This window comes from Empedobacter sp. UBA7248, assembly GCF_002472945.1.
Taxonomy (GTDB): domain Bacteria; phylum Bacteroidota; class Bacteroidia; order Flavobacteriales; family Weeksellaceae; genus Empedobacter; species Empedobacter falsenii_C.
In genome coordinates this window covers 534033-591703 of the sequence record NZ_DKSU01000008.1, presented here as the reverse complement: position 1 = coordinate 591703, position 57671 = coordinate 534033, and the positions used below count along the sequence as shown (strand labels likewise).

At 31.9% G+C, this 57671-nt stretch carries 47 protein-coding genes and 1 tRNA gene (1 of these 48 only partly in view); 26 read left to right on the top strand and 22 right to left on the bottom strand.

Features of this window, described 5'->3' with window-relative positions; all coding sequences use genetic code 11:
- Positions 1–78: 78 nt before the first annotated feature.
- Both B4A23_RS09760 and B4A23_RS09755 read right to left on the bottom strand, forming a co-directional pair.
- A complete protein-coding gene (locus B4A23_RS09760; protein WP_291119440.1) occupies positions 79–1179 on the bottom strand; it encodes a hypothetical protein in 1101 nt (366 codons plus the stop codon).
- 23 nt (positions 1180–1202) lie between these two features.
- Entirely contained in the window at positions 1203–3059 is a 1857-nt protein-coding gene (locus B4A23_RS09755; protein ID WP_291119437.1) for a helix-turn-helix transcriptional regulator, read from the bottom strand.
- A gap of 237 nt (positions 3060–3296) precedes the next feature.
- On the opposite strand from B4A23_RS09755, the gene B4A23_RS09750 reads away from it, so the two are divergent.
- The 5 genes from B4A23_RS09750 (at position 3297) to prfH (ending at position 9483) form a co-directional block, all read left to right on the top strand.
- Positions 3297–3617: a DUF4870 domain-containing protein gene (locus B4A23_RS09750; protein WP_291119434.1), complete on the top strand. Its 321-nt coding sequence runs from the start codon at positions 3297–3299 to the stop codon at positions 3615–3617.
- 245 nt (positions 3618–3862) lie between these two features.
- Complete coding sequence (locus B4A23_RS09745; protein WP_291119431.1) at positions 3863–6343, top strand: beta-mannosidase; 2481 nt, start codon at positions 3863–3865, stop codon at positions 6341–6343.
- A 357-nt stretch (positions 6344–6700) separates the two neighbouring features.
- Positions 6701–7462 carry a hypothetical protein gene (locus B4A23_RS09740; protein WP_291119428.1) on the top strand — a complete coding sequence of 254 codons (762 nt, stop codon included), beginning with the start codon at positions 6701–6703 and terminating at the stop codon, positions 7460–7462.
- Between the two features lie 2 nt (positions 7463–7464).
- Positions 7465–8856 (top strand): RtcB family protein, encoded by a 1392-nt coding sequence (locus tag B4A23_RS09735; protein ID WP_291119425.1) that lies wholly within the window; start codon positions 7465–7467, stop codon positions 8854–8856.
- Positions 8857–8862: 6 nt separating this feature from the next.
- The gene (gene prfH, locus B4A23_RS09730) at positions 8863–9483 is read left to right on the top strand and encodes a peptide chain release factor H (RefSeq protein WP_291119422.1); all 621 of its coding nucleotides are present in this window, start codon (positions 8863–8865) and stop codon (positions 9481–9483) included.
- Between the two features lie 27 nt (positions 9484–9510).
- On the opposite strand, the gene B4A23_RS09725 is transcribed toward prfH, so the two are convergent.
- The 7 genes from B4A23_RS09725 to B4A23_RS09695 all read right to left on the bottom strand — a co-directional run bounded on the left by B4A23_RS09725 (position 9511) and on the right by B4A23_RS09695 (position 19884).
- Positions 9511–10644, bottom strand: a complete 1134-nt coding sequence (locus B4A23_RS09725; RefSeq protein WP_291119419.1) for a hypothetical protein — start codon at positions 10642–10644, stop codon at positions 9511–9513.
- 62 nt (positions 10645–10706) lie between these two features.
- Entirely contained in the window at positions 10707–15542 is a 4836-nt protein-coding gene (locus B4A23_RS09720; RefSeq protein WP_291119416.1) for a DNA repair ATPase, read from the bottom strand.
- 87 nt (positions 15543–15629) lie between these two features.
- Positions 15630–17714: a flotillin family protein gene (locus B4A23_RS09715; RefSeq protein ID WP_291119413.1), complete on the bottom strand. Its 2085-nt coding sequence runs from the start codon at positions 17712–17714 to the stop codon at positions 15630–15632.
- 102 nt (positions 17715–17816) lie between these two features.
- Positions 17817–18491 carry an OB-fold-containig protein gene (locus tag B4A23_RS09710; RefSeq protein ID WP_291119410.1) on the bottom strand — a complete coding sequence of 225 codons (675 nt, stop codon included), beginning with the start codon at positions 18489–18491 and terminating at the stop codon, positions 17817–17819.
- Between the two features lie 19 nt (positions 18492–18510).
- Positions 18511–18705, bottom strand: coding sequence for a DUF4177 domain-containing protein (locus B4A23_RS09705; protein WP_291119407.1), 195 nt, complete (start codon positions 18703–18705; stop codon positions 18511–18513).
- A gap of 69 nt (positions 18706–18774) precedes the next feature.
- Entirely contained in the window at positions 18775–19479 is a 705-nt protein-coding gene (locus B4A23_RS09700) for a PspA/IM30 family protein (RefSeq protein ID WP_291119404.1), read from the bottom strand.
- 12 nt (positions 19480–19491) lie between these two features.
- A complete protein-coding gene (locus B4A23_RS09695; RefSeq protein ID WP_038332747.1) occupies positions 19492–19884 on the bottom strand; it encodes a hypothetical protein in 393 nt (130 codons plus the stop codon).
- Positions 19885–19977: 93 nt separating this feature from the next.
- On the opposite strand from B4A23_RS09695, the gene B4A23_RS09690 reads away from it, so the two are divergent.
- Entirely contained in the window at positions 19978–20637 is a 660-nt protein-coding gene (locus tag B4A23_RS09690) for a helix-turn-helix domain-containing protein (RefSeq protein WP_291119401.1), read from the top strand.
- Positions 20638–20782: 145 nt separating this feature from the next.
- On the opposite strand, the gene B4A23_RS09685 is transcribed toward B4A23_RS09690, so the two are convergent.
- The gene (locus tag B4A23_RS09685) at positions 20783–21991 is read right to left on the bottom strand and encodes an acyltransferase family protein (protein WP_291119398.1); all 1209 of its coding nucleotides are present in this window, start codon (positions 21989–21991) and stop codon (positions 20783–20785) included.
- Positions 21992–22090: 99 nt separating this feature from the next.
- Between B4A23_RS09685 and aspA the strand changes: the two genes are divergently transcribed.
- A complete protein-coding gene (gene aspA, locus B4A23_RS09680; RefSeq protein ID WP_291119395.1) occupies positions 22091–23488 on the top strand; it encodes an aspartate ammonia-lyase in 1398 nt (465 codons plus the stop codon).
- 95 nt (positions 23489–23583) lie between these two features.
- On the opposite strand, the gene B4A23_RS09675 is transcribed toward aspA, so the two are convergent.
- On the bottom strand, positions 23584–24726 hold the full coding sequence (locus B4A23_RS09675) for a DEAD/DEAH box helicase (RefSeq protein ID WP_291119392.1): 1143 nt from the start codon (positions 24724–24726) through the stop codon (positions 23584–23586).
- A gap of 141 nt (positions 24727–24867) precedes the next feature.
- On the opposite strand from B4A23_RS09675, the gene B4A23_RS09670 reads away from it, so the two are divergent.
- The 4 genes from B4A23_RS09670 to B4A23_RS09655 all read left to right on the top strand — a co-directional run bounded on the left by B4A23_RS09670 (position 24868) and on the right by B4A23_RS09655 (position 28612).
- Positions 24868–25770, top strand: coding sequence for a hypothetical protein (locus B4A23_RS09670; protein ID WP_291119388.1), 903 nt, complete (start codon positions 24868–24870; stop codon positions 25768–25770).
- A gap of 140 nt (positions 25771–25910) precedes the next feature.
- Positions 25911–26669, top strand: coding sequence for a C1q-like domain-containing protein (locus B4A23_RS09665; RefSeq protein ID WP_291119384.1), 759 nt, complete (start codon positions 25911–25913; stop codon positions 26667–26669).
- 168 nt (positions 26670–26837) lie between these two features.
- Positions 26838–28013: a trans-sulfuration enzyme family protein gene (locus tag B4A23_RS09660; protein ID WP_291119380.1), complete on the top strand. Its 1176-nt coding sequence runs from the start codon at positions 26838–26840 to the stop codon at positions 28011–28013.
- Between the two features lie 89 nt (positions 28014–28102).
- Positions 28103–28612 carry a hypothetical protein gene (locus tag B4A23_RS09655; RefSeq protein ID WP_180905231.1) on the top strand — a complete coding sequence of 170 codons (510 nt, stop codon included), beginning with the start codon at positions 28103–28105 and terminating at the stop codon, positions 28610–28612.
- A 37-nt stretch (positions 28613–28649) separates the two neighbouring features.
- Here the strand turns inward: B4A23_RS09655 and B4A23_RS09650 are convergent, their stop codons facing one another.
- Entirely contained in the window at positions 28650–29666 is a 1017-nt protein-coding gene (locus B4A23_RS09650) for a threonine aldolase family protein (protein ID WP_291119377.1), read from the bottom strand.
- A 93-nt stretch (positions 29667–29759) separates the two neighbouring features.
- Here B4A23_RS09650 and B4A23_RS09645 point away from each other — a divergent pair, with 93 nt between their 5' ends.
- From B4A23_RS09645 to B4A23_RS09635, 3 genes are all read left to right on the top strand, one after another.
- Positions 29760–30431, top strand: a complete 672-nt coding sequence (locus B4A23_RS09645) for a response regulator transcription factor (protein WP_286485014.1) — start codon at positions 29760–29762, stop codon at positions 30429–30431.
- 1 nt (position 30432) lies between these two features.
- Positions 30433–31707: a sensor histidine kinase gene (locus tag B4A23_RS09640; protein WP_291119374.1), complete on the top strand. Its 1275-nt coding sequence runs from the start codon at positions 30433–30435 to the stop codon at positions 31705–31707.
- Positions 31708–31771: 64 nt separating this feature from the next.
- Entirely contained in the window at positions 31772–32200 is a 429-nt protein-coding gene (locus B4A23_RS09635) for a PepSY-like domain-containing protein (protein WP_180905227.1), read from the top strand.
- A 55-nt stretch (positions 32201–32255) separates the two neighbouring features.
- On the opposite strand, the gene B4A23_RS09630 is transcribed toward B4A23_RS09635, so the two are convergent.
- Positions 32256–32903 carry a protein-L-isoaspartate(D-aspartate) O-methyltransferase gene (locus tag B4A23_RS09630; protein ID WP_291119371.1) on the bottom strand — a complete coding sequence of 216 codons (648 nt, stop codon included), beginning with the start codon at positions 32901–32903 and terminating at the stop codon, positions 32256–32258.
- A 71-nt stretch (positions 32904–32974) separates the two neighbouring features.
- On the opposite strand from B4A23_RS09630, the gene B4A23_RS09625 reads away from it, so the two are divergent.
- Positions 32975–33979 (top strand): Gfo/Idh/MocA family protein, encoded by a 1005-nt coding sequence (locus tag B4A23_RS09625; protein WP_038332582.1) that lies wholly within the window; start codon positions 32975–32977, stop codon positions 33977–33979.
- Positions 33980–34045: 66 nt separating this feature from the next.
- Positions 34046–34936 carry a 3-hydroxyacyl-CoA dehydrogenase family protein gene (locus B4A23_RS09620; RefSeq protein ID WP_219034882.1) on the top strand — a complete coding sequence of 297 codons (891 nt, stop codon included), beginning with the start codon at positions 34046–34048 and terminating at the stop codon, positions 34934–34936.
- Between the two features lie 76 nt (positions 34937–35012).
- On the opposite strand, the gene tpx is transcribed toward B4A23_RS09620, so the two are convergent.
- Complete coding sequence (tpx, locus tag B4A23_RS09615) at positions 35013–35513, bottom strand: thiol peroxidase (protein ID WP_221854500.1); 501 nt, start codon at positions 35511–35513, stop codon at positions 35013–35015.
- Between the two features lie 112 nt (positions 35514–35625).
- Between tpx and B4A23_RS09610 the strand changes: the two genes are divergently transcribed.
- Positions 35626–36807, top strand: coding sequence for a pyridoxal phosphate-dependent aminotransferase (locus tag B4A23_RS09610; RefSeq protein ID WP_291119365.1), 1182 nt, complete (start codon positions 35626–35628; stop codon positions 36805–36807).
- Positions 36808–37010: 203 nt separating this feature from the next.
- A tRNA-Met gene (locus B4A23_RS09605) sits at positions 37011–37084 on the top strand.
- A 41-nt stretch (positions 37085–37125) separates the two neighbouring features.
- Here the strand turns inward: B4A23_RS09605 and B4A23_RS09600 are convergent.
- Complete coding sequence (locus tag B4A23_RS09600; RefSeq protein ID WP_291119362.1) at positions 37126–37440, bottom strand: antibiotic biosynthesis monooxygenase; 315 nt, start codon at positions 37438–37440, stop codon at positions 37126–37128.
- A 96-nt stretch (positions 37441–37536) separates the two neighbouring features.
- Between B4A23_RS09600 and B4A23_RS09595 the strand changes: the two genes are divergently transcribed.
- The 3 genes from B4A23_RS09595 to B4A23_RS09585 all read left to right on the top strand — a co-directional run bounded on the left by B4A23_RS09595 (position 37537) and on the right by B4A23_RS09585 (position 43108).
- A complete protein-coding gene (locus tag B4A23_RS09595) occupies positions 37537–37887 on the top strand; it encodes a winged helix-turn-helix transcriptional regulator (RefSeq protein ID WP_180905222.1) in 351 nt (116 codons plus the stop codon).
- Between the two features lie 159 nt (positions 37888–38046).
- Entirely contained in the window at positions 38047–39099 is a 1053-nt protein-coding gene (locus tag B4A23_RS09590) for an NAD(P)/FAD-dependent oxidoreductase (RefSeq protein WP_291119359.1), read from the top strand.
- A 136-nt stretch (positions 39100–39235) separates the two neighbouring features.
- On the top strand, positions 39236–43108 hold the full coding sequence (locus tag B4A23_RS09585; RefSeq protein ID WP_291119356.1) for a TIM-barrel domain-containing protein: 3873 nt from the start codon (positions 39236–39238) through the stop codon (positions 43106–43108).
- Positions 43109–43164: 56 nt separating this feature from the next.
- Here B4A23_RS09585 and B4A23_RS09580 read toward each other — a convergent pair whose 3' ends face one another.
- On the bottom strand, positions 43165–44610 hold the full coding sequence (locus tag B4A23_RS09580; RefSeq protein ID WP_291119353.1) for a DUF5723 family protein: 1446 nt from the start codon (positions 44608–44610) through the stop codon (positions 43165–43167).
- A 109-nt stretch (positions 44611–44719) separates the two neighbouring features.
- A complete protein-coding gene (locus B4A23_RS09575; RefSeq protein ID WP_291119350.1) occupies positions 44720–45511 on the bottom strand; it encodes a TIGR00266 family protein in 792 nt (263 codons plus the stop codon).
- Positions 45512–45653: 142 nt separating this feature from the next.
- Here B4A23_RS09575 and B4A23_RS09570 point away from each other — a divergent pair, with 142 nt between their 5' ends.
- The 4 genes from B4A23_RS09570 to B4A23_RS09555 all read left to right on the top strand — a co-directional run bounded on the left by B4A23_RS09570 (position 45654) and on the right by B4A23_RS09555 (position 51133).
- Positions 45654–45986: a 2Fe-2S iron-sulfur cluster-binding protein gene (locus B4A23_RS09570; protein ID WP_180905218.1), complete on the top strand. Its 333-nt coding sequence runs from the start codon at positions 45654–45656 to the stop codon at positions 45984–45986.
- Between the two features lie 95 nt (positions 45987–46081).
- Positions 46082–48913 carry a DNA polymerase I gene (gene polA, locus B4A23_RS09565; protein WP_291119347.1) on the top strand — a complete coding sequence of 944 codons (2832 nt, stop codon included), beginning with the start codon at positions 46082–46084 and terminating at the stop codon, positions 48911–48913.
- Between the two features lie 138 nt (positions 48914–49051).
- Positions 49052–50086, top strand: a complete 1035-nt coding sequence (locus B4A23_RS09560) for a hypothetical protein (RefSeq protein WP_291119344.1) — start codon at positions 49052–49054, stop codon at positions 50084–50086.
- A 6-nt stretch (positions 50087–50092) separates the two neighbouring features.
- Positions 50093–51133, top strand: a complete 1041-nt coding sequence (locus tag B4A23_RS09555; RefSeq protein ID WP_291119341.1) for a hypothetical protein — start codon at positions 50093–50095, stop codon at positions 51131–51133.
- Between the two features lie 36 nt (positions 51134–51169).
- Here the strand turns inward: B4A23_RS09555 and B4A23_RS09550 are convergent, their stop codons facing one another.
- From B4A23_RS09550 to recQ, 5 genes are all read right to left on the bottom strand, one after another.
- Complete coding sequence (locus B4A23_RS09550) at positions 51170–51946, bottom strand: class I SAM-dependent methyltransferase (protein WP_286482579.1); 777 nt, start codon at positions 51944–51946, stop codon at positions 51170–51172.
- Positions 51947–51955: 9 nt separating this feature from the next.
- The gene (gene map, locus B4A23_RS09545; protein WP_038332603.1) at positions 51956–52765 is read right to left on the bottom strand and encodes a type I methionyl aminopeptidase; all 810 of its coding nucleotides are present in this window, start codon (positions 52763–52765) and stop codon (positions 51956–51958) included.
- Positions 52762–53184 carry a BT0820 family HAD-type phosphatase gene (locus B4A23_RS09540; RefSeq protein ID WP_280045217.1) on the bottom strand — a complete coding sequence of 141 codons (423 nt, stop codon included), beginning with the start codon at positions 53182–53184 and terminating at the stop codon, positions 52762–52764. The genes map and B4A23_RS09540 overlap by 4 nt, the downstream gene beginning before the upstream one ends.
- Positions 53185–53212: 28 nt before the next feature.
- A complete protein-coding gene (gene gpmI / locus B4A23_RS09535; protein WP_291119337.1) occupies positions 53213–54748 on the bottom strand; it encodes a 2,3-bisphosphoglycerate-independent phosphoglycerate mutase in 1536 nt (511 codons plus the stop codon).
- A gap of 66 nt (positions 54749–54814) precedes the next feature.
- Entirely contained in the window at positions 54815–57016 is a 2202-nt protein-coding gene (recQ, locus tag B4A23_RS09530; RefSeq protein ID WP_291119334.1) for a DNA helicase RecQ, read from the bottom strand.
- Positions 57017–57180: 164 nt separating this feature from the next.
- On the opposite strand from recQ, the gene B4A23_RS09525 reads away from it, so the two are divergent.
- Positions 57181–57671 carry the 5' portion of a KpsF/GutQ family sugar-phosphate isomerase gene (locus B4A23_RS09525; protein WP_291119331.1) on the top strand. It continues 475 nt past the right edge of the window, so only the first 491 of its 966 coding nucleotides appear in the window; its start codon is at positions 57181–57183; its stop codon lies off the right edge, out of view.

Genomic DNA, 57671 nt, shown 5'->3' with positions numbered 1-57671 from the left:
TGTCGAATAGGCAAAAATAATCTTTTCCGTGCAGACTGCAAGTATTTTGAAAAATATTATGAATTATATTTTAATAAATTAACGAGAGTTGAAGTGAGAATAAGCAAAAAACTTTACACCTAAATCATAATAAGTAGTTTTTCCATTTTTATAATTAATCTCAATACAACTATCATTTGCAAACATGGATTTAATTTCCTTAGTTCTATAATCGTTTAAAGTTAATTTATATTCTCTGTCAAATCTCTTCGTTTCTTTTGCTTTATTTAGAAGAAAAAAAAGATAATTAGATTCAGTATTTGTAAGGTTTCGTTCAAGATTATTTTTTAAATAATTATAACTTTCTACATTAAAAAAGGGAATTGAATATGAATTATTTGTTTGTTTAAACTCAACTTTATCAATTGCTTTATGGGTATAATAAATCGCTTCTTCAATTTTAGGATTTCCAGAATCGTTTTCATTAAGAATAGATTTGTTTATAATGTTGTTTTTTATAAACAAAAGCTCTATTCCACCACCATCCATAATTGGTAGTTGCGGAGTTGTTGTGTTTGGTTGATAATATAATTGTGAATCGTGGTATTTTTGAAATAGAAAATCTACTTCTCCTTTGGTTAATTTGCCTTGATAATTTTCTAACTTTTTATTTGTAACAAATTTATTAATTATACCATTTTTATTAATTGTATAATAATCAACAAAACCTGTCATAAAGCTAATAGAACTAAAAACAATTTCATCAAAATCAACATCTTTATAAGGTGATTTCAATCTTTTTTTATTGTTTTCTAAATCTCTGTAATAGATAAAATTATCGGTTACACTATCTAAATAATACTTTTTTTGATATATTTTTGAGGTTGCATCTAATATCCAAACTTCATTTCCTTTTATTTTATAAAGTTCGAATGTTTTCAAATCTCGCTTAAAGAAAGAAAAATCTTCATCATTAGCACTTGAAATATATTCTATTGTATTATTATAAATTTTAAAATAATTTAAACCCCGAAAAAGAGGAATCTCTAGATAAGTTTCGTTTTTCTTTAGTTTAATATTTTCCTGTTCAATATCATATTGAGTATCATAAGTCCAATCTCCTTCAATATTGAATTGTGATTTTTCTTCACAAGAAATAATAAATAGAATTAAAAATAAAAAGTAGATTGATTTTCTCATATAATAATTTGATTTGTATAAATCTAAGCAATTATCTGATGGAAAAAAGTATACAATTCATCTTCTTTTACTAGACCAAATTTTTGCTTCAAACGATACTTTGTCATTCGTACACTTTTTGGTTCAATATTAAGAATAGTCGCAATTTGTTTCGTGTCTAAACCAAGATAGATATACGAACAATATTTCAAATCTAGAGGTGTTAGTTTTTGCTTAGAATGCTCGTTTAGCGTTTTGAAAAAGTTTGGATGTAATTCTTGAATTCTAAATTTAGCACTTTCAAAATCATTATCTAATAAATTTTCTTCTCGCATAACTTGTTTTAAATTGATAGAAGATTCATTCCCAATCTTATCTTTCAGATTTTTTAAAACTTGATTTTTATGTTCCAAATGTAGTTGACTAGCCAAAACTTCGTCTTGCAATTTCTGCTGTTGTAATGTTAATAACTCTTGTTCCGCCAAAATACGTGCTTGTTCTTCTTCTTGCAATTGTAATTTTAGATGTGCTTCTTGTTTTTCTGAATTAAGCTGATTTTCTCGACCAACTGAATAACGCAATTTGAAATGATAAGAACGAAACATAAAAAATGCACCGATAATTCCTATAAAAGCAAGACAGATGTATAAAATTCTTTCTTTTTGAAGACTTTTGTTTTTTGCTTCCAAATTGGTTAATTCTTCTTCTTTTCGTTCTGATTGAAATTGCGCTTCCAATTTTTTTGAAGTTTCTGCTTGATCTTGATTGTATAAATTGGTTGAATAATCAGTTGCTTTTTTCTGAAATTCAAACGCTTTTTGAAATTCTCCTTTTTGTTGATACAAATTGGCTAATTCAGTTGAATTTGCAACAAGTGCATAAAAATTCTTGATTTTTTGTGTGTGCAAAATAATATTAGCTTCTAGCAAATATTTTTCGGCAAGTTCTATCTGATTTTCTTCCTTTGCTAAACTACTCAATAATCCCAATGCGCCAGCAGAAATTTCTTGTGAATTCGGAATCGTTTTACACAATTCTATAATTTTGGAACTATTTTGCTTGATTTCATTTTTATCGTCAGTTGTTAATTTAGTGTAATTACGTTGATAATCAGCTAAATTTAGTAAAGCAATAGCATAGTTGTAGTTTGTAACTTGATTTTGATATTGTTCACTAATCTGCACCGCCTTTTTACTAGTTTTTATTAACTCATCTAAATCCTTAGAATTTTTAGATTCCATATATTTTAACGATTGTGCCACACCAAGATTTGCATAAGCAGGGACAAGAAGATTTTTGTCGGATGATAATTCGGCAAATTTCAACGATTTTTCAGCATATAGAATAGAATTTTTCGCATCATTCCAAGTCGCATGAACCGCATATAGGAGATAATTTGCTTTAGATTTTAGAATATATTCATCAGGCGTTTTTTCGAGTTGAGCAATAAATTGTAAAACCATTTTTTGACTTTTCTCAAATTCTCCAAGATTTATATAATGATAGGCTAATAGATATTTTAGATAAGCTTTTGGGAGAAATTCATTTGAATCTTTGGTGATATTTTGAATTGTATCCAATGATTTCTGCACATTCTCAAACAATTGTCGATTTTCGTACGAAACACCTCTTTGCACATAAGCTTTCACTAATTCGAGCTGATTATTTTCTTGTTTACTTAGTTTTATTTGCTCATTAATGTAGTAATCAGCTTGCTTATATTGATCGGAAGTTCTACTGAATTCTGCTAATTTATTTAGTAAATCAAATTTAGATTTTACAGAAATAGTCGATTTTTTTAATTCTGATTTTAGACTATCAGTGTATTTATTCTGAGCGAATAAAATCGTAGAATAAAAGACGAAAAAAATAGTATATAGGTAGGTGGGTAGAGTTTTCATATTTCAAAAATCGGGAAATTTTGTTTGAAATAAAAGAATTCTTCTATAAAATTTCCTGAATTATAGAAATGTATAATATTGACAATTAGACTGTTGTTTAAATCTGTAGTTAATCTGTAGTCATTGATATTTATGACTGTAGTAATAAAGTAGTAAGTCTAAATTTTTTTTTGATTTTGATTTCGAACAAATTTGTATCAGAAAATAAATCAAAACATAACCAACAAAATTATAACTATGGATAACAAAACATTATCAATCGTATCGTATATCACTATTATTGGCTGGATTATAGCTTTCGCTATAGGAAAAGATAAAGCAGATGATTTATTAAAATTTCATTTGAAACAAGCTTTAGGTTTAGCAATTTTTTCGATAATCTATCAATTTTTACTAGGAATAATTATTACAATTACAGGGATAACAATATTATCAATTTTAGGGTTAGTTGTCTTAGCATTGATGATAATTGGGATTATCAATGCTGCAAATGGCGTTAAAAAACCTTTACCAATCATAGGTTCTATGTTCGAAGATAAATTTGCATTTATTGGGTAGAACATCAAATTATTTTAAAAGGTTATTTTTCATAAATAGTTTAGGGATTTAAGTATCTTTTTCTGAATCCCTATTCTTTGGAAAATTAAAATATAACCAAATCAACCTAAGTTTAGCATATTCGTTATTCCCATAATTAACGAAGTTTATATTATGTATTCAACAAAAGAGATTGTTTTTAATAATCTCTTTTGTTTTTTTATGAATTATTAAGCTATTTTTATCTTTATGAAAATCAGCATAAAATGAGGAGATTACTATTTTTTGTTATTACTTTTTTTACATTTATTCAACTTTCTGCTCAAACGACTCGAAATTTGAATTCAGAAAATTGGACTTTTCAACAAAAAGGAGATTCAAAATGGTTGAAAGCTGAGGTTCCTGGCTCTGTTCATTCTGATTTGATGTTAAATAATATCATTCCAAATCCTTACAAAGACGTTAATGATATAAAAGTGCAATGGGTAGAAAACGAAGATTGGAACTACAAAACTTCTTTTGATTTGACTGATGCTGAACGAAAAGCGCAAAATATTCAGTTAAAATTTAATGGATTGGATACCTATGCAAAAGTTTTTTTGAACGGAAAATTAATTCTCGATACGAATAATATGTTTCGAATTTGGGAAGTTTCGGTCAAAGATTTTCTGAAAGATAAAAATAATTTGCTCGAAATACAATTCAAATCGTCGTCTAATGAAGGAAAACGATTAGCAAATTTACTTCCGTATAAATTGCCAGAAGGTGAGCGTGTTTTTACTCGAAAAGCGCAATATCAGTATGGTTGGGATTGGGGATCAAGATTGGTTACTGCTGGAATATATAAACCAATCGAACTTATTTCTTGGAATAATTTTAAGCTAAATGATTTGTCTTATGAAATTGTCAAATTGGATAAAAATCAAGCGAAAGTGAATTTTAAATTCATCATTCAATCAGAGCAAAGCACAGCTATAGAAATTATTTTTAATCAGAAAAAAATTACTCAAAAATTAACCAAAGGAATTAATCATTTTTCGATTGATGAAATAATTCAAAATCCAAAATTATGGTGGCCAAATGGAATGGGCGAACAGTATTTGTACGATTATCAGTTTGAAATTAAACAAGGAAATGAACAGGTTTCTAAGCATTTGAAATTTGGTTTACGTACGATAGAATTGGTTCAAGAAAAAGATAAAGCTGGATTGAGTTTTTATTTTAAAATAAATGGAATTCCGACCTATATGAAAGGTGCAAATTATATTCCGCAAGATAATTTTGTTTCACGAGTTTCAAAAAATGATTACGAAAAGCTGATAAATAGTTCGGTTGAAGCTAATATGAATATGATTCGTATTTGGGGCGGAGGAATTTATGAGGATGATTATTTTTATGAATTATGCGACGAAAAAGGTTTATTGGTTTGGCAAGATTTTATGTACGCTTGTGCTTTTTATCCTGGTGATCAAGATTTTCTTAACAATGTAAAACAAGAAACAATTGATCAAGTGAATCGACTAAAAAATCATACTTCTATTGCGCTTTGGTGTGGAAATAATGAAATTGATGAGGCGTGGCACAATTGGGGATATCAGAAACAAATGGCTTGGTCAAAACAAGATTTGTTGAGTATTTGGAACGATTATCAAACGACTTTTCATCATATTATTCCGAATGTTTTGGATTCTATTTTACCAAAATCAGAGAACCGTTATTGGCCGTCTTCACCTTCGATTGGTTGGGGAAAAAAAGAAAGTTTAACACAAGGAGATTCACATTATTGGGGCGTTTGGTGGGGAATGGAACCATTTGAAATGTATGAGAAAAAAGTTCCACGATTCGCTTCTGAATATGGTTTTCAAGGAATGCCAACTTTAGAAACTGTAAAATCTATGTTTTCTGAAAAAGATACATTGAGTAAGAATTCTACAACAATTTTAGCGCATCAAAAACATCCAAAAGGTTGGGAAACAATCAACGAATATATGCAACGCGATTATATTGTTCCGACCGATTTTGTGCAGTATAACTACGTTTCTCAATTGTTACAAGCGCGCGGAACTCAGATTGCGATTGAGGCACATCGACGCGCAAAACCGTACAATATGGGAAGTTTGTATTGGCAACTGAATGATGTTTGGCCAGTGACTTCGTGGGCGTCTTTGGATAAATTAGGAAATTGGAAAGCGTTACATTATCAAGTGAAACGTAGTTTTGAGAATGTGCTAATTTCTGTTGAGAAAGAAGAAAATGTGTACAAAATTTATATCGTAAATGATTTATTGAAAGATTTGAAAGGAAAAGTAAAATTTTCTGTGATCGATTTTAATGGAAATAAACATTGGACTAATGATAAAGATGTAATTATTTCATTAAATTCTTCTACTAAAATAATGGAATTAACTAATGAAATTTTAAAAGGAACTTCTTCAATTAAAGCTTTTATTCGAATTGAATTTGAATCAAATGGAGAAAAATATTCGAGAAATTATTTCTTCGAAAAACCGAAAGATTTAGCTTTAACAAAACCAACAATTAAAATTAAAAAGATTAATCATAATCAATTCGAAATTTCGACAAATGTTTTGGCAAAAGATGTTTATTTATTGGACGAAAACAATCAATTTGATGATAATTTTTTTGATTTAATACCAAATGAAACTCGTATTATAACAGGAGAAAAATCAATTCAAAATCTAAAAATTTATTCGTTGTATGACACTATGAATGCTGAAAATCAATAATATTTTTATCCCTATTTTTAGTGAAATTTCACAAACGATTTGGAAATGTGAATTTTATTGACTTAAATTTGCACTGATAAAAATCATAACGTATAACAATTTAATAACGAAGAAATAAAATGTTCAAAGAAACGACATATCAGTTTTCAGCTATTGCAACAGATTTTGCAATGAGCATTCTTCGTGCTTATAAATCGTAAATAATTTACTTATTATATCAAAAGCCCGGAGGATTCTTCGGGCTTTTTCTTTTATTATTCTATTCTAGATTCAGAATAACTTCTAAAAACTTCCGAAGAAGAAATAATTAGCGCTAATTATTTCAAAACAATTATTTGCAATCAAATAATCCATGTTATGGAAGATTCAATTTTCTTTTCTACTCGTTTGCGAACAAAAAGAGCAAGGAAAAGAAGTGTAAAAACAGCAAAAGAAAAAAATGTAAGAGATAAATATAAACGTCGAAAAGAAATCTTTAAAGAGCAAAAAGCTATTCCGCTTGTTCCTTTAAAAGAGCCGTATCAAAAAGGTTTTGAGCGTTATTTTGTATTGAGAGAAGATATTAAAAAGGAAAATGAAATTGAATTTTTTACTCAAATTCTAAAGAAAATTAATACTACTCAATATGCAGAATCGCGAAAGTTTGTAAAAAAACGAAAACGAAATGGAAAGAGAATATATGTTCCGAGAATTCAAGAGTTGAAACAATTACAACCTTATGAATATTCAGGACCGCATTCAATTTTGAATGATGAAGAACGTCGATATTTTGCATGTATTCAGGTATATGATCCAAAAACAAAACGTTTCAAAGGAATTTATGAATTTCTACAACCGTGGCGTTTTCGATTGATTGTCAAACCAAACATGATTACGCATTACAAACCACTTGATATTGATTTGAAGCGCGAAGAAGCGCAAATCGATCACTTTTTTGATAAGTATAAAAATCAAGGAATCCTCTTAAAGAAAATAGTCGGAGGAGGTTATTCGTATGAACTAAAACCAAAATTTAAAAATCCTTTTACGAAAAGGAAATTTTTTAACAACAAAAATTCGGCGATAGAAATCGCTGAAATGCTGATAGAACAAGAATATCAGCTATCTAAAAGACATTAATCATGGGAAATAAAATCTCTGGAAAGGACTTTATAAAATTAGGCTTTCCAAAAAAAAATTCGATCAATATTGCAATTGGACAAATTCATCGATACAGAAAAAAAGAAAAAAAACAAACGATTCTCAACGAAGCAAAAGAAGTTTTGCTCGAACCAGAAAAGTACATTGGTCATGGAATTTGGGGAAAAGTTGCGGAAGGATTGATAAAACCAGTTGAGGTTAGATTACAAGAATTGAAAGCGACGCGTTCGCCTTTTTCGATTTTTGGAGAAAACGAAATTGATGAACAAGCAAAATTTCAATTGTATAATGCGTTGAAATTGCCAATTTCGGTAAAAGGCGCTTTGATGCCAGATGCGCATTCCGGTTATGGATTGCCGATTGGTGGCGTTTTGGCAACGGACAATGCAGTAATTCCGTATGGAGTTGGTGTGGATATTGGTTGTCGAATGAGTCTTTCAGTTTACGATTTACCAGCCAGTTTTTTGAAAGGAAAATCGCATCAATTGATTCAGATTTTGCAAGATCATACCAAATTCGGAATGTATGAAACGCATAAACAAAAAGCGGATCACGAAATTTTTGAACGTTCTATTTTTGATGAAATTCCAATCCTGAAAAGTTTAAAAACAAAAGCTTATCAACAATTGGGAACTTCGGGAGGAGGAAATCATTTTGTTGAATTTGGAATTGTGAAATTAGATGAGGTAAAACCTGAATGGAATTTGATTCCAGGTGAATATTTGGCAGTTTTATCGCATAGTGGTTCGCGCGGTTTGGGAGCAAATATTGCAAAACATTACACGTATTTGGCGGCGAAACAATGTCCGCTTCCGAAGCAAGTTCAGCATTTGGCTTGGTTGGATTTGGATACGCACGATGGGCAAGAATATTGGGCTGCGATGAATTTGGCTGGAGATTATGCCAAGGCTTGTCACGACGATATTCACCGAAGAATTGCGAAAACTTTGGGAAAACGAATCGTTTTTAACATCGAAAATCATCACAATTTTGCGTGGAAAGAAATGGTTGAAGGAACGGAACGAATTGTTCATCGCAAAGGTGCAACGCCAGCTGGAGAAGGAGTTTTAGGAATTATTCCAGGTTCGATGACCGCAAACGGTTACATTGTCGAAGGTTTGGGAAATGAATTGAGTATTAATTCGGCTTCGCATGGTGCGGGACGAAAAATGTCGCGTGCAAAATGTAAATCAACAATTACTAAAAGTTTTATGACATCGCAATTGAAAGATGCAGGAATTGAATTGATTGGCGGAAGTGTTGATGAAGCGCCATTTGCATATAAAAACATCAAAACGGTGATGAATTTGCAAACCGAATTGGTGAAAGTGTTGGGAACTTTTACGCCGAAAATTGTACGAATGGATAAATAAATGATGATGAAAAAAATTATTCAACTTACATCGGGTAGAGGTCCAGCGGAATGTAATTTTGTGGTAACTAATGTTTTTAAAAAGTTTTCGGAAGCGTGTACAAAATCAGACATTAAGTTTGACGTAATTGAAAGAGAAATTGATAAAGATTTTAATCAACTTTCGTCTGTGATTATAGAACTTGAAGGAAATGATTTAAACACGTTTCTAAAAACTTGGATTGGAACAATTTTATGGATTGGCAAAAGTCCGTACCGAAAATTTCATCAACGAAAAAATTGGTTTATTGGTTGTTTTGAATTAGAAATTCCGAAAGAAAATTCAATTAATCCAAATGAAATTGTCTATCAAACAATGCGAAGTTCTGGAAATGGTGGACAAAATGTAAACAAAGTAAATTCAGCTGTTCGTGCAACGCATCAACCAAGTGGGATTTCTGTTGTTTCGATGGATTCGCATTCGCAACATCAAAACAAAAAAATTGCAACAACTCGTTTGTTATTGAAATTACAAGAATTTGAAACCAATCAAATCAAAGATTTTGTTCAAGAAAAATGGAACAATCAAACGTCTATTGCAAGAGGAAATCCTGTGAAAATATTCAAAGGAGATAAATTTAGTGAATAAATAAAGCCGCTCATTGAGCGGCTTTATTTACTCTTTTTCATATTTTTTATAAAGAGAATTAATCGTTTCCTGAACTTGATCCAAAGAATTTACTTTTTTAGTAAAAGTTATTTTTTCTTCTTCATAAAATTCAACCAAATACTTTTTTTCCGTTTCAGAAATTTTAACGCCCCAATCAGGATTTCCATTTTTATTATATCTCAAACTTGAAAGCACTTTATTTGGACCTTCTATGAAAGATTCTTGCCCATAAAGTTTTTGAATATTATTTGATTTAAAAATTTCCGCAAATTGATTAAACAAATCATCTATTTTCATCATTCGATTATAAGCAACAGATGAATAAATCAATACAATTATTGGATTAATTTCTTTGTAAACCTTTTCGATTAAAGGATTCAAACTCTCCGAAGATATATTTTCTTCTTTGAGCAAATTGTTTTCTACTTTATAAATTGTAGTAGAATTCGGTGAACCTTTTTGTACTTCTTTATGTTGATTGTTGATAATTAATTTTCCATTTTCATCAAAAACTTCTGCAAAAATTCCATTACTTTTTTCGGTCAATTTGATTGAATTTTGCTTTTCAAAATCTTTTACCACGATTTCTTTTCCATTATAATCAAATGATAATCGATTAAAAGCATGCATTCCAAAAAGATTTAATTCAAGATAATTTACCTTTTCGTTTTTGTAACCAATTCGCAATAAAAAACCTTCATCATTATCTATAAAGTCAAAACCGTCTACAATTTTACCATTTTTGTAGACACTTTTTTGATCATATTCATAAAATTGATAATTATCTAATTGCTTCAAAAAATCAAAAGAATACTGATATTTTAGTTCGCCTTTTTCGTAAAAATCAACCAAAGGAATTTCATTCAAAATAATTTTATTGATGAAATAACCTTCATAAGGTTTTCCATTTTGAAAAATCCCAGTGTAAGAAGCTTGAGGTTTTTCTTTAATTAAAAAATTAGAATAGATAACGGATTTTAGTTGATTGTTTTGAACTATTTTTTTTGTTGTTCGCTTTTTTTCGAATTTACTTAAGTCTTTACCTGAAATTGTATCGCCTCTATGATTAATGAAAATCGTGTCTTGAGAATAGGAAAAAATTGAACTAAATAGTACAAAAAGAAAGGTTATTTTTTTCATAGTAAATGTTTTGGTTGAGGTTAAATGTAAAAAAAAACTGCTCATTTTGAGCAGTTTTAATATTACTTTTTCAAGATTGCTTGGATAATTCCTTCCAAATTTTCATTGAATTCTAGTAGTTGAGCAAAAACTTTATCATCTTTATTCAAGCCGCCATGTTTATTGTTTTTAACAAACATTGCTTTTATCGTTTCCCAACGTTCCTTTTCTTCATTGGTCATCAAACCTGCAATTTCTTTTAGGCGCAAAAGATTCGATTCTGTATCCGTTGTCAACGTTTGTGATTCGCTTTCGTAATGCGCCAAAATCGTTTCATTAATTTCTTTTTCGTTCATCATTGGAACAATTTTCGAAACTAATTTTGACATATTTCTGTACGAACCTTGCATTTTGAAAGGCGGTTCAGTTCTGTAATCATCTTGCATTGCCGCACTTGCAATATAATTTTGATTAACTTTTACGACAATATTTCTAATCTTAATTACATGTTTCAAAACCGCAATAAAATCATCAATTTCTTGTTTCAAATAATTGCCTTCCAAATCCGGAAGTTGTTCTTGATTTTCGGTTACAAAATTTGTTAACTTGTAAAAATCTGTCAAACTTTTTGAAGCAATTTTATCCAAATAAGGATTATCACCAGTTGCATTTTCAATTAAACTCATATTGAACAACGTTTCCGTATCACCAATTACATCACCCAAATTATACACATCGGCACGATTGGCTAACATATCAGGAATCTGAAATTTAGAACCGCTTTCCGTATATGGATTTCCAGCCATTACAATACAAAAACGTTTTCCACGTAAATCGTAGGTTTTACTTTCTCCTTCGAAAATTCCATCAATTTTTCGCTGTCCATCGGCTAATGAAATAAATTTCTGTAAAAATTCTGCACTCAAATGCTGTATATCATCCAAGTACAACATCACATTATCAGCCATTTCAAACGAAAGATTTATCTTTTTTAATTCTTCTCTTTCTCCAGAAGTTTTGGCTTCGATTGGATCGATTGACGTAATGTTATGTCCAATTGTTGGTCCATTTACTTTCACAAAATGTAAGCCCATCGTTTTGGCTAAATATTCCATCAAGGTCGTTTTTCCATAACCTGGCGGAGAAATTAACAACAGCATTCCCATACGAGCGGTGCGTTTGTTTTCGCCTGCTGTTCCCAATTGTTTGGCTAAATTATTTCCGATTAGAGGGAAATAAACTTCGTTGATTAATTTATTTCGAACAAATGATGTCAAAACTTTTGGTTCAAATTCTGCGATTTTTAAATCTTTTTCATACGATTTAGAAATTTCTTCTTTTAGCTTTTGGAATGATTTAAAATTTGGAACATCAATTGTTGCAAATCGTTCTAATTTCGAAATAATTTCATGATAATTTTGAGTGTAAATTCCTTCAACAATTACCGCATGATTTCCTTTCAAATCTTCAATTTTGATGACAGAATTTCCATCATTTATATAATATAGATCTTTCGAAAATAAAAGCATTGTCGCCACTTCATTCACCACATTTCTATATGACGAATAATTTTCGTTTTCATCAATAAAAGAATGAATCCAGTTCTCAATCAAATAAAATTTTTCGGTTGAAGAAAATTGTTGATCTGCAATCAATGCATTAAAATCGTCCGAATTTTTATTTTTTTCTAAATAATTTACAAATTCATTTCGAAAAGTTTCAGCTTCTTTCCTCATCGAGAAAGCTTGATATTTCGTGAAAGTTGTAAATAAATAGTGAGAAACTTTTTCTGATGAAGTTTGCGATTTATCCCATTCTGTTTCCCAATTTTCAAAAAGCGATTTTATTTCATTTAGAATATTTTCAAAACGATTTGAATTCGGGAAATTTTTCAAAATTAATTGAGCCGAATTAATCATTGCATTCAATTTTTCTTGCAAATTATTTTCTAAAGAATGCCAGAAGACTTGAGTAGTTGTACGCGTTGGTGCATCAAATTGTAAGACATCTAATTTAGAATTGACGTGTACGAATTCAGTGAAAATTCGCAACGCATCAAAATTATGCACACCTTTTATATAACCTTCCGAATAATTTTGTTCAATGATTTGATTGATAAATTTTTCAGCATCGAAATCTTTTTCATTTCTTACTAAAAAAGCTTGATAAGCCAGATATTCAGCACGATAAACCAATTGATTTTCCGAAACAAATTCTTGATTCCAAATATCTTGGTAACGATAAATTTCTTCGTTTTTAACTTTTTGATAGAAACTTGTTCCTGTCAAATGGTAAAATAATTCGTTGTTACGATTCAACAAAGTCAGCGCTAATTGCTGTGTATTAACTGTAAATTTATTTTGTCCAAGCGCAATAATATTTTGTCCATCAACAAAAAGTTCAGTTTTATCACGTAAAACGCGAAGCGTATCTTCTTGAGATTTTTTCAATAGGTTTTCAAGATTTTCGGCTTTCGAAACATCTTTCAAATCTTTTAATTCTTGAATGATTTGACGCATTTTGTCAATCATCAAATCCGAAGAATAAAACGCTAAAATTTCTTCTTTCTCAGAAAAAGTTTTGGATTTATTTTCGATGTTTTTCAAGACACGCAAACCAATTTGCTCTAATGAATTGGTGCGTTTGTTGGTTTGTTCAACCAATTGTTCGCGCTTCGAATTGAACGCTTTGATAATTTCGTCGCGTTTATCTGCAATTTTTAAAGCGAAATCATCAAAATCAGAGAATTTACTTTCTAATTCTTCAAGCTGAACAATGATTTTTGTATTGTATTCTTCCGTTTTTTCGGCAGTTGTTGATAACTCTAAAAAGTTGACCACACTTTGCTCCAACAACGTAATTTGAGCAGAAAATTCAGCAACCGCCTCCTTGCTTTTTAAGGCAGAAGTTTGACGTGTTAATTGCGCACGAACTTCGTTAAGCGAAGCAAAAATGACAGAAATTTTTTCAATAATTTTTGTCGTTTGTGTAGCGTCTTCAATTTTTAAACTGTTCAGAATGTCAATCAATAATTCTAATTCGGAAGCAATTTTAAGACACGCTTCTTCGATTACTTTAGCATCAACAACTTTTTCAATTGAAGCTACTAAATTTTTCTGTTCCGCAACCTTTTCTTCGTACGGAATCAGCGCTTCATCTAATAAAAGAAACTCAATTGTTTTCGTTGATAAATTTTCGTTGACTTCTTGTAATTGATTTTCTAATTCTTGAACGCGCTCTAAATTGATATAACGAATGGAACGTAAATCAATCACTTTTCCTTGAATTTTACGCGCTTCAGCCAAATGTTCAACCAATAAATCCAATTGATTGTACGTTGTACTATTTACCTTGAGAACGATTTCTTCAATCGATTCTTCTGTTTTTTCTAACGTTTCTTGCGCAAATTTTTTCTGAACTTGGACTTTTGCAAATTCATCAATCGCTGTATTGGCAACTGTTTTGATTTCTAACAAAGGAATCGCAAGCTCAAAGGTATCTTTGTCATTGATCCAAAAATATCCATCAACAATATTATTCGCTTTTTTTACAATGTCCTCATACAGACCTTCGTAAGAATCTTCTTTATTAATTAATTGGATAACTTCTTGAGATTCAGCCATTGCTTTTACAATGTCTTTGTTTCCAATTTTGTATAATGGATGATTTGTTTTTTCTTGATTTTCAACCAAACGCTCTACATAAGGCGTTTCCCAAATTTGAACTTGATGATGTCGCGTTGCTTCTTCTTCGGTGCGGAAATAAATTAAACTTCCGTCTTTAAAAATCGTGAAACCATTGCAAACAATAGGCGTTTCGACGTTTTGTTGAATGATATTGTACGATAAAAGAATGTATGTATTGGTTTCATCTTGATTGAAAATATACATAAAATCTTCTCCGTTTGGAGAATTTACACGACGGAAAAATTGAAAATTATCTAACTTATTTTCGAAAATATGATAGGTTCCGTTTTGTAAATAATAGCCATTCGAAAAAATCAAACCTTGATTGTCTGGCAACAAAACAGCCGCGTCCAAAAGCGCAGGAATATTGATGACTTCCTTGGTGCGAACATTGTAAATATACGCTCTAAAATCTTCTTGAAACGGTTTGATTTTAACCGCAATCAGATTTCCTAAATCGGCGTAATAATATTCAGCATCGTCTAATTGTTGATCTAAATGCGTAACTTTTTCAGTAAAAATTCCTTTTCCAGAATCTGTATTATCTTCAATTTTGAATGTAATATCGCCACCAATCGCTTCGATAAAAATTTTATCCAAAATAGAAATGTGTGGAAATTTACCTAATCGGCGATCATCAATTGACGTTTTTTGCCATTCGAAATCAAATTGATCTGCTTTTTTTACTTCGTGAATGCTGCGATCATCTTGATAAATTAATTTTCCGTCTTTGATTAACCATTTAAACGCTTTCAAATCTTGTGCGCTTTTACTGGTTTGGAAAACCATGTACAAATAATTATCTGTTCTACGAAATTTAGAAAAGATAGAATCGCGGTAATATTTATACAAATTCTGAAAATCTGTAAAGAAATTCTGATCGTTAATTAAGTCGAGAGGTTGAGGAATAAATTGATTTTCTTGAAACAGATAAATACTAAAAACATCGCTCAACTGAATGTCTGTGCGTAAACAGAAATGCACGTTGTACCCAAAAATACACAACTTATCGAACGCGATAATTCCACGTGAAATACAAGTGTTTTCTGTCGTAATTCTTTGGTTCGCACTTAATGCAAAATTGGTAGAATTGAACACCTCTTTGCGAGCATCGTTCAATTTCGTTAATCTTTCCGAAAGAAAATCTTTTTGTGTAAGAAGTCTTTTTCGGATGATTTCGTACGCGCCTGCATCAAGCGTTTCGGTAACGTTAATATTTTTTTCTTCTTGCATTAAATTAAAATCTAAAAGGTGATTAAACGTGATGATAAGAGCGATTGAAACAATAAAATTTCAATCACTCTATTATTGTTTAATGGATTAACCTATTTTTTTATTTGAAACACCTAATTGATTCGCAATTCCGAAAAGAGAATTGATAAACCCTGTGTCTTCGTTGTTTCCAGAAGCCGAAGCAGCTTGCTGTAATTTAATTAATGCCGCAGTAATTGTTAAGTTTTTGATGTCGTTTGACGAAATACCATATTTATCGGCAAGACTTCTCACTTTTCCAGCTAAATCGCTTCCACCATCTTCGTCAATCAACGCATTTTTGATATCTGTTGCATGTTTTGAATTGTCGATTAAATGATCGAAACCTTTTGCATTCGAAACTTGTTTCACAATATTTTCGAAGAACATCGTTTCTCCACCAACAATGTCAATTTTCGCAGATTTTAATGCAGTTGATAAAACCTCAGCTTGGGCTCCAGCAATATCTTTTTGAATGTTGATATGAGCCAATTCGATGTCTTTTTCTTTTTGTAATTGAAGTTTGAACTCTTCGTGCTCTTTTCCAACACCGTCCAATTTCTTCATAGCTTCTGCTTTTTCCTCGATTCCTTTCGCTTCTGCCAACGCTTTTTCACGTACAACTTCCGCTTGTGCTAAACCTTCTTTACGCAATGCTTCCGCTTTTTTCTCGATAACAGACGCTTCTACAGTTCCTTGTTTTTCTTCCGCTTCTGCTTTCGCAACCATTACTTCTGCCTCAGATAAACCAATTGCAGCTTCTTCTTTCGCTTGTGCTTCAGCAATAATTTTACGTGCTTCCGCTTCTTTTGCAGATGCTTCTTTTTTCGCTTCCGCATCAATCAATAACTCTTGTGCTTTACGTTCTGCAACTTGTTTTTGAGCATCAGCTTCGATAACTTGACGAGCAGCTTCTTGTTCTGCTGCAATTTTAGATGCTTCCGCAGCTTTTACAGTTTCGATTAAACGCTCTTCCGCTTCTTGCGATGCAGCAATAATTCCGGCTTGTTTCTGACGTTCAACTTCACGGTAAACTTCAACGTCTTTCACGCCTTGTTGCTCTTCGATCACGCCTTTTTCTAAAAGAACACGTTCTTTGATAACGCCTTGGATATTTTTCTTCTCAACTTCGATTGATCTTTCTTTATCAATCTGCGCTAAAGTCACAATTCGTTCACGTTCTGTTTGCTCTAATGCACGATCTTTTTCTACACGCTCTGTTTCGATGGCATCAGTACGAACTTTATTTTTTTCTGCGATAATAATTTGACGCAATTTATTTTCTTCTTGTACCGCCAATTGCTCTTCTGTTGTGATGCGAACAGATTCAGCTTTTAGACGTTCTTCTTCACGAACTTTTGCAATTTCTGCTTCTTCGCGTGCTTTTATATTTTCGATTTCTCGGCGTTGACGCTCTTCTTTTTCAGCTAATTGACGCTCTAATTCTAAGATTGCTTCACGCGCTTCAACGTTTTGTTTTTTGATAACTTTTTCTTCTTCACGACGAATTAAATTGGCGTTCATATTTTGTTGAGCCGTTAATTCAGTGATTTTTTTGATTCCTTCTGAATCTAAAATATTGTCTGGACTTAAAAATTGTAATTCAGTTTGTTCTAAATAATCAATTGCACAGTCATCTAAAATATATCCATTCAAATCTGTTCCGATGATATTTAAAATTTCATCTCTAAATTCACGTCGAGCTTCGTATAATTCGATAAAGTCGAATTTTTTACCAACTGTTTTTAAAGCTTCTGAGAATTTAGCTTCGAAAATACTTTTCAATGTTTCTGGTTCTGATGCTCGTTCTGTTCCTAAGTTTTGTGCAACATTGATTACATCATTCACCGATTTATTAACGCGAACAAAAAATGCAACTTTGATATCTGCACGAATGTTGTCTTTACAAATTAATCCATCATGTTGTTGACGAGCAATGTCAATTTTTTTGATCGAAATGTCCATAATTTCCATTTTATGAAAAACAGGAATTACATACATTCCTTTGTTGAAAGCAACTTGCGAACCTCCAACACCAGTACGAACGATGGCTTTTCCTTGCGGAACTTTTTTATAGAAAACGCTTAAAACGACGATAAATGCAATAAAGATGAAAACGATAACACCAACTGCTAAAAGAATAAAATTTGTCATGAGATAGTTTTTATTAGTTTTTGATTGATTTAGTGAATGATTAAGGTTAAAATTTCTTCGATAATAAACGAAGTAAGTTGAAATATTAGTGTCATAATTAGGTTAAATATTGTTTAAAGTAATGTGTTTGATGACGAAATAATAATGATTTGAAGGCGATTCGTCAGTGATAATAATGGTGTCTCCAAAATTAATTTCTTCGCCATTTTGACTTTTGATGTTAAGCGTAATAATATCTTTTTCGATTTGAAATTCAGCAGAACCTATTTTATCACCCATTATTTTAGACTTCGATTTTCCGACTCTTCCGATAAAATCCGTTTCTTCTTCCCCGTGATAGCCTAATTCAGCATAAATTTTTACAAGAGGTTTTGTAATCCAATGCATCATAAAATAAGCGATGATGAAAACTGGAATTAAAACTAAAACAGAATACAATCCTAACTTGCTTAATCCAAAAACAATCGAAGAAATAATGGTAATGACCCAACTTATGAATTTGAACAAGGTAATAATTACCATTAACGGAACTTTACCAACATTGATAAATTCTAAACATTTTGCCCAAAAACCTGGCTCGTGATGCACGTCTGCATCAGCATCGTGATGGGCATCAACATCATTGATGTCTCCGATATGAAAATCTGAATTAGTTCCAAGGTCAATTCCGTCACCAGCTAACAATTGGAACACCCAATAGACAAGAGAAAATCCCATCAAAATGGTCATGATTCCATTGGCCAATGGATTGAAAAGAAGGTCTAAAACTTCGCTCATTTAGTGTTAATTTTTAGTGTTAAAGTTGTCTCTTAAAGGTAAAATAAATTCTGTAAGTTATTCCATTATTTGACAATGGAGTAGAGGAAGTTAATTCCCAGCCTTCTGCTCCGTATTGATTCAATAATTTATCTAAATATTCTTGATCGATAGAGACTTTGAAAATTCCTTGTTCAGCTTTTATTTCGATTGTTTTGTATTCAAATTTTTGCATAAGTTTCAAAATTAAAAATGAGTTAAGTTCTATTATTTTAAGGAAATAAAACTCACTATAAAACGTGATTTATTCTTGATTTTTCGATTGGATTTTTAGCTTCAACGCTTCTAATTCATTTTGAATCAAATCTCCTTTCAAGGTTTCATTAATTTCGTCATCAGCCGTTTTCGAATTATCCGCTAAACTTCCGTAAGCTTGCGCAAGCGCTTCGTCTTCTTCTACTTTGGCTTTCATGCGTTCTAACATACTAATGGTGCTATTCGCATCAATTTTTGCCATTTGTTTGTTCACTTGTTTTGTGGCATCAGCAACTTTTACACGTGCTTTTAATGTTGTCAATTCATTTTCCCATTTATTAATGTTGAATTTTAGAACTTCGACATTTTTATGCACTTCATTTGCAGATTTTTCATGAATAATCACTTGATTTTCTAATTCAGTAATTTCTTCTAACAATTGATTCTTTAAGCCCAAAGCTTCTTTCGCTAAACTTTCGGCTTGTTCAATTGTAATTTCACTTCGTCCAGATTTTTCTAATAACAGAATTGCTTTTCGTTCGTAATCTGCCGCTTCTTCTTTCTTTTTGTCTAAGCTATTTTGCGAACGAATTGCCATCGCTTTTACCTTTGCATAGGCTTCTAATGATTGATTAAGATCATCGCGCATTTCGCGAATTCCTTGTTCAGTCATTTTAATTGGGTCTTCCATTTTTTCGACAACCGAATGTATTTCGGCTTGTCCAATTCTAAAAATACGTTTGAAAATATTCATAGTGATATTGTTTTATTGTTTAGAAAATTCGATTAATTGAGCAGAATATTCGCTCATCAATAAGCTCAAAGAGTTTAACGTTGCTTCAAATTCGTTTTGATCAAGATTCGCAATTTGAAGTGTGTAACGATAAATAACTTTGTTTCCGTCTTCTGTTATTGCAAAAGCACCATGAATGATATCGCGATTTTTCATCAACAACGCTTTTAGCATTTCCAGATTATCATTTGTAATTGTAAATAAATACAACTCGAAAATGATAACAGGTGGTGCAATTCCTACAATCAGATTTTGAACACCATCCAATAAATTTTCAATCATAAAAACACCTTCTTTTTCGTCTTTGTAACTGATGGTGTAATTGATGTTTTGAATAAAATTTTCAATCTTAGAAAAATAATTCATTTTGTTGTTATTCGTGTTTTTTGTAATTTGTTTCCATAAAATTAAACAATTTGCTAAAATAATTAGCAAATAAAAATGTTAAAATTTTAAATAATGACAAAAATAGGTGAAAATATAAAGAAATTAAGACAAGTTAAGAACTTAACTCAACAGGCTTTTGCTGATTTGTTTGAAGTTAGCAGAGGGAATATTTCATCTTATGAAGAAAAACGTGCAGAACCACGAATTGAAACGATTTCTCAAATTGCTAAATATTTTAGCATTCCAATAAGTCATTTGATCGAAAAAAACTTAACAGTTAACGAAATATTACACTTTGATAACTATTTTGAGGAAGCTGATATGTTGCGAAATGTTAAAAATTTGAGCGCGATTCCTTTTTTATCACGAGAAATTATTCAAGCAAAAAAAGAGTTGTTTTCGAACTTAGAAAATTATCCTTCAATCTATTTTCCGATTTATAATTCACATCAATTTATTGCGTTAGAATATTCTTCGAGTATAGCTTCACCTATCGATTTTACAGAAGAAGAATCGTCTATTTTATTTTTTGAGCATTTGGAAGTGGAAAATTTACATTTGGTCAATGATAAATTTGGTTTGTATTTGAATGATGATGAAATTTTTGTCGGAAAGTTTATTCAGCACGATAATCAATTGATCTTGGAATTAAATCAATGGAAACAAATTATTTTTGATGTTGAAAATATTCAACATTTTTATCAGTTTTATGCTGTTTATAAGAAGGTTTAATTTTTATAAGCAGATTGTTTTTAAATATTAGATGTTTCGAGATCGTTTCACTCGTTTAATTTAATATGAAAAGAAAATAATTTGATGTCATGTCGAGGAATCGAGACATCTCTTCTAAAAACTTATAACCTAAAACGTAAAACTTTTAAACTTTAATATAAATTTTCTTCTTGTCCAATAAATAAGCTAACCACCAAAAGAAGGCTAAGAAAATAAACGAATAAACAAATGAACCAATTTCTGGAATTCCAGGAATCTTTGCACAAATATTTTCGTAAAACCAACCCAATGGTGAAATGAATTTGATTTCTCCTTTGTCGTTTAAACCAGCTTCAATTCTGATTAAACCTAATAATCGAGGTAATAATCCGCTAAGAACAAAGATGAATAAAGGATTTTTTCCGAAAACATCAAAGAATTTCATAAAACCATTTTTTATGCCTAAAATTTCGATGAACCAAATCATTGCGCCAATTGTCAAAATAGCTAAACCAGTTGTGTTGAAAACATAAGAACTGCTCCAAATCTTTTTATTGTACGGAAAGTCCCATTGCCAAACGTAACCAATTGTCAACGCAATTGTTCCTAAAACAAATAAACCAGCTAACATTTTATATTGCGGATTGTCTGTTTTTGGTAGCGGACGATTCAGCCAATTAATATTTCCTTGTTTCTGAATATAATCACCAACCAAATACCCAAATAAAACTTGTGGAACAGTGGAAATAGTACTAAAAATTCCTTCTGGATCAAATGGGACGCCTTCTCCTTTGTAAATATGCGCTAAGCCAAGCAATTGAATATCTATTTTAGTTCCGATAAAACCTTCTAATGAATATGGATCAGAAGTTCCAAGTCCGAAAGTTAAAACCCAATAAAGTAGAAGAATCGAGCAACTTATTAATAGAACTTGTTTTTGTTTAAAATAAAAAGCAATCACTGAAGCGAAAAAATAAGCAATTGCAATTCGTTGTAAAACGCCCATAATTCGGATTCCGCTTTCTTCTGAATCTTTCCATGCTTTGAAAATAAGTTCATTATTATCCCACTTGAAAAACGGCCACCAATTGATGAATAGCCCAATTCCGAAAATTAAAATTGTTCGTTTTATTACTTTTTGCCAAAAAATCTGTTGAGGTTGTTGTTGCAATTTCGGAATCACAAAAGCCATTGCATTTCCCACAGCAAACAAAAAGAAAGGGAAAACCAAATCTGTAGGCGTGCATCCGTGCCAGCTTGCGTGTTGCAATGGTGCAAACATAAATGACCAAGTTCCTGGATTATTTACCAAAATCATCAACGCAACAGTTGCGCCACGAAAAACGTCTAATGAATAATAACGAGCTGCTTTCATCTCTTTTGTGTTAATGTTTTAAAGATATAGATTTTTTGGTAAAATGCTTTTCAAAAAGATACTAGATTATTCCTTACCTTTAATTGTCAATAACAAACAATGAATAAAATGAGAACGGAGTCTGATTTATTAGGAGAATTGCAAATTCCTGAAACGGCTTATTATGGTGTACAAACGCAACGAGCCATTAATAATTTCAAAATTTCGACGAATTATTTGTCACATTATCCCGAATTTGTAAAGGCGCTTGGTGTGGTAAAATTAGGTGCTGCGCAAGCAAATCATGAATTAGGAATTTTGTCGAAAGAATTATTTGATGCGATTTCTTTCGCTTCAAATGAGTTGATAAATGGGAAATATTTAGATCAATTTCCGATTGATATGATACAAGGTGGGGCTGGAACTTCGACGAATATGAATGCGAATGAAGTGATTGCAAATATTGCTTTGGAGCATTTAGGAAAGCAAAAAGGTGAGTATCAATTTTGTTCGCCGAATGATCATGTTAATCTTTCTCAATCTACAAATGATGCTTATCCATCTGCTTTGAAATTGGCTTTGCTTGATATGAATAAACCATTGGTTGAATCGTTAACGAATTTATATTTAGCCTTTGATAAAAAAGGAAAACAATTTAGTAATGTTATAAAAATGGGACGTACACAATTGCAAGATGCGGTTCCAATGACGCTTGGGCAAGAGTTTGAAGGTTTTGCAAATACGTTACATAAAGAAGTTGATAATCTGAATAGAATTGCGACTGAATTGTTAGTGATTAATATGGGAGCAACTGCGATTGGAACTGGATTGAATGCTGTTCCGGGTTATGCACAATTGTGTACAACTAAAATCGCAAAAATATTAAATGAAGATGTTGTCTTGGCTGATAATTTGGTAGAAGCAACTTCGGATACAAGTTCATTTGTTGATTATTCTTCAGCTTTGAAACGTCTTTGTGTGAAGTTATCAAAAATTTGTAATGATTTACGTCTGTTGACTTCAGGTCCGAGAACAGGTTTGTTTGAGATTAATTTACCTCCAAAACAACCGGGATCTTCGATTATGCCAGGGAAAGTAAATCCGGTAATTCCAGAAGTTGTCAATCAAGTTTGTTTTAAAGTAATTGGAAATGATTTATCAATAACAATGGCTGCCGAAGCTGGACAATTACAGTTAAACGTAATGGAGCCAGTGATTGGTTTCTCGATTATGGAATCGATTCAATATTTAACAAATGCGATGAATACGCTACGTGTTGAATGTGTAGATGGAATTACAGCGAATGTTGAACATTTGAAAAATGAAGTTCAAAATAGTATTGGAATTGTGACTGCGCTAAATCCGTATATTGGTTATAAAGCAAGTACAAAAATAGCGAAAGAAGCTTTAGAGACTGGTGGAAGTGTTTATCAATTGGTTTTAGATCATGGTTTGTTGTCGAAAGAACGTTTGGACGAAATCCTTGATCCTAAAAATATGCTTGGGCCACATGTGTAAAGTGTATAATGAAAAACGAAAAATGATATAGCAAAAAATTATGAGTAATGAGTTGAGAGAAAACTTAGAACTTATTACTCATAACTTAAAACTTATTAATATCCGTGTAAATTCACATCATCAGTTGGAAGTAAATCAACTTTTTTACCCATTTTTTTCTGAATGATTTTGAAATGATGCAAATCTTCTTCTGTAATCAAGCTAATTGCTTTTCCGTTTGAATTTGCACGACCTGTACGTCCAATTCTGTGCACATAATCTAAAGGCGAACGAGGTAATTCGTAATTAATAACAGTTGGCAAACCTTCGATATGAATTCCGCGTCCAATCAAATCTGTTGCAACCAAAACTTTAGCATCACCTAGTTTAAAATCTTCCAAATTATCCATTCTCGCGCCTTGGGATTTCTTACTATGAATCGCCATTGCAGAGATTTTATTCTTTTTTAATTTTTCGACCAAATTATCAGCAGTTCGTGTCGAAGAAACAAAAACCAAAACTTGTTCTAAGTTTTCAGATTTGATTAAATAACGTAAAAAAGGACCTTTTGTTTCTGCATCAACTTTGTAAGCAACTTGCTCGATTTGTTCTAAATCAATTTCTTGCTTTTTGATTTCAACAACAATCGGATCAATGTTTAATGTAGATTTTATTTCATCAATTTTATCGTTCAAAGTTGCAGAAAAAAGAATCGATTGTTTCTTTTTCGGAATACTTTTCAAAATTCGGTTCATTTCATCTCCAAATCCTAATTGAAACATTTTGTCCGCTTCATCAATCACCAAATATTGCAATTGATCTAATGATAAAGCATTATGATCCATCAAGTCCAATAAACGACCAGGTGTTGCAATCAAAATTTCTGTACCATACAAATTTTTCATCTGCGGATTAATCGAAGTTCCTCCATACACCGCTTGTGTTTGTACTTCACGACGTAAAGCAGTTTGTAATCCTTCAAAAGTTTGTTCAATTTGAACTGCTAATTCACGTGTAGGAACTAAAATTAATGCTTTTATGTTACGAGATTTTTCGTACGATTGATGCTGAATTTTTTGTAACAAAGGAGCAACAAAACACAAGGTTTTTCCAGAACCGGTTTTTGCAATTCCCATCACATCTTTTCCTTTTAAAATAGATGGAATTGTTTCGGTTTGAATTTCAAAAGGTTTTAAAAATCCAAGTTTTGTAATTGCTTTTGATAAATATGGTGATAATCCTAAATTTTCGAATGACATAAATTGATATAAGGTTGCAAAGGTAGAGATTAAATATCAATACATAATGTTAGAATTTTAATATGATTTTATTCATGATAGATTTCAAGATTTTGGTTTGAATGTTGATAATTAAATGATACCAAACCAATTAATCAACAAATGAAAAAGATATCATTAACCTTAGGGTTAATTGTAGCTAATGCTTTTAGCTACGCGCAAGTTGGTATAAATACCTCTACTCCTGATCCTAGTGCAATTCTCGAAATGAAAGATTCGAATAAAGGACTTCTTATACCTCGAGTAAAATTAACAGGAAAGTCAGATCTTACTACTATTTCTAATCCTGCAAATGGATTATTAGTTTACAATCTTACGGATGGTAATAACAATACTACAACTACAACATCTGATGATGTATATGCAAACAACTTTTATTATTATTCTGCTTCTACAAATAGTTGGAATTTATTGATTAATCAATCCAAATTAGAAGAGTCTGTAGATAAATTAGGGGTTCCTAAATTGTTGTTAATTGCAAGTTTTATAAGTAAATCAGTATCTAATAATAATACAGATTATTTAAGTGCAGCTCTGGGTACTACTACTAATAATATTCGTCAAATGTATTTTAAAAATAAGGTTTACGAAAAAGTAGTAAATTCATATGATGTTTCTAATTCTACTTTCACAGCGCCTTATAATGGTTATTATCAAATAGAAGCAAATACATTATTAAAAAGTAATCAAGCACAACCGACAAGTAATTTTGTAAGGTTAGGAATTAGTAAACCATTTACAGGTGTTGAACCATCTACTTATCTTAATAATACTTTTGCTTTTTTGAATCAGCCTCTTAATCCAGTTGTTACAGTTGATGATCCATTGAGTGTTCATGTAACTGGGGTTATTTACATGAATAAGAATGAGAAAATAATGGTATTATCACGTTATATAACGCCTGGTACAAGTGGAAACAGTTATTCAGCTGATATTGAAACACCTTATGGAATTAATAGAAATGATTCTAACACTTTGACAATTACTTATTTTCCAACACTATAATTATTTATAAAATGAAATTTGTATTATCCTTTTTAGGAATAATAGTTCTTAGTAATGTATTAAGTGCTCAAATTGGTATTAATACGCTAGACCCTGACAAAAGTTCTGCACTTGATATTTATAGTTCAAATAAAGGTATATTGATTCCCAGAGTATCATTAACAGGTATTAACGATACTACAACTGTAAAAAATCCTGCGCAATCTTTATTAGTATATAATTTATCTAATGGAAATAATGGAACAACTGATGATACATCTGATGATGTAAGAGCAAATGAGTTGTATTATTTTTATGATGGAAAATGGAATCAGATTGTAAATCAATCCGATTTAGATAATAGTATAACTAAGGTTAGTCTAAACAAGTTGATAACTTTAGCAAACATGAAATCGAGTGGTAATGATAATTCTTTTGTAAGTTCAGATTTAGGAAATAACATAAGGATATTTATTTTTGATAACAAAGTATCAGATAATTTAAATGCATACAATTCAACAACTGGAGAGTTTACAGCGCCTTATACAGGTTTCTATATGTTTAATATTAATACAATTTTAAAACCTTGGCGTAGAAGTGGCGATAATACAGTAAGAGTGCTAGCTATTGGTTTAGCAAAATCATATACTAGTACGTTTCCTACTTCAGGCTTAACAAATGCCAATTTTTATACACAGAAAGAATTTATAGATCCTGCTACAGGTCCTAATTTTATAACTTATATGAGTATGAAGAATATTATATATATGACGGCTGGTTCTAAAACTGTTGCTTTAGTTAAGAATGTAACCCCGGGTTCAACTGTTGATACGTATCAATATAATTTAAATGTGGAAATAAACTCATATAATAGAGTTTTAGCAAACTCAATGTCTATTATTTTCTTAGGAACGGATTAATTTCTATATACTATTTTTGATAAAATCTAGCTGAAATAAATTCTTTCTATTTTAAGTGGATTTTATCATTTAGATAAGTATAATGTTCTGTTAAATTAGAAAAACTTTCGGAATAAAACTTTAATTTTCTCTTTTAGCTTAATAAAACTATCGTTAACTTTGATTCTTATGAAAAAAGATCAGTCTAAGATAATTCGTGAGCAAGCGCCAAGATCAGCTACTCGCGAGCATTCGGTTCCATTATATTTAACATCAAGTTTTATTTTTGATAGTGCAGAACAAGGTCGTGCAATTTTTGCGGAAGAAGAGCAAGGAATGGTTTATTCGCGTTATGCAAATCCAAATACAACAGAGTTTATTAATCGCGTTTGTGCGTTAGAAAAAGCTGATGCTGGTTTGGCTTTTGCATCGGGAATGGCGGCTGTTTTTGCGTCATTTGCATCGTACATCAAAAGTGGAGATCATATTGTGTCAAGTTGTGCAATTTTTGGTTCTACGCATCAATTAATTACGCAATTGTTTCCGCGTTGGGGTGTAACCTATACATATGTAGAAACGCCAAATATCGAAGATTGGGAAAAAGCAATTCAACCAAATACGAAAATTGTTTTCTTAGAATCTCCTTCAAATCCGGGATTAGAATTATTTGATTTAGAAGCTTTGGCAAAATTGAAAGAAAAACATCCTCATGTTATTTTTGCAATAGACAATTGTTTCGCAACACCATATTTACAACAACCTTTGCAATTTGGATTTGATTTATCTATTCATTCTGCAACAAAATATATGGACGGACAAGGTCGCGTTTTGGGTGGAGTAGTTGTAGGGAATGAAGAATTAATCAACGAAATGATGTTTTTTATTCGTCATACAGGTCCAGCGATGTCTGCTTTTAATGCGTGGACAATTTCTAAAAGTTTAGAAACGTTGCCACTTCGTATGGATCGTCATTGCGAAAATGCGTTGGCGTTGGCAGAAGCTTTGGAAAATCATCCTGAAATTGCAGATGTAAAATATCCATTTTTACCATCGCATCCTCAATATGAGTTGGCGAAAAAGCAAATGAAAGGCGGTGGTGGAATCGTAACATTTGAAGTGAAAGGAGGAAAAGAGCGTGCTTTCAAATTTATTGATGCATTAGAAATGATTTTATATACGTCAAATTTAGGAGATTCAAGATCGATTGCAACGCATCCAGCGACTACAACTCACGCAAAATTATCAGATGCAGAACGTGCAGATTTAGGAATTATGCCAGGTTCTATCCGTTTATCAGTAGGCTTGGAAGATAAAGCAGATATTATCGAAGATATTTTGCAAGCATTAGAAAAAACTAAAATTTAATAAGCTGATTACTTGTTGATTATGTATAATTATTAAAAATTTATTCATTTCAGCACGGACTTTGCATTGTTTAAATGAAAGTTTAGAATATGAAGAAGTTTTTAATTTTTGGTTTTGCGTTGTTTACAATGTCAAGTTACGCGCAAAACAGACCAAATGATGGGAATAATAGAAATGTCGATGTTTTAATTGAACGATCAGACTATTATGAGATATCATCAAGTCAAAAAAATAAAATAATAGCCTTAAAAAAACAAGCAAGTAAAGATTTCGAAAGAGTTGGAAGAGATCGCAATTTATCTGGTTACGAAAAAGGTAGAAGAAACAGAGAGATTTCTTACAATTTACAACGTGATATTGATAAAATCTTAAATGATAATCAACGTTACAAATGGTCAAATTCTCATCGTGACGATTATTACAAAGATAGAATTGATAATCGATTAGAGCGTTTAGAAGACGAATATGAAAGAGATATCAAGCGAATAGAACGTAATTATTCTTACGATAAAAATTTGATGAAACGTAAAAAAGAAATCAGAAAGTCTCAATATAAACGAGATAAAGAGCGTTTGAAAAATGTGAAAGATTATTATTAAAATAAAAGGATCCAATAATTTATGGATCCTTTATTTTTTATATTGATTTGATAAAATTTTCTACCTGTTCCTCTGGCGTTATCCAAGAAGTAACCAATCTAATTGCAGAATTTTGATCATCAATTTTTTGCCAAATATAAAACTCAAAATCTTGTTGTAGTTTTTCGATAATTGAATTTGGTAAAATAGGGAAAATTTGATTGGAAGATGGTTCTGTCAAAAAGTAGTGACCTTTTGCTGAAATAGCATTTGCTAATTTTTCTGCCATTTGATTCGCGTGTTTTCCCATCTCGAAAAATAAATCATCTCTAAACATTTCCGAAAACTGAATTCCAATCAAACGTCCTTTCGCTAACATACCGCCTTTTTGCTTGATATGATAACGGAAATCTTCATCCAATTTCAAATTATTTATCACAATTGCTTCACCTAAAAGTGCACCATTTTTAGTCCCACCAATGTAAAAAACATCTGTGAAATTCGCCATATCTTCTAAGCTTAAATCACATTTAGAAGAAGTTAAAGCAGAAGCTAAACGCGCGCCATCAACGAAAAGATATAAATTATTTTCTTGGCAAAAATGATAAAGCTCTTGTAATTCCTTTTTCGAATAAACACTGCCAACTTCCGTAGAATTAGAAATATAAACCAATTTTGGCTTTACCATATGCTCGTCCGTGTGCGTGGCAAGAACAACCGAAATTTGCTCAGGAGTTATTTTTCCATTATCCGTCACAATGGTGTTTACTTTATGCCCTGTTGCTTCTATCGCGCCAGTTTCGTGAACAGCAATATGCCCACTTTCTGCTGCAATTACAGATTCGTGTGGTTTTAGAATAGAAGAAATTACAATTAAATTGGCTTGTGTTCCACCAGAAACAAAATGAATTGCAGCATCTTTTTTCAGATATTTTTTGATTAATTCTCTTGCTTCATTGCAAAATTCATCTTCGCCATAACCAATTGTTTGTTCTAAATTTGTATCGATTAATCGTTGCAAAATTGCTGGGTGAGCGCCTTCGCTATAATCATTTTTAAAGCTATATTTTTTCAAAATTGAAATCTTAAATTTTGAGAATAAAAGTAGGAGTTTTCCTAATTCTTTCCTATTTTACTATCTATTTTTACCAATTATTTAAACTGAATTATGAAGATTTTAGTCGTAGAAGATGAAATAAAATTGCAAGAAACGATTGTTGAGTTTTTAGAAAAAGAAAAGATGATTGTCGAAACTGCGGATAATTATCAGCAAGCTTTGGATAAAATAATTTCGTTCGATTATGATTGCATTTTGTTAGATATGATGTTGCCAGACGGCGATGGAATGTCTTTGTTAAAGGAATTAAAGAATCTTCATAAAGAAACTTCGGTGATTATTTTGTCGGCAAAAGATTCGGTTGATGATAAAGTAGAAGGATTATTGGTTGGCGCGGATGATTATTTGGCGAAACCATTTCATTTTGCTGAATTATTGGCTCGAATTAAAGTTGCTTTGCGCAAAAATCTACAAAAAGGAGAAGATATTTTGAGTTATAAAAATATTCAAATTTTTCCCGAAGATCGTTTGGTTAAAGTAAATAATATCGAACTGAAATTGAACAGAAAGGAATACGATTTGCTGTATTATTTTATGTTGAGACCCGAACGTGTTTTTCAGAAAACGACTTTAGCAGAAAGTGTTTGGGGAGATCATATTGAACTGTCAGATAATTTAGATTTTATTTATTCGCAAATAAAAAATCTAAGAAAAAAAATGAAAGAAGCGAATTCTGAAGCTGATTTACAGGCGGTTTATGGGATTGGTTATAAGTTGATTTAACATGAAAATATCACTAAAAAATTATACATTTCGTTACCTTACATTTTGGTTACTTATCGTTATTGCGATTTGGGCATTTCTTTTTCATTCCTTGATTTTGGATGAAGTTTATGATAATGTAGATGACGGGTTGAAGAATCAAAAAATTGAGATTATTCGAGAAGCTTATCGCGATCCGAATTTATTAAATACAACTGAATTTGGATTAAGTCAATTCAAAATTACTAAAGTTGATCCAAGTAAATATGATGAAAGAAATCACTTTTCGAATGAGTTAATTTACATGGGATACGATGATGATATGGAGCCTTATCGTATATTGAGAACTGGTTTTTATGACAAAGAAAATCATCCATATTCATTAGAAATTAGAACGTCAACCGTTGAAGAAGATGAATTGATTTATGATTTGTCTCTTTCTTTGATTGCGTTATACTTTTTTATCTTGATAAGTATATTGTTGATAAATCATTTTGGATTGAAAAAAGCCTTCAAACCTTTTGGACAGATTATTTCTCAATTAAGAAAATATGAAGTAGGAAATAACGAAAAGCCAAAACTTGTCGAAACGAATGTGAAAGAATTTTCTTATTTACAAAAAGAAATTGAGCGAATGATTAATCGAAATGATGAGGTTTTTAACTCGCAAAAATTATTCATCGAAAATGCTTCGCACGAATTGCAAACGCCTTTGACAATTGCACTAAATAAACTTGATTTGCTAATAGAAAATTCAGATTTAAAAGAAAAAGAAGTGATGAGTTTAGTAGAAACCAAGCAAACACTTTGGCGAATGGTGAATCTAAATAAATCGTTGTTAATGTTGTCTCGAATCGAAAATAATCAATACAAAAATAATGTTGAAGTTAATTTTACAACTTTGACAAAAGATTTGATTGAAGATTATGAAGATATTTTAGAAGCAGAAGAAATTAAATTAGAAACGAATTTTAAAGCAGATTTTATTCTTGATTTTAATATCGATTTGGCTCGAATTTTAATTTCAAATTTGATTAGAAATGCGATCAAACATAATAGTGAAGAGAAAATTATTAAGATAGAAAGTGATTCAAATCAATTTATAATTTCGAATACAGGAAAAAACGCAACGTTGGATTCGAATCTTATTTTTAGTCGTTTTTATAAACAAGGTACAAGCGATGGTAATAATGGACTGGGACTTTCGATTGTAGACACGATTATCAAAAATCAACAAAATCTAAAGTTAGATTACAATTATGAGTTTCCTTTTCATCAATTTATTCTGAAAAAATAAATTATTCCCAAATCTTTCCTAATTCACTTTGCAACTTTGTCTTATAATTATAAAATCAAACAAAATGAAAAAGTTTTTAAGTGTTATCATGTTAAGTGCAACGTTGATTTCTTTTGCTCAAGATAAAGCGATAAAATATAACCAAGTTCCAAAAACAGGACAGCAATTTATCAATAAATATTTTGGAGCAAAACAAGTTGGTTCTGTGATGTTGGACGACGATTATTTTTCGAAAGAATATAAAGTGTATTTGGCAAATGGAACAAAAGTAGAATTTGACGGAGACGGAGCTTGGAAAGAAGTTGATGGAAAACGAAATGCTATTCCAACAGGATTTATTCCAGCTAAAATTTCGAATTATGTGAAAAGAAGTTTTCCGAATACTACAATCACAAAAATTGAAAGAGATCGAAAAGAAATTGAAGTAAAATTGAATAATGGACTTGAATTAAAATTTGATAAAAATGGAAATTTCAAGAAAATTGATGATTAGTAAAAAATATATTCAGACAAAAACTCCAACTAAATTTTAGTTGGAGTTTTTTATTCTATTTATCTCGGCTTTCTAACATTGGCACAAATTTGAAATCTCCAAATTCGTAATGCTCAAATTGATTTTCTGATAATCGTATAATCACAATCATTCGTTGTGATTGTTCACCAACTGGAATTACCATTATTCCGCCAATATTCAATTGTTTTTTTAATTCTTCCGGAATTTCTGGCGCACCCGCTGTTACAATAATTTTATCAAAAGGAGCAAAAGAAGGTAAACCTTTGTAGCCATCTCCATACGTTTGATAACGTGGCTCGAAATTTATTTTTTTCAACATGATTTTCGAGAAATCAAACAAATCTTTTTGTCTTTCAATCGTAAAAACTTCAACACCCAAAGCAACCAAAACCGCAGTTTGATAACCAGAACCAGTTCCGATTTCTAAGACTTTTTCATTTGGCTGAATGTCCAATAATTGTGTCTGAAAAGCAACTGTAAACGGATGCGAAATTGTTTGTCCAGCAGCAATGGGAAACGCTTCGTCGCGATAAGCGAATTCCGTAAAAGCACTATCCAAAAACAAATGTCGTGGCACTAAATTAATAGCTTCCAGCACGTTTTCATCTTCAATTCCTTTCGAGCGCAACAAATCAACCAACATTTTGCGTCGTCCTCTGTGTTTAAAATCGTCTAGAGACATATTCCAAAATTTTTACAAAAATGCATTAAATACAACTTATTCTCATTAATTTTAACGGCAAAATCTACCAAATGTTAAAAGTAGGAGTGATCGGTGCTGGGCACCTTGGAAAAATCCATTTAAAGTTATTAAATCAATCGGAAAGATACGAATTAATTGGCTTCTTTGATTCTTTTGAAGAAAATGGAAAGAAAGTTGAAGCTGAATTTGGGTATAAATATTTTAGTTCGATGGACGAATTAATTGATGCTGTTGATGTTGTTGATATTGTGACACCAACGTTATCACATTATGAAGTTGCATTGAAAGTGATCGAAAAAAATAAACATTTTTTCATCGAAAAACCAGTTACGCATACCTTAGAAGAGGCAGATCATTTGTTGAAATTGACAAATGAAAAAGGTTTGAAAGCGCAAGTTGGACACGTAGAGCGTTTCAATCCTGCATTTACAGCGGCTGCGCCTTTTATCGAAGAACCATTGTTTATAGAAACGCACCGTTTGGCAGAATTTAATCCGCGCGGAACAGATGTTCCTGTTGTGTTGGATTTGATGATTCATGATTTAGATGTGATTTTATCGATTGTAAAATCAGAAATTAAATCAATTCATTCGTCTGGAGTTTCAGTAATTAGTGATACGCCTGATATTGCAAATGCTAGAATTGAGTTTGAGAATGGTTGTGTGGTTAATGTTTCGACAAGTAGAATGTCAATGAAAAATATGCGAAAAATGCGTGTTTTTCAACGAAATGCGTATATTTCAATTGATTTCTTGACGAAAAAGACTGAAATTATTAAAATGCACAAAGCGCCAGAAAATCCAAGCGAATTTGCAATGATTTTGGAAAATGATAAAGGAGATCGTAGAGAAATTTGTTTCGAACATCCTGAAGTTTTACCAAATAATGCAATTTTGGATGAATTAGAAAGCTTTGCAGATTCTATTGTAAATAATTCGCCAATCAAAGTTTCGTTACAAGATGGACGAAATGCCTTGAAAGTTGCATTGGAGATTATTGCTTATTTTGAAAAAGAGCAACAAGTCATCAAAAATCAAACAATCGAGAAAGAATAATCGAAGTACGAACTTCGAACTTCGAATCTCGAAAAAAATAAATAATAAAAACAAACATACAAAAAGATGAAAAACATTACAGTTATTGGAGCTGGAACGATGGGTAACGGAATTGCTCACGTTTTCGCACAATCAGGATTTACAGTGAATTTGGTTGACGTTTCTCAAGATAGTTTAGAGCGTGGATTGAAAACAATCGCTGGAAATTTGGAGCGCATGATCGCCAAAGAAAAAATTACAGAAGCTGATAAAACAGCAACTTTAAATAATATTACAACATTTACAGATACTGCTGAAGCGGTGAAAAATGCGGATTTAGTTGTAGAAGCTGCGACAGAAAATTTAGATTTGAAATTGAAAATCTTCAAACAAATTGATGAAGCTGCGCCTGCAAATGCAATTTTAGCGTCAAATACTTCTTCTATTTCGATTACAAAAATTGCGTCTGTTACAAGTCGGCCAAAACAAGTGATTGGAATGCATTTTATGAATCCAGTTCCGATGATGAAATTGGTCGAAATTATTCGTGGTTACGATACAACAGACGAAGTAACGAAAGCGATTATGGAAATGTCAGAAAAATTAGGGAAAGTTCCAGTTGAAGTGAATGATTATCCTGGTTTTATCGCCAATCGTATTTTAATGCCAATGATTAACGAAGCAATTTATTCTTTATACGAAGGTGTTGCGGGCGTAAAAGAAATTGACGAAGTAATGAAATTAGGTATGGCTCATCCAATGGGACCATTACAATTAGCTGATTTTATTGGTTTAGATGTTTGTTTATCAATCTTAGAAGTATTGTACGATGGTTTCAAAAATCCTAAATACGCGCCTTGTCCATTGTTAGTAAACATGGTAACAGCAGGTAAAAAAGGAGTGAAATCTGGAGAAGGATTCTATGATTATTCTGAATCGAAGAAAGCAGAAAAATTAGCTGCTCAGTTTGCAAAGTAATTTATTTTACACAAAATAGTCAAAACAAAAAGCGTTACTTTTCGGGTAACGCTTTTTATTTTGAAAACTATTTTGATTACTTAATTGCTGCTAAAGCGTGTGTGTAATCTGGTTCTTGTCCAATTTCAGGAACTTGCTCTGTGTAAGCAACTTCTCCATTTGGATTAATCACCACAACTGCGCGAGAAAATAATCCATTTAATGGTCCATCAACCATTTTTACGCCATAAGCATTTGCAAACTCTTCATTTTTGAAATCAGATAAAGTCACTACATTATCCAAACCTTCGGCAGCACAAAAACGAGATAAAGCGAAAGGTAAATCTTTCGAAATACATAACACAACTGTATTTGCAGCAGAAGAAACTTCTTTGTTGAAAGTTCGTACAGATTGCGCACAAACACCAGTGTCAACACTTGGAAAAATATTTAAAACAACATTTTTTCCAGCATAATCAGCCAATGTTTTGTCGCTTAAATCGCCTGCTGTTAAAGCAAAACTTGGGGCTTTTTCACCAACTGTTGGTAAATCTCCGCCTGTATGAATAGGATTTCCTTTGAATGTAATTTCAGCCATAATTTTTTATTTTATTCTTAGATTTTTAATGATTAAAAGTAACAAAATTCTACGGAGAAAAAAGTATCTTCGCAATAATAAATTGTTACATTACAAATAACACACAAATATTATGCAACTTTCAAAGCGTTTACAGAATTTGAAACCATCTGCAACTATTGCAATGTCTGCGAAAGCAAGAGAATTAAAATCACAGGGAATCGATGTGATTAGTTTAAGTATTGGAGAACCAGATTTCAATACACCAGATTTTATTAAGGAGGCAGCTAAAAAAGCTATCGACGATAATTATTCAGGATATCCTCCAATTGCAGGGTATGCAGATTTGAAGGAAACGATTTGTAAGAAGTTTAAACGTGATAACAATATTGAATATACAGCAAATCAAGTTGTTGTTTCTACAGGAGCAAAACAATCTATTTATAATGTTTTACAAGCAATTGTAGATGAAGGAACAGAAGTGATTATTCCAACACCTTATTGGGTTTCTTATTCAGATATTGTAGAATTATCAGGAGGAACGCCAGTTTTTGTGGAAGGAACTTTAGAAGCTGATTTCAAAATTACACCAGCACAATTAGAGGCTGCAATTACAGATAAAACACGCGCTATTATTTATTCATCTCCTTGTAATCCATCAGGATCAGTTTACACAAGAGAAGAATTGAAAGGTTTGGCTGAGGTTTTAGCAAAATATCCAGATGTAATTATTATTTCGGACGAAATTTATGAGCACATTGTTTATGGAGAAAAAAATGTTTCGATAGCATCTTTCCCAGAAGTTTATAACCAAACGGTAACAGTTAACGGTTTAGCAAAAGCATTCGCGATGACAGGTTGGAGAATCGGTTTCATTGGAGCGCCAGCTTGGTTAGCAAAAGCATGCGAAACATTACAAGGGCAAGTGACTTCGGGAGCAACATCTATTGCGCAACGTGCAGCAATTACGGCTTTAGAAGCAGATCCAAGTTCTGTTCAATACATGGTTGATGCGTTTGCAGAACGTCGTGAATTGATGTTAGGTTGGGCAAGAGAAATTCCAACGTTCAAAGTAAATGAACCAAAAGGAGCTTTCTATTTATTCCCAGATGTTACGGCAACTTTTGGAAATACGTACAATGGTGTTACAATTAACAATGCAAATGATTTGGCTTTATATTTATTAGAGCACGCGCAAGTTGCGGTTGTTTCTGGTTCGGCTTTCGGATCTAAAAATTGTATTCGTATTTCTTATGCTGCGTCTGTAGAAGAGTTGAAAGAAGCAATGACACGTATCAAAAATGCTTTAGCGTAAGTAGAAAAGCAGATAAAATATCAAAATCCTCAAGTTTTGCTTGAGGATTTTTTTGTGGATGATATTTTCTTCAAAAAAATGTGATTTTAATTTTAATGAAATTCAATTGATTAGCCTATTTAAGCGACTTTTTATTGAAAATATTTCAAAAAAGATTTGTTTTAATCGAAAATAACCTCTTATATTTGCACCACTAAAAACAAGGCGAGGTAGCTCAGATGGTTAGAGCGCAGGATTCATAACCCTGAGGTCGGCAGTTCGATTCTGCTCTTCGCTACAACTTCAAAAGACAAATTCATTATTGAATTTGTCTTTTTTTTATGAATTGAAATTAGCCAGAGTAGAATATACTTTTGGTTCTCTTTTTATGTCCATTTCAACTAATAATTTTTCCCATTCTAAAGCGTATTGCTTTTTTAATTGAATAGTTATAAAATCTTCAAAAGAAATATTTTTCCAAACTTCATAAACTAGAATTTCATTTTTGTTATGTTCATTTTGATGAATGCTAGCTTTCACAAAGTTTTCTTCATTTTTGTGAAGTTGATGAAATAGATTGATCAATTCTTGTAAAAATCTGTCTTTGTTTTTTTCTTCTGTTTCAAATTTTATGATTAATGTAAATTGCTCCATTTGTTGTTACTTTTTCGGCAAACCTACAATATCCTTGTTTATTTTTGTAACTAAGTATAGATAATATACAGTAACAAAAAGTAAACAAAGTAACTTATGGATAAAGTTTTTTCAAAAGACGAATGTTTTTCTCATGTAAAGTCCGTGAATGATGCGATGTATGTGTTGAGTGGGAAATGGAAAATACCCGTTTTGGCATCTATATGCTACAATAAAAAAAGAAGATTTTCTGAAATATTAAAAGATCTTGAAGGAATATCTAACAAAATGTTGAGCAAAGAGCTAAAAGAGTTAGAGATAAATAAACTTGTTACCAGAGAAATTATAAGTACAAGACCAATTACAATTGAGTACAAGTTGACTGATCATGGAAAAAAATTAACGAATGTTATAAGTCTTTTATCTAGCTGGGGAGTTGAACATCGAAATTTAATTATTAAAGATTAAGCTTAAAAGTTGAATGAATTTTGATGAGCTTGATATCAATCCTATCTTTTTTATTATCAATAAATATTATTGGACTTCTGATGATAATCATCGATTAATCTGTTCAAATTCATTAAATTTGCATTCAATTTAGTAACGTTCTAAATAAAATTCAAAAAAATGATTCAAACAGATATAGTTATAATCGGAGCTGGGCCAACTGGTCTTTTTGCCGTTTTCGAAGCAGGTTTATTAAAAATGAGATGTCATATTATTGATGCTCTTCCTCAGCCTGGAGGGCAATTGACAGAATTGTATCCCAAAAAACCAATTTTTGATATTCCTGGTTATCCTTCTGTAGGTGCAGGTGAATTGATTGATAATTTGATGGAGCAAATTAAACAATTTGAGCCAGGTTTTACATTAAATGAACAAGCTGCAACAATTGATAAGCAAGAAGACGGAACTTTTATTGTAACAACAAATAAAGGAACGCAAGTACAAGGAAAAGCGATTGCGATTGCTGGAGGTCTTGGATCTTTTGAGCCTCGTAAACCAATTATCGAAAACATCGAAGCATACGAAGAGAACGGAGTAGAGTATTTTGTAAAAAATCCTGAATTGTTCCGTGATAAAAAAATCGTTATTGCTGGTGGTGGAGATTCTGCTTTGGATTGGTCTATTTTCTTGACAGAAGTTGCTGCAGAAGTTACGTTAGTACACAGAAGAAATGAGTTCCGTGGAGCGTTAGATTCTGTTGATAAAGTAATTGAGTTGAAAAAAGCTGGAAAAATTAATTTAATTACTCCAGCCGAAATTACTGGAATCAAAGGTGATGGAAAAGTAGAAAGTTTGGTAATCGAAAAAGGTGAAGAAACTTTTGAACTTGAAACAGATTATTTTATTCCATTGTTTGGTCTTTCTCCAAAATTAGGTCCTATTGCAAATTGGGGATTGGAAATAGAGAAAAATGCCATCAAAGTAAATAATGCATTAGATTATCAAACAAATATTGAAGGGATTTATGCAATTGGTGACGTAAATACGTATCCAGGAAAATTAAAGTTGATTTTATGTGGTTTTCATGAAGCAACGTTAATGTGTCAGTCTGTTTACAATAGAATGAATCCTGGGAAAAAATTTGTCTTGAAATACACAACTGTTTCTGGTGTTGATGGTTTCGACGGGACAAGAAAAGAAGCTGAAAAAGCGGTTGTCAAAGCTATTGACTAATTTTAACAAAATAAATAGAAATATTTTTTAAACCTTTTACGTTTTGCGTAAAAGGTTTTTGTGTTTTTATAAACGTCAATTAAAATCATCTTATTAAATTTAGGTCTCATCGAAAACTCACACAGAAAAATTTTTTATGAGAAAGAATTACTTTAAAATGTTAAAGGATAAACGCATCATTTTAGCGTTAACTTTTCCATTTTTATTTACGCTTACCAATGCGCAGCAAACTTCAAAAAAAATTCAAACGACACAACAGGTTGTAAAAAAAAATGTTAAGGCGCAACAAATCAATTCAACAACAATAGAAATTATTAATGAAGATAATCAACGCACAACGTTTGATTTCTATGGAAATAATATTTTTAGGTTGTTTAAAGATATTCATGGCGGAATTATTCGTGATCCACAAGCGAAGCCAGAAGCTCAAATTTTAGTTAATCAGCCAAGAAAGAAGGTTGAGAATTTAAACTTAAAAGATACTTCTTCAGAAATTAAAATTTCGACAGATGAAATCGAAATTTCAATTAACAAAGCCACTTCATTATTTACCATTTACAACAAAAAAGAAAATCGAGTTGTTGTACAAGAAGTAAAACCAGCTGATTTTGAAGAAAAAACAGTTTCATTCTTTTTGAAAGAAGATCCGCAAGAATATTTTTATGGAGGAGGAGTTCAGAATGGACGTTTTTCACATAAAGGAAAAATCATTTCAATCGAAAATCAAAATAGTTGGACAGATGGTGGCGTTGCTTCGCCAACACCTTTTTATTGGTCGACGAATGGTTATGGTTTGATGTGGTATACGTTCAAGAAAGGAAAGTACGATTTTGGAGCAAAGGAAAAAGGTATAGTTGAATTATCGCATGATGAAAATTATTTGGATGTTTTCTTTATGTTAAATAATCAGCCAAAAGCATTATTAAATGATTTTTACCAATTAACTGGAAATCCAGTTTTGTTACCAAAATTTGGTTTTTATCAAGGTCATTTAAATGCTTATAACCGTGATTATTGGAAAGAAGACGAAAACGGAATTCTTTTCGAAGATGGAAAAAAATACAAGGAAAGTCAGAAAGATACAAACGGAATCAAAGAATCGTTGAATGGCGAATTAGGAAATAACTACCAATTTTCTGCTCGCGCGGTAGTCGATCGTTACAAAAAACATGATATGCCGTTAGGTTGGGTTCTTCCTAATGACGGTTATGGAGCTGGGTATGGACAAACTTCTACACTTGACGGAAATATTCAGAATCTGAAATCTTTTGGAGAATATGCACGCAAAAATGGTGTTGAAATAGGATTGTGGACACAATCAGATTTGCATCCAAAAGATAGTGTTTCTGCATTGTTGCAAAGAGATATTGTAAAAGAAGTACGAGATGCAGGTGTTCGTGTTTTGAAGACTGATGTAGCTTGGGTTGGATACGGATATTCTTTCGGATTAAATGGTGTTGCAGATGTTGGTCATATTATGCCTTATTATGGAAATATGGCACGTCCGTTCATTATTTCGCTTGATGGTTGGGCTGGTACGCAGCGTTTTGCTTCAATTTGGTCAGGAGATCAAACAGGTGGCGTTTGGGAATACATTCGTTTTCATATTCCAACGTATATCGGTTCTGGTTTGTCTGGGCAACCAAATATTACATCAGATGTAGATGGAATTTTTGGTGGAAAAAATATTCCAGTTAATGTGAGAGATTTCCAATGGAAAACCTTTACGCCAATGCAATTGAACATGGATGGTTGGGGTAGAAACGAAAAATATCCGCAAGCAATGGGAGAACCAGCAACTTCGATTAATCGTTTTTACTTGAAATTGAAATCAGAATTGATGCCTTATGCATATTCGGTTGCGAAAGAATCTGTAGATGGTTTACCACAAATTCGTGCGATGTTTTTAGAATATCCAAATGAATATACATTAGGAACTTCTACACAATATCAATATTTATATGGCTCAAACTTTTTGATTGCCCCAATTTATCAAGCGACTAAATCTGATGAGAAAGGAAATGATTTGCGAAATGGAATCTATTTGCCAGAAGGTTTGTGGGTTGATTATTTAACTGGTTATCAATTTGAAGGAAATCAGATCATTAATAATTTTGATTCTCCGCTTTGGAAATTGCCAATTTTTGTAAAACGAGGAGCGATTATTCCGATGACAAATCCGAATAACAATGTGCACGAAATCAATCAAAATCATCGTATTTATGAAATTTATCCTTACGGAAATTCAACATTTACAGAATATGATGATGATGGAACAACAGAAGCTTACAAAGCGAATGAAGGTGTAACAACATTGATTTCGCAAGATTTGGTAGGAAATAAAGCTCAAATTATTGTTCAGCCTAGTGTTGGATCGTATAAAAATTTTGTCAAAGAAAAATCGACAGAATTTAGAATTAATACAACTTCAAAACCTTCAAAAATAGAAGTGAAAGTTGGAAATAAAAAGGTGAAATTAACAGAAGTAAATTCAATTAAAGAGCTAGAATCGAAATCGAATGTTTTCTTCTATGATGCAAAACCTAATTTGAATCAATTTTCGACTGCAAATTCTGAGTTTGCAAAAGTTGAAATGATTAAAAATCCAGTTTTAAGAATTAATCTTGAAAAAGTTGATGTAACGAATTCAGCAAATCAAATTGTTGTTAATCTTTCTGGATACGAATATAATCCTGCAAATGAATTCTTGAAAAATGCGGGAAAATTAAATGTTCCTCAACAAGTTCAGGTAGAAGAAAAAGATAGAAAAGCTTATACATTGACGCCAAGTTGGAATAAAATTGATAATGCAGATTATTACGAAATTGAATTTGAAGGCAGAAAATATTCAACAATCAAAGACAACTCGTTGTTATTTGAAAACTTGAAAGCTGATTCTCCTTACGAGTTTAAAGTAAGAGCTGTAAATAAAGATGGAGTTTCTGATTGGGTTAATTTGAAAGCCATTACGAAAACAGATCCATTGTTGTATGCAATTCGTGGATTGAGCGGAGAATTATCTGTAGAAAGTCAACCAGGAGAAACAATCAAAGCATTATTTGATTACGATGAAGGAAATATGTGGCATACGAAATGGGGACAAAAAGCGATTCCATTTGAGTTGATGATTGATCTGAATTCTGTCAATCAATTGGATAAATTACAATATTTACCAAGAATTAGCGGAGGAAATGGAAATGTCTTGAAAGGAACTATTTATAGCGGAATGAGTAAAGATGACATGACGGAAGCTGGTAAATTTGAATGGAAAAATACAGATGATGTAAAAGAATTCAAGTTCGATAAGCAACCAACTGCACGTTATGTGAAGTTTGTGATTGATGATGCTGTTGGCGGGTTTGGTTCTGGTCGCGAGTTGTATGTGTTCAAAGTTCCAGGTTCAGAAAGTTATATTCCAGGTGATATCAACAATGATAGATTGGTTGATGCAAATGATTTGACTTCTTACACAAATTATACAGGACTGCGTTTAGGTGATAGTGATTTCGAAGGTTATGTGAGCAAAGGAGATGTGAACAAAAATAACTTGATTGATGCGTTTGATATTTCTAATGTAGGTGTGTGTATGCGAGGAGGAGTAAGCAAAGATAAGATTGAAAAAGTAGATGGAAACATCACAATTTCAACAGCAAAACAAGCTTATTCGGAAGGCGAAACAATTGAAATTAAAGTAAAAGGAGTAGGTCTGAAATCTGTAAATGCGTTAAGTTTTGCGTTACCTTACAATCAAGCAGATTATGAATTTGTAAGTATTGAGCCAATTAATATGAAAGAAATGGAGAATTTGACAAATGATCGTTTACATACAAACGGTTCAAAATCGTTGTATCCAACTTTTGTAAATATTGGTAAAAAACCTTTCGTAGAAGGAACTGTAGATTTATTTGTAATCAAATTGAAAACAAAGAAAAATATAAAATTCAACTTGAAACCAATCGATGGTTATTTAGTTGATAAAAATCTAAATTCTAAACAATTGTTTAAATAAGATTTGATTTTACTAATGTAAAAAGCGACACTTAAAAAAGTGTCGCTTTTGTTTTTTTATTCACATTCACAAGGTTCTCTACTTCGTCTTTTGGCTTCATTATCCCAAAAAGGGTAAAATTTTAATCCAAAATAAAAGTTCGCAGAAGTTAATTTTTTCTGTTTGAAAACGATTGGAATTGCATTATCACTGCCCAAAATTAGAGGGCCAATTCTTACATATCCACCAAATGTTACATTTTCATAATCATAGATAGACAGGGAAGGGCCAATTCCAAATCCATCTTTTTGGATAGTATAAGAAGTTTGTAACACATTTATACGTTTCAAACTATTTTCGAAAACTGGAATTCGTTGCATCCAATTGAAATTTAAGTAATGATTTTCAATAATTTTTTTACTCAGATTAAGATGTAAACTTGTTGGTAAACCGATCGAAAAATTATTTCCAGTTTTAGATTTCGTCTCATCACCATAAACTTCTTTGCTCAAAAGTCCTAAATATTGATCAACACTTTCAAATTCAACTCCATCTAAATTTGGATTATTACGAAGTTGAACTCTTTGCGAAGGATTGTAGAAATGATGGTTATCGCCTCTGAATTTTACTAATCCAACATCTAATAAATTTGCCGAAAATTTGAAATCATATAATTCATCATTCGCTCTTCTGTTCACAAAAGAAATTCCTAAATCTATTCCAACTCCATTTCCTCTATTTCGTAAAACATATTTATCTCGATCAAAATCATAATTGGTAGAATATCCTGCTTTTATATCATAATTTGACGCATAAATATTTGCATCAGGATTGTCGATTGTACTTGTTATAGTTGGTTCAGCTTCTAATTTTATCGTGTTTTTACTCTTGATATACGCGCCATCTAAACCCATAAGATATTTAATATTTGCCCCAATAATAACTTCAGAAGTATTAGTTGTATACAAATTTGTCGCAACATTTAAGCCTAATTCAGCCCAATTCATTGCATTTGTCTTTGTAGGTTCAAACATATAATTTTTTGGTTCTATTTCATTCTGATTACTAAAACGAAAATAATTATCTAAATCTTTAATAGAACCTTGTGTACGAAGTCGGGTGAAAATTCCAAGACGATAAGTTTGATTATTAATTTTCTTTTTAAAAGAAACGGAAGGTCCCATAAGATCATTTTCCAAATGATAAGAAATCGTATTTCTAGTTGCGAAATCTAATATATTAGAATGCGTTTCACCTCTTATTCCAGCTTTTATATTTGCTGATTTTGTTTCACCTTTTATTAAACCTAATACGTTTTGATCGGATATGTAAGCGTAATCATTTCTGAATAAAATATCCTCAGAAATAATATTAACATCCCATTTGTTCGGGTTAAAATATGAAGTTGTCGGAGAAAAAACACTACCGTTAATCCCGCTATATTGATCATTACTAAAAGATAAAATATTTTGTCCAAAAGTAAATCCTGAACAAAAAATAACGGTTAATAGAAGTCTTTTCAAATGATGAAATTTTTATTAAAAATAAGAAAAATCAATCGAAATAAATTACGGTTTTCCGTATAAAAATAAAAGAGTTTCAATTTGAAACTCTTTTTTATAAAATTAAATTTTAATCGCCATCAATTAATCTTCCTAAACCTCCTAAAATAGAACCTTCACCTTGTGAAGAACCGCCTGCAGAAGGTGCATGAGCAATAATGCGATCAGCCAATCGACTAAAAGGTAAAGACTGAATATACACAACTCCTGGACCTCTCAAAGTAGCAAAGAAAACACCTTCTCCTCCGAAAAATGTATTTTTAATTCCGCCTATAAATTCGATGTCGTAATGAACAGATTCTTCGAAACCAACAATACAACCTGTATCAACTTTTAAGACTTCGCCAGCTTGTAAAACTCGACGATGCAATGTTCCGCCAGCATGAATGAATGCCATTCCGTCGCCTTCTAATTTTTGCATAATGAAACCTTCTCCTCCAAAAAGTCCAGTTCCTAACTTTCGATTAAATTCAATTCCAACCGAAACTCCTTTTGCAGCACAAAGAAAAGCATCTTTCTGACAAATAAATTTTCCATTTACTTCTGGTAAATCAATCGGAACAATTTTTCCTGGATATGGCGCAGCAAAAGAAGCTTTCTTTTTTCCTTGTCCGTAATTTGTGTACGAAGTCATAAACAAACCTTCACCAGTTAACATTCGTTTTCCAGCATTTAATAATTTTCCGAAAAGTCCACCTGTTTGTTGAGAACCATCGCCAAAAATCGTTTCCATTTTTATACCATCATCCATCATCATAAAACTTCCTGCTTCTGCTACAACAGTTTCTTGTGGATCTAATTCAATTTCGACAAATTGCATTTCTTCGCCGTAAATTTTATAATCTATTTCGTGTGCATTCATTTTTTAATTTTACCAATTAGTAGACAAAATTCATGATTCGTAACAGTTCTTATTTAAAATTAGTATTAAATATGAACCAATGAGGCATATTCTTTTTTTGAAAGTAAACAATCCGTATTTTTGTGTAACTTGAAAAAGTATTATGGCAGATATTAAAATTACAATTATAGATAGAGAAGGTGTTTCGCACGAAGTTGACGCACCTACTGATATGAATATGAATATTATGGAGCTTGTGCGTGCATACGAATTAGCACCAGAAGGAACCATTGGTATTTGTGGTGGAATGGCGATGTGTGCCTCTTGTCAATGTTATGTATTGACACCAGAAATTCAATTACCAGAAATGACACCTGATGAAGATGCAATGTTAGCAGAGGCTTTTAATGTGAAAGATAATTCTCGTTTAGGTTGTCAGTTACATCTTTCGGATGAAATGGATGGATTGGTTGTTGAATTAGCGCCAGAATATTAAATTTTTAGTTTTACGTGGTGCGTTATTAGTTCTACGTTACAATTTTTTTATTATCGTTTAGCGTAACGTTTAGCGTAATACTTAAAACTTATTAAATGAATCAATTAGATAAAAGACTTTTTTTGTTAGATGCCTATGCCTTAATTTTTAGAGGATATTATGCATTTATCAAAAATCCACGAATCAACTCAAAAGGTTTCAATACATCGGCAATTATGGGATTCACAAATTCCTTGTTTGATGTTATTCGCCGTGAACAACCAACGCATTTAGCAGTTGTTTTTGATGTTGGTCAAGCAACAGTTCGTACGGTGGATTTTCCTGAATATAAAGCAAATCGTGATGAAACGCCAGAAGCGATTCGTCAAGGTGTTCCGTATATTCAAGATATTTTACGCGCGTTAAAAATTCCAGTGCTTTTTGCCGAAGGTTATGAAGCAGATGATGTGATTGGAACTTTGGCTCAAAAAGCCGAAAAAGCTGGTTATACAACCTATATGGTAACGCCTGATAAGGATTTTGCGCAATTGGTAACGGACAAAATTAAGATGTATCGTCCTGCTGCAAACGGAAAAGGTGTTGAGATTTGGGGGATTGAAGAAGTCAAAGAAAAATTTGAGATCGATGATCCAATTCAAGTGATTGATTATCTTGGAATGATGGGTGACGCTGTCGATAATATTCCAGGTTTACCAGGTGTTGGAGCGAAAACGGCGAGTAAATATCTGAAAGAATTTGGTTCGATGGAAGGACTTTTAGCGAATACAGATAAGTTAAAAGGAAAAGCCAAAGAAAAGATTGAAGAGAATAAAGAGCTTGGAATTCTTTCGAAAAAATTAGCTACAATTATTACAGATGCGCCAGTTGAATTTGATGAAGAAGATTTGACGGTTTGTCCACCAGATATTGAAAAAGTTACTGAACTTTTCACGGAGTTAGAGTTCCGTAGAATGTTAGAAACGGTTTACAGAATTTATGGTTTGGATGCTTCTGGAATTATTAAAGAAGCGCAAGAAGAAATTTCAATTGCGAGTCAAGAAAATTCTTCACAATCAGCTCAGCAATCTTTGTTTGATTTTACGTCAGATGAAGAGATTATTCCTCAAAATTCTGCGTTTACAGATATTTCAACAACGAATCATTTGTATCAATTAATCGATACAAAAAAAGGTCGTGAAATTTTATTACGAAATATTCTAAAACAAAAAGAAGTGACGTTTGATACGGAAACAACTTCTTTGGACGCTTTAGAAGCTGAATTGGTTGGAATTTCATTTTCTTGGGAAAAAGGAAAAGGATATTATGTGCCTTTTTCAACAGATTTCGAAGAAACAAAAACAATTATCAACGAGTTTAAACCATTTTTTGAAGATGAATCAATTTCGAAAATTGGTCAAAATTTAAAATATGATATCAAAGTTTTAAACAAATATGACATTGTTGTTCTAGGTCAAAATTTTGATACGATGATTGCGCATTATTTGATTAATCCAGATATGCGTCACAATATGGATGTATTATCAGAAACATATTTGAGTTATCAACCCGTTTCAATCGAAAGTTTGATTGGGAAAAAAGGAAAAAATCAAAAGAATTTCCGTGATGTTCCGTTAATGGAGCAAACCGAATATGGCGTAGAAGATTCTGATGTTACAAATCAATTGAAAAATCTTTTCGAACCAGAATTAATCAAAGCAAATACACACAAATTATTCACTGATCTTGAAATGCCATTGATGCAGGTTTTAGCTGATATGGAATTGGAAGGAGTTAATTTGGATGTTCCGTTTTTGAAAGAACTTTCGGTAAAACACGAAGCGAAATTAAGAGAATTAGAAGCAAAAATTCAGGAAGATGCAGGCGAAGAATTTAACCTTAATTCGCCAAAACAATTGGGAGAAATCTTGTTTGATAAATTACAATTAGATCCAAAAGCAAAGAAAACCAAAACTGGACAATACGCAACAGGAGAAGAAGTTTTATCAAAACTGAAAGATAAACATCCAATTATCAATGATATTTTAGAGTATCGCCAATTACAAAAATTAAAATCGACTTATATTGATGCATTGCCAGAATTAGTTAATCCAAAAACTGGTCGTGTGCATACAACATATGCGCAAACGGTTGCTGCAACGGGACGTTTGTCATCTGTAAATCCGAATTTGCAAAACATTCCGATTCGTTCGGAAGCTGGACAGCAGATTCGTAAAGCCTTTGTTGCGCGAGATGAAAATCATGTGATTATTTCTGCCGATTATTCACAAATTGAATTACGTTTGATTGCGCAAATGTCACAAGATCCTGCAATGGTAGAAGCTTTCAAACATGGAGAAGATATTCACGCTTCTACGGCAGCAAAAGTTTTCAATGTTGCGTTGGATGAGGTGACGCGTGAACAAAGAAGTCAGGCAAAAACGGTGAATTTCGGAATTATTTATGGTGTTTCGGCTTTTGGTTTAGCAGATCAGGCGAATATTTCGCGTAAAGAAGCCAAAGCATTGATTGATGCCTATTACGAAACGTATCCAACGTTGAAAGCATATATCGAAAAACAAGTTGAGATCGCTCGTGATCAAGGTTTTGTAGAAACGTTGATGGGGCGTCGTCGTTATTTGAAAGATATTAATTCGAGAAATGCAGTTGTTCGTTCGCATGCAGAGCGAAATGCAGTGAATGCGCCAATACAGGGAACTGCGGCAGATATCGTTAAAATGGCAATGATTCAAATTCAGAAAGAATTGAAGAAAAATTATCAAACCAAAATGATTTTGCAAGTACATGATGAGTTAATTTTTGATGCTCCAAAAGATGAGGTAGAAAAAGTTTCTGAATTAATCAAATCGACTATGGAAGCGGCAATGCAAATGGATGTTCCGTTAATTGCAGAAGTCGGAGTAGGAGCAAATTGGTTAGAAGCACACTAAAATTTTAACTATTACAATATTTTATAAACGCCACTCGAAGAGTGGCGTTTTTTTGTTAAAATATATTTAAAACTTCATGATTCACAAATTCTTAACAGTTTTAAAATATATCTTTATCGTAAATCATTTTAAAACTATATGAAAAAACTATTTTACTTATTTATCTTTTTTGCTATTTCGGTGAATGCGCAAATTGTGAATTTAAAAATCACAGATTTTTCGGATAATTTGCCATTGGATGATGCGGATATTTATTTCAAGAATTCGACAAAGAATTTTGTTTCGGATCAGCAAGGAAAAGCGATTATTGATTTGAGTAATGTTTTGCAAACGGATGAATTAATTGTTTCGAAAAAAGATTATCAAGATGCCATTTTGAAAGTTTCGGATTTAAAATCTGAACTCAGTATCAAACTCGAAAAAGTATCCGAAGTTGAACTGAAAGAAGCTTTTGTTACGAATTTAAAAGCAGAAGATATTTTGCAGAAAGTGATTGATAATTATGATAAGAATTTCAATGTTGAACAATATTATTTCTTAGTGAACTTTCAGCAAGATTTTTTATTTAATAAAAATGAAAGGGATTTTATTGATGCCGATTTACAATTCAAATTTAAACGTGGAGATTTGAAAATTAAGTCGAAAGGAATTGTAAACAACGAAATAAAAAGTGGACGCGAGCAAAGTACACATATAAGTTTAGTTTGGTATTTGAAAAGTATTTATTTAAAAGATGTTTATCTTCAGTCAATTGTGGAGAAATTAAAAGAGAAGTCATTTTTAGAAATTGATTTAACGATGACAAAATATGCAGATTCTTTTGTTTATGAAATTCATTTAAAAACAAATTCAACGGATTATTATCTAACTATTGATAAAAAGTCATTTGCTGTGGTAGAATTTTCTTTTATATCTTATAATCGTGTTAAAGAAGTTTCTCCGAATAATTTTTTACGTGATGCAAAAGTTGTTTATAAATATCGACCACACAATGGAAATTGGGTGTTGAAAGAAACGTCTGCAATTTGGAACACGACTTATGAAAAAGATGATGAAAAAACAGATTTGGATATGAATTTTAGTATCATTGTGAATGATTATAGTCTAAAACCTTTCCCAGAATTCAACAAATCGGTAAACGAGAAAATGGATATTCGTAGAAGCTTTAAATAACCAATGATGAAAAAACTATTTTACTTATTTATACTTTTTGCTATTTCGGTAAATGCGCAAATTGTGAATTTAAAAGTTACCGATTTTGCAACTAATTTACCTTTGGATGATGCAGATATTTATTTCAAGAATTCGACAAAGAATTTTGTTTCGGATCAGCAAGGAAAAGCGATTATTGATTTGAGTAATGTTTTGCAAACAGATGAATTAATTGTTTCGAAAAAAGATTATCAAGATGCCGTTTTGAAAGTTTCGGATTTGAAATCTGAACTCAATATTAAACTTGAAAAAGTTTCGGAAGTAGGACTGAAAGAAGCGTTCATTACAAACCTAAAAGCAGAAGATATTTTGCAGAAAGTGATTGATAATTATGACAAGAATTTTAATACCGAACAACATTTTTATAAAGTGAATTTTACGCTTGATGCTGTTATAGATTCAGTGAATAGAGATTTATTTGATGCTGATTTACAGTTTAGATTCAAAAAAGATCAAGTGAAAATACATTCTAATAACCTAATAAATAAACGAATTATTGGAGAAGGGGTACATCAAAAGGCGAGTTATAGGATGATGCATTATTTCAATGATATTTCACTTTTGAGACTTATAAAAGATATGCAGTTAAAACTTTTAGGAAAAGTATATGATCAGGAGAAAGTTTTAATCTCGAAGTATGCCGATAGATATATGTATGATGTTGAGTTTAAAAATTCTGGAATGAATGTTACAAATAGTTTTTTGATTGATAAAGTAACTTTTGCAATTGTTGAGCATAAAGTAACGCAAGAGAATCGATATAATGAAGAGGAAGGAACGATGATGAATTTCAATGAAGTGGTTTATAAATACAGACCTTATCAAAACAAATGGATTTTAAAAGAAAGTTATAGAAAATGGAATACGACTTATTTAGAAGCAGACAAAAGTCAGCATACAAATGACGTAAAAGTAATTCTTGAAGTTAAAGATTTCAGTACGCAACCTTTCGCTGAATTTAATAAATCGGTGAATGAGAAAATGGATATTCGTAGAAGCTTTAAATAAAAAAATCCAAGAAAATTAATTCTTGGATTTTATATTTTATTCAGCTTTTGGTTTGCGAACCACAGGTAAAATTTCACCTTTTTCTAAGCAATATTTTTGAACATCTTCCGAAGGGATTTGTTTTGTGTAATCTACTTTTTCGACGATAAAACCTACGTCTTCCAAACGTTTGTAATAATCTAAACCATAAACACGAACGTGATCATATTGTCCAAATTTTTCTTTACGTTCTTCTTTTGTTGTAACCGTTGGATCTTCGTACGTCACATCTCGTTGATATGAAATTGGAACTTGCAAAATTCCCCAACCTCCAGGTTTCATAACACGAAATAACTCGCTCATAGCTTTGTGATCGTCAGGAATATGTTCCAAAACGTGATTACAAAAAATGATGTCAAATGTATCATCACCAAAAGGTAAATCGCAAATATCAGCTTTTACATCTGCCAAAGGCGATTCGATATCACTTGTGATGTATTCTAAGTTCTTCATCGCACGAAAACGCTTGATAAAAGATTGCTCTGGCGCAATGTGCAAAACTTTTGCTTTTTCGGTAAAAAAAGACGTTTCATTTTTTAGGTATAACCACATCAAACGATGTCTTTCTAATGAAAAAGTTCCGGGAGAAAGTACATTATCACGCTGTTTTTCGTAACCATAAGGCAACAAACTGTAATAACCTTGTCCATCAATTGGATCTACAAAACGATTACCTTTCATAAACCAAACTAAAACTGGACGAACGATATAACTACCTTGAATCAACAATGGACGAGGTAGAATATTCATGATTTTTTTTAAAAGCTTTTTCACAAAAGTTTTTTAGGGTTTGAATAAAAATGGTTTTTCTTCATCAGATTCGATACCTAACGCATCGTAAATAAACTGATAAGTTGACAATAATTTTGGTTCGCCATCTACCACACAAACATCATGTTCGAAGTGAGCCGAATATTTATCGTCACGCGTTGTAACCGTCCAACCATCTGGATGAAAGAAAACTTTTTCAGTCCCCATATTTACCATTGGTTCGATGGCTAACACCATTCCTTCTTCAATTTTTTTACCAGATCCACGACGCCCATAATTCGGAACTTGTGGTTCTTCGTGCATTTTACGACCTAATCCGTGTCCAACTAATTCACGAACGATTCCGTAACCTTCTTTTTCACAGTATTGTTGAATTGCAAAACCAATATCACCTACGCGATTACCTTTTTTCATTTGTTCAATTCCTTTGAACATCGATTCTTTCGTAATGCGTAATAATTTTTCGGTTTCAGCATCTACTTCACCAACTGCAAATGTATAAGCGTGATCTCCGTAAAAATCATTCATATAAACACCACAATCTACCGAAACAATATCTCCTTCGTTAAGTGGTTCGTCGTTTGGAATTCCATGAACAACTTGTTGATTTGGCGAAATACAAAGGTTTTTAGGGAAATCATACATTCCTAAAAATGCTGGATATCCACCATTGTCGCGAATAAATTCACCTCCTAATTTATCTAAATGATTGGTTGTAACACCAGGCACTACTTCTTTGGCTAACATACCCAAGGTTTTTGAAACCAATTGAGCACTTAGGTACATTAGTTCTAATTCTTCTTTACTTTTTAAATGTATCATAATCCGAAAAATCCTCTTTTCTTTTTCTTCTCAGGAGCCTTTTGCCCATTTGCGTGAACACTTAATTCAATCTTTTTTGTAATGATTTGATAAACGTCACTCCAACCTGGGAAACCTCCTAAATTTCTGTCGTCGATAAAGATATCGGCATTTATTTTTCGACTTTGTGTATTTTTGTCAAAATCCTCTCCGTCAAAACTATTGTTGATGGCATAAAACTCAATACCGTTTTGTTTACAAAACTCAACTGCTTCGTCTAAATATTTACCACTACGATAAGTCCATAAAGTAAGGCGATATCCGTCGTTTTGTAATTGTTTTAATGTTTCGAAAGCGAAGATTTTAGCTTTTCCAATTTCTGGATATTTATCATCTACTACAGTTCCGTCAAAGTCAACAGCAATAATTTTATTAATCATATTTGTAAGTATTTTAAAGTTATTTAGGTTATTTTTTTTGAACAATAATATTTCCAGTCATTTCGGTTGGAATTTCAATTCCCATCAAAGTTAAGATAGTTGGCGCAATATCTCCAAGTTTACCATGCTCAACATTCCATTCAATATCTTTCTGAGCCAAAATAAATGGAACAGGATTCGTTGTATGTTGCGTATTCGGAGATCCGTCTTCATTCATCATAAAATCTGAATTTCCGTGATCGGCCAAAATCACCACATTGTAACTATGTTCTAAAGCCGCATTTACAATTTTTTCTGCACAAGAATCTACCACTTCAGCAGCTTTTATCGCCGCAGACATTACACCTGTATGACCAACCATATCCGTGTTTGCGAAATTTAAACAAATAAAATCAGCTGATTCTTTTTCAATTTCAGGAACAATTGCAGTTGTAATATCATAAGCCGCCATTTCTGGTTTCAAATCATAAGTCGCAACATCTCTTGGCGAAGCACATAAAATACGAGATTCACCAACGAAAGGTTCTTCGCGACCACCATTGAAGAAAAATGTTACGTGCGGATATTTTTCAGTTTCAGCAATACGAATTTGTTTACGACCAGCATTTGCAATAACTTCTCCTAATGTATTCACAATGTTTTTCTCATCAAAAATTACCGCAACTCCAGTATATGTAGCATCATATTCTGTCAATGTGATATATTTTAGATTTAATTTATGCATTCCAAATTCTGGATAATCATGTTGTGTTAAAACTTCTGTGATCTCACGTCCACGATCAGTTCTAAAATTGAAACAAATCACGACATCATCATTCTCGATTTTAGCTTTTGGTTGACCATTTTCATCCGTTACAATAATCGGTTTGATGAATTCATCTGTCACGCCTTCATTATAAGATGCACGAATTGCTTCTAATGGATTTGTTGTTGTTTCACCAACTGCATTTACCATTGCATCGTACGCTAATTTCACACGTTCCCAACGTTTATCACGATCCATTGCATAATAACGACCAGTTATCGAAGCAATTTCTCCTGTTGATTTTGACATGTGATTCATCAATTCTGTGATAAATTCTTCACCAGATTTCGGATCAGTATCGCGACCATCAGTGAAAGCATGTACAAAAACATTTTGTTGTAAACCTGATTGATTTGCTGCATCTAACAAACCTTTCAAATGATTGATATGCGAGTGTACACCACCATCAGAAACTAAACCGATGAAATGTACTTTTTTGTTATTCTCTAAAGCATATTGAAAAGCATCTTTTAAGATTGGTTCGTTTTGTAACGTTCCGTTTTCAACTGCCATATTGATTCGAACTAAGTTTTGGAAAACCACACGTCCAGCACCCAAATTCATGTGTCCAACTTCCGAATTCCCCATTTGTCCTTCTGGTAAACCAACGGCTAAACCAAACGTATCCAATGTAGAATGTGGAAATTTTTTGAAACAGCTATCTATAAAAGGTGTATTTGCTTGCGCGATTGCAGAAACAGCAGGGTTTGGTCCAATTCCCCATCCGTCCAAAATCATTAATATTGCTTTATTGTTCATTTTTCTTGTAATAATTAAGCCCAAAGATAAGCATTCCTTGGGCTGAAAGTTTATTTTTTGTATGGTTTAATTTGCGACTTCACTGATGAATTTGATACGCATCAAACGTAATTCTTCTTCATCATAATCGTCACCAAATTCATCTAACAATGATGACATTGAGTCAGAATCTGAGTCCATCAAGAATTCATAAATTTCCTCTTGTTGGTCTTCGTCCAAAACTTCGTCAATGTAATAATTGATATTCAATTTTGTTCCTTGATAAACGATACTTTCCATTTCTGAAAGCAAATCGCTCATCGTCATATTTTTTGCTTCCGCAACATCTTCAAGATTTAACTTTCTATCTGTCGATTGAATGATATAAACTTTGTGACTCGATTTGTCCGCAACTTGTTTAATCACCATATCTTCAGGGCGAATAATGTCGTTGTCTTTTACATATTGCGCAATAAAATCTACAAATTCTTTCCCGAATTTCTGAGCTTTTCCTTCTCCAACTCCAAACACATTTGTTAACTCCTTAACAGTTGTTGGATATTGCATTGTCATATCATCTAAACTCGAATCTTGGAAAACTGCAAAAGGTGGAATTTGATGTTTTTTAGAGATTTTTTTACGTAAATCTTTCAATTGTTTCAATAAAACATCATCAAAAGCAATAGGAGCAGAAGACGTTTCTTCTTTGTCGAAGCTACCTTCTGATAATAATTTTTTGAAATCAATATCTTCGGCAATTTCAAAAGAAGTTGGTTTGCTGATGAAATCTTTTCCTGCTTTGGTAATTTTTAAAACACCATACGATTCGATTTCTTTCTCTAATAAATTACGAACAATTAATTGACGTAAAATAGATTTCCAATAATAATCTTCTTTCGCTTTTCCAATTCCAAAGAAATCTTCAGAGCTCAAATTATATGATTTTGTAATCGAAGTTTCTTTACCAACGATAACGTTTACAAGATCATTTAATTTTAATTTTTGATTTGTTTTCTGAACAACATTTAATGCAATTACGGCATCATCTTTTGCCTCAATCATTTTTTTAGGATTGCGCATATTGTCGTCCATATTTGCACCTTCACCGTTTTTGTCGTCAAATTCTTCTCCAAAATAATGCAACAAAAATTTACGACGCGACATCGAAGTTTCTGCATACGCCACAACCTCAGAAAGTAATTGCATTCCAACCTCGCGTTCTGCAACAGGTTTACTTGCTAAGAATTTTTCTAACTTTTCGATATCTTTATAATCATAGAAAGCAATACAAATACCTTCACCGCCGTCGCGACCTGCACGACCAGTTTCTTGGTAATAACTTTCTAACGATTTTGGCATATCGTAATGCATCACAAAACGTACATCTGGCTTGTCAATTCCCATTCCGAAAGCAATTGTAGCGACCACGACACTAGCATCTTCCATCAAAAACATATCTTGATGTTTACTACGTGTTTTGGCGTCTAAACCTGCATGGTAAGGAATAGCGTTGATTCCGTTTACTTGTAAAAGTTGGGTAATTTCTTCAACTTTTTTACGACTCAAGCAATAAATGACACCAGATTTACCATCGTTTTGTTTGATAAATTTGATGATTTGTTTGTCTTGATCAACCTTTGGACGGATTTCGTAAAATAAATTCGTACGATTAAAAGAATCTTTAAAAACTTTGGCGCTTTGCATTCCCAAAGTTTTCTGAATATCTTCTTGTACTTTTGGTGTTGCTGTTGCTGTTAAAGCAATAATTGGCGCATCACCAATTTTGTTGATAATCGCTTTTAGATTACGATATTCTGGTCGAAAATCGTGTCCCCATTCAGAAATACAGTGCGCTTCATCAATCGCAAAAAAAGAAATTTTCACCGATTTAAAAAAATCGATGTATTCTTCTTTTGTCAAAGATTCGGGCGCAACGTACAACATTTTAGTTACTCCATCTTTAATATCTGTCATAACTGTTTTTGTTTCTGACTTATTTAAAGATGAGTTTAATACGTGGGCAATTCCATCATTTTCAGAAATTCCACGTATAGCGTCTACTTGATTCTTCATCAGCGCGATTAAAGGGGATACAATAATCGCAACTCCATCTGACATTAATGCCGGTAATTGATAACATAAAGACTTACCTCCTCCAGTTGGCATCAAAACAAATACATCTTCTTTATTTAGTAAGCTTGTAATGATTTCGTGCTGCTGTCCTTTAAATTGGTCGAAACCAAAATATTTTTTTAGGTAAGATGTTAAGTTTTTCGAAGTGGCTTCCATCTACACAAAAGACTAAAATTAATATTATAAATTAAATAGTTCCTATATTTGATAACTCTTAAATATACACATAAATTTTATATGATTTATATATAATTGAGTGTAAATAAAAAAGGAGAGTAAAAGTACGAAAAATTTTAAAAATAGACAATAGAAATTTTATTGTGGGAAATTCAGAATTAATACAAATAGCGCAAGGTGTTTTTCGAGAAGAAATTCAAGCGCTGGAAGCAATAGCTTCTCGTATTAGCGAGTCTTTTGTTGATGCGGTAAATGCGATATATAACACGAAAGGAAAGTTGGTAGTTGTTGGAGTAGGAAAGAGTGCACATATTGCAAATAAAATTGTAGCAACGTTAAATTCTACCGGAACTCCAAGTCAATTTTTGCATGCGACGGAAGCCATTCATGGCGATTTGGGTCTTGTAAGACCAGAAGATGTAGTGATTTGCATCTCGAAAAGTGGAAATACGCCAGAGATTACTTACTTGGCTCCGATTCTTAAACGATATGCTTCGGTTTTGATTGGATTGACATCAAATTTGAAATCAGAATTAGCAAAAAATTCAGATATTGTTTTGGATGTTAATATTGATAAAGAAGCTTGTCCAGTAAATTTGGCACCAACAACTTCTACAACGGCTCAATTGGTAAT

Coding starts and splice junctions, on each gene's coding strand:
- B4A23_RS09760 (WP_291119440.1), bottom strand. CDS start 1,179: ATGAGAAAATCAATCTACTTTTTATTTTTAATTCTATTTATTATTTCT.
- B4A23_RS09755 (WP_291119437.1), bottom strand. CDS start 3,059: ATGAAAACTCTACCCACCTACCTATATACTATTTTTTTCGTCTTTTAT.
- B4A23_RS09750 (WP_291119434.1), top strand. CDS start 3,297: ATGGATAACAAAACATTATCAATCGTATCGTATATCACTATTATTGGC.
- B4A23_RS09745 (WP_291119431.1), top strand. CDS start 3,863: ATGAGGAGATTACTATTTTTTGTTATTACTTTTTTTACATTTATTCAA.
- B4A23_RS09740 (WP_291119428.1), top strand. CDS start 6,701: ATGGAAGATTCAATTTTCTTTTCTACTCGTTTGCGAACAAAAAGAGCA.
- B4A23_RS09735 (WP_291119425.1), top strand. CDS start 7,465: ATGGGAAATAAAATCTCTGGAAAGGACTTTATAAAATTAGGCTTTCCA.
- prfH (WP_291119422.1), top strand. CDS start 8,863: ATGAAAAAAATTATTCAACTTACATCGGGTAGAGGTCCAGCGGAATGT.
- B4A23_RS09725 (WP_291119419.1), bottom strand. CDS start 10,644: ATGAAAAAAATAACCTTTCTTTTTGTACTATTTAGTTCAATTTTTTCC.
- B4A23_RS09720 (WP_291119416.1), bottom strand. CDS start 15,542: ATGCAAGAAGAAAAAAATATTAACGTTACCGAAACGCTTGATGCAGGC.
- B4A23_RS09715 (WP_291119413.1), bottom strand. CDS start 17,714: ATGACAAATTTTATTCTTTTAGCAGTTGGTGTTATCGTTTTCATCTTT.
- B4A23_RS09710 (WP_291119410.1), bottom strand. CDS start 18,491: ATGAGCGAAGTTTTAGACCTTCTTTTCAATCCATTGGCCAATGGAATC.
- B4A23_RS09705 (WP_291119407.1), bottom strand. CDS start 18,705: ATGCAAAAATTTGAATACAAAACAATCGAAATAAAAGCTGAACAAGGA.
- B4A23_RS09700 (WP_291119404.1), bottom strand. CDS start 19,479: ATGAATATTTTCAAACGTATTTTTAGAATTGGACAAGCCGAAATACAT.
- B4A23_RS09695 (WP_038332747.1), bottom strand. CDS start 19,884: ATGAATTATTTTTCTAAGATTGAAAATTTTATTCAAAACATCAATTAC.
- B4A23_RS09690 (WP_291119401.1), top strand. CDS start 19,978: ATGACAAAAATAGGTGAAAATATAAAGAAATTAAGACAAGTTAAGAAC.
- B4A23_RS09685 (WP_291119398.1), bottom strand. CDS start 21,991: ATGAAAGCAGCTCGTTATTATTCATTAGACGTTTTTCGTGGCGCAACT.
- aspA (WP_291119395.1), top strand. CDS start 22,091: ATGAATAAAATGAGAACGGAGTCTGATTTATTAGGAGAATTGCAAATT.
- B4A23_RS09675 (WP_291119392.1), bottom strand. CDS start 24,726: ATGTCATTCGAAAATTTAGGATTATCACCATATTTATCAAAAGCAATT.
- B4A23_RS09670 (WP_291119388.1), top strand. CDS start 24,868: ATGAAAAAGATATCATTAACCTTAGGGTTAATTGTAGCTAATGCTTTT.
- B4A23_RS09660 (WP_291119380.1), top strand. CDS start 26,838: ATGAAAAAAGATCAGTCTAAGATAATTCGTGAGCAAGCGCCAAGATCA.
- B4A23_RS09655 (WP_180905231.1), top strand. CDS start 28,103: ATGAAGAAGTTTTTAATTTTTGGTTTTGCGTTGTTTACAATGTCAAGT.
- B4A23_RS09645 (WP_286485014.1), top strand. CDS start 29,760: ATGAAGATTTTAGTCGTAGAAGATGAAATAAAATTGCAAGAAACGATT.
- B4A23_RS09640 (WP_291119374.1), top strand. CDS start 30,433: ATGAAAATATCACTAAAAAATTATACATTTCGTTACCTTACATTTTGG.
- B4A23_RS09635 (WP_180905227.1), top strand. CDS start 31,772: ATGAAAAAGTTTTTAAGTGTTATCATGTTAAGTGCAACGTTGATTTCT.
- B4A23_RS09630 (WP_291119371.1), bottom strand. CDS start 32,903: ATGTCTCTAGACGATTTTAAACACAGAGGACGACGCAAAATGTTGGTT.
- B4A23_RS09625 (WP_038332582.1), top strand. CDS start 32,975: ATGTTAAAAGTAGGAGTGATCGGTGCTGGGCACCTTGGAAAAATCCAT.
- B4A23_RS09620 (WP_219034882.1), top strand. CDS start 34,046: ATGAAAAACATTACAGTTATTGGAGCTGGAACGATGGGTAACGGAATT.
- tpx (WP_221854500.1), bottom strand. CDS start 35,513: ATGGCTGAAATTACATTCAAAGGAAATCCTATTCATACAGGCGGAGAT.
- B4A23_RS09610 (WP_291119365.1), top strand. CDS start 35,626: ATGCAACTTTCAAAGCGTTTACAGAATTTGAAACCATCTGCAACTATT.
- B4A23_RS09600 (WP_291119362.1), bottom strand. CDS start 37,440: ATGGAGCAATTTACATTAATCATAAAATTTGAAACAGAAGAAAAAAAC.
- B4A23_RS09595 (WP_180905222.1), top strand. CDS start 37,537: ATGGATAAAGTTTTTTCAAAAGACGAATGTTTTTCTCATGTAAAGTCC.
- B4A23_RS09590 (WP_291119359.1), top strand. CDS start 38,047: ATGATTCAAACAGATATAGTTATAATCGGAGCTGGGCCAACTGGTCTT.
- B4A23_RS09585 (WP_291119356.1), top strand. CDS start 39,236: ATGAGAAAGAATTACTTTAAAATGTTAAAGGATAAACGCATCATTTTA.
- B4A23_RS09575 (WP_291119350.1), bottom strand. CDS start 45,511: ATGAATGCACACGAAATAGATTATAAAATTTACGGCGAAGAAATGCAA.
- B4A23_RS09570 (WP_180905218.1), top strand. CDS start 45,654: ATGGCAGATATTAAAATTACAATTATAGATAGAGAAGGTGTTTCGCAC.
- polA (WP_291119347.1), top strand. CDS start 46,082: ATGAATCAATTAGATAAAAGACTTTTTTTGTTAGATGCCTATGCCTTA.
- B4A23_RS09560 (WP_291119344.1), top strand. CDS start 49,052: ATGAAAAAACTATTTTACTTATTTATCTTTTTTGCTATTTCGGTGAAT.
- B4A23_RS09555 (WP_291119341.1), top strand. CDS start 50,093: ATGAAAAAACTATTTTACTTATTTATACTTTTTGCTATTTCGGTAAAT.
- map (WP_038332603.1), bottom strand. CDS start 52,765: ATGATACATTTAAAAAGTAAAGAAGAATTAGAACTAATGTACCTAAGT.
- B4A23_RS09540 (WP_280045217.1), bottom strand. CDS start 53,184: ATGATTAATAAAATTATTGCTGTTGACTTTGACGGAACTGTAGTAGAT.
- gpmI (WP_291119337.1), bottom strand. CDS start 54,748: ATGAACAATAAAGCAATATTAATGATTTTGGACGGATGGGGAATTGGA.
- recQ (WP_291119334.1), bottom strand. CDS start 57,016: ATGGAAGCCACTTCGAAAAACTTAACATCTTACCTAAAAAAATATTTT.